This is a genomic window from Maricaulis sp. W15, assembly GCF_001924955.1.
GTDB lineage: Bacteria > Pseudomonadota > Alphaproteobacteria > Caulobacterales > Maricaulaceae > Maricaulis > Maricaulis maris.
The window spans coordinates 1-57,671 of sequence record NZ_LQXG01000021.1; the positions used below are offsets into that span (position 1 = coordinate 1).

Here is a 57,671-nt window from a genome sequence, read left to right on the forward strand (position 1 = left end):
CGAGGTGCCCCCGGCGCCACCCACAAAACTTACATAGCAAGGCACCGGCAAGGCACCTCGCACCCCTCAACTGCCCAAACCGCCAGGCGTAAGCGCCGTGGCGTGGGCAGGCTTGTCGTTCATTCAAACCACAGGAAAGGAGACCGTCAATCAGACCGCCTTCCCGCCGGCCGGACCGGGCTTTCCACTCTGGCGCATCCGCGCCGCCGGACGGGCGGGAAGGCGGTGGACGGCAGCCTCCATGCAAGCGCGACCTTGACACATATAAACATATCTTTATACGTGAAGTCGCGCCGATTTGATGTCTAGCTTGCGGGCGCGGAAAAAGTGCGGCTAAAGCGGATCAGACGAGGCCCGGCAAACGCCACGCATATTTTCGCCTCGGCAGCATCCCGCAATCGGCGTGCCGCGCTATCCGCCCAGACGGATTGTGGTTCGATGTCCCTGGTTGCGGCGCTTGATTACCCCCTTCACACAATGCCGGCGACGGCTCTGACACCACGCTTGCGCGTGGTCCTGTTGGGCTGCGGCACGGTCAATGCCGGTGTCCTGGCCGGGCTTGAAGCGATGGAGACCCAGGTCGAAATCGCAGCCATCATTACCCGCAAACCGCGCCGCCGGGGTGATGAGCGTTATGCCTGGCTGACCGATCTCACCGCGGCTTTCGATACCGGGCCGGACCTCGTGATCGACGGTCTGCCCGATTGCGGCGCCGCCGAAAAAGCCCTCGCCCTGGCGGTTGGACGCGGCATCCATGTCATCTCCGCGAACAAGGCCGTCATCGCCCGCCGCCCGGACCTTGAAGCCCGCGCCCGCCGCGCCGGCACCGGCTTTGCCTATTCAGCCGCGGTCGGCGGCGGCGTGCCGGTGCTGGAGACCGTCGCCCGCCTGAAAGCTGCCGGCGAAACGATCACCCGGGTTCGCGGCGTGCTGAACGGCACCTCCAATTTCGTGCTCGGCCTGCTGGAAAACGGCATCGGCTTTGACGACGCCATCACAGCCGCCCAGGCTGCCGGCTTCGCCGAGGAAGACCCCAGTGCCGATCTCGACGGCCTGGACGCCGCCGCAAAGCTGGCCCTGATCGCCCGCACCGCCTTCGACATCGCCCCGGACGCCTATGCCATCCCCGCCGACAGCCTGTTCGACCTCTCGGTCGGCCAGGTCCTCGGTGCCCGCGAACACGGGCTGCGTTATCGCCAGCTCGCCGAGCTGGTCGCCGGCGAGGACGGGATCAGCGCCAGCGTCCGCCTGATCGCCCTGCCGGAGGACCACCCGTTGGCGCGGGTCGAAAATGAGGAGAATGCCGTGGAAATCCGCTGCGCCAGCGGCACCATGATCGTGCTCAATGGCAAGGGCGCCGGCCAAACGCCGACCGCCGGCTCGGTCCTGTCCGACGTCCGCGCCTTGCTCGCGAAGGTCGGGACGCGATGAGCGTGACCCTGGAACACCCGCCCGGTCGTCGATGTCGCGACATCTCGACCATCGCCCTCACCGCGACCGGTTCGCCAGTTCCGGTCCATGGCCGCCTGACCGGGCCGGAAGGCGCGCCGACCATCCTCGTACTGGGTGGCATTTCCTCAGGCCGGAATGTCGCCGATACGGCAAACGACAATGGCTGGTGGCGTCAACAGGCCGGCCCCGGCAAGCCGATCGATACCAATCGCCATCGCATCCTGTCCTTTGATTTCATCGGCGCCGACATCCATCCCTTCCCGACCACACAGGACCAGGCGCGCGCCATTCTCGCCCTGGCCGACGCAGCCGATATCCGCGACCTGGCCATTGTCGGTTCCTCCTATGGCGGCATGATCGGCCTGGCGCTGGCCGAATTGGCCCCGGAACGGGTGCGCGAACTGGTGGTAATCTCGGCCGCCGACCGCTCGAGCGAGATGGCCAAGGCCTGGCGCTCGATCCAGCGCGACACGGTCGAGATGGCGCTGCGCCTGGGCGATGGCAAGGCCGGACTCGACCTGGCCCGCCGCCTCGCCATGACGACCTATCGCACACCGGACGAATTCGAGGCCCGCTTCGCCGATCCTGATCCGGACAGCCGCGATGCCGGCGGTGTCGCCACCTATCTGGCGGCGCGTGGCGAAGCCTGGGCCGACACGGTCGACCCGCAACGCTTCCTCGCCCTGTCACGATCGATGGACGAACACCGGGTCGAGGTCGGCGGTCTGAAATGCCGGGTGACCTACATCGCAGCGCTTGAGGACCGGCTTGTGCCCGCCGACCAGATTGCCGACGCCGCCAAGCGGACACCGCGGAGCCGGCTAATCACGCTCAGCTCTGTCTTTGGCCATGACGCCTTCCTCAAGGAAGACGCTATCATCGGCGCCACACTGGACGAGATTTTCGGGAGCTGACATGTCGAGCGATCAACGCACCAAGGCCATCCGGGCCGGTCTGAACACCGACCGGAGCTGGAACGCCGTCATCCCGCCGCTGTCGCTGTCGACCGCCTATCGGCGCGAGGACCCGGCGATCCAGCCGGCCTTCGACTATGCCCGTACCGCCAATCCGGGCCGTTCACTGCTGGCCGACGCCATCGCCGAGCTGGAAAACGCCGCCGGGGCCATCGTCACCGGATCAGGCATGGCAGCGATCGACCTCTTGCTGCACGACCTGCCACATGGCGCCCGGGTGATCTGTTCGCACGACGCCTATGGCGGCACACGGCGCCTGCTCGATGCCCGCGGTCGCGGCGGTCGTCTGGTGCCGGTCTATGTCGACACCACCGATCTCGACAAGGTCGCCGACGCCCTCAACGAGGACGCCGCCCTGATCATCGCCGAGACCCCGTCCAATCCCCGCCTGCGCATCACCGACATCAAGGGCCTGGTGCGCCTGGCCCGCAATGCAGGGACCGAGCTGGCCGTCGATAATACGGTGATGTCGCCAGTCCTGCAGCGGCCACTCGACTGGGGCGCGGACTATTCCGTGCAATCGGTGACCAAACTCCTCAACGGCCATTCCGACATGGTGGGTGGCGTGGTGTGCTGCGCCGATCCGGAACGGGTCGCCGAGCTGACCTGGTGGGCCAATTGCGTCGGCACGGGCGCCGCCGCGTTCGACAGCTATCTCGCCCTGCGAGGCCTGCGCACCCTGCCGCTGCGGGCCAAGGCCCAGTGCGAGAGCGCGCTTCAGGTCGCCAGATGGCTGGACGCCGATCCGCGCGTCGCCCGGGTCGATTACCCCGGACTGGAAAGCCATCCCGGCCACGCCCTCGCCCTGCGCCAGCAGGACGGGTTCGGCCAGCTGATCAGCCTCGAACTGGCCAAGGGCGCGCCCGCTCCGCGCGACGTCGTCTCGTCGCTGGAGATTTTCACGCTGGCCCAGTCGCTGGGCGGGGTGGAAAGCCTGTGCTGCATCCCGGCCCTGATGACCCATGCCTCAATGTCACCGGAAGCCCGAGCCGAAGCCGGTGTCGCTGACAGCCTGATCCGGCTCTCGATCGGGCTGGAAAGCCCGGCCGACCAGATCGCCGATCTCGACCGGGCGCTATCGGCCTGACCTGTCACACAGCGTCCGAGCGGACCCGGGCCACGGCCTCATGCCAGCCCTTGCGGTCTGCCCTCCGCCGGTCCTCGTCCGTCTCCGGAGCAAAGCGGCGGTCGGCCGCCCACAGCTTGCGACCATCCTCGAGTGAGGAAAACATGCCGCAGCCCAGGCCCGCCAGGAAGGCCGCGCCCCAAGCCGTCGCCTCGATACTGACCGGTCGCACCGCCTCGATCCCGGTCAGATCGGCGAGGCGTTGCAGAAACGCGTCATTGGCCGCCATGCCGCCATCGACCCGCAGGCTGAGTGCTTCAACACCATCGGCTGCCATCGCATCCAGCAGGTCGCAAGTCTGATGCACCGAACTGTCGAGCGCCGCCCGGGCAATTTCGGCCCGGCCCGAGCCCCGGGTCAGCCCGACCAGCGCGCCGCGGGCCTCGGCATCCCAATAGGGCGCGCCAAGACCGGTGAAAGCCGGCACCAGATAAACGCCGCTATCGGGATCGGCACTCAGGGCCAGCGCCTCGATCTCCGAAGACTTGGCGATCAGGCCGAGACCATCACGCAGCCATTGCACCGTCGCGCCCGCCGACAGCACCGAGCCTTCTAGGGCATAGGTCGTCGTGCCGCCGATCCGGTAGGCGATGGTGGCCAGGAGTTTCTTGCTGGAGCGCACCGGCTTGTCGCCGGTATTGATCAGCACGAAAGCGCCGGTGCCATAGGTTGATTTCATCTCGCCCGGCGCCAGGCAGACTTGGCCGATGGCGGCCGCCTGCTGGTCGCCGGCGACACCGGTGATCGGCAGCGCCTGTCCCAATACAGACTTGTCCGCCACACCGAAATCACCGGCACTGTCGCGCACCTCGGGCAACAGGGCAGGCGGCACATCAAACAGGGCGCACAGGTCTTCGTCCCAACGATTGGCCGTGATGTCGAACAGCGCCGTCCGGCTGGCATTGGTCGCGTCGGTGGCATGGACCGCGCCACCGGTGAGCTTCCAGATCAACCAGCTGTCGACCGTGCCGAAAGCCAGCTCGCCCGCCTCGGCGCGAGCCCGGGCGCCGTCGACACGATCAAGGATCCAGGCGATCTTGGTGGCCGAGAAATAGGGGTCGAGAACAAGGCCGGTCTTTTGCGTGACCATCGTCTCATGACCTTCCGCCCGCAGCGCCGCGCAGCGCTCGGCGGTGCGCCGGTCCTGCCAGACGATGGCATTGTGGATCGCCTCGCCGGTCGCCCGGTCCCAGACCAGGGTCGTCTCGCGCTGATTGGTGATGCCGATCGCCTCGGCGCGGTAGCCGGCCTTGTCGGCCGCCGCCAGGGCTTCACGGGCCGTCGCACGGACGGTGGCCCAGATCACGTCGGGGTCATGCTCGACCCAGCCCGGCTTGGGATAGATTTGCTGGAATTCCCGCTGGGCGGTGGCCACGACATCGCCATCCGGCTTGAAGATCACCGCCCGCGAACTGGTTGTACCCTGATCGATCGCCAGCAGTGCCTTGCGTTTGGAAAACATCGCCATCCTCCCCGATTGCGACTGTGACTATAGCCCTGACGGCGCCGGAGAAAACGCGCTAGGTTCATGACCAAAGTGGAGGATGCATGAGCGACGCAGAATTCAGGCTCGAACGGTTGGCCAGCCCCAGCGGTGCCGATCTGGCGATTTACACGCATGACGCCGCGGCCACGCCGCGCGGCATCGTCCACATCAATCACGGCCTCGCCGAACATGCCGGACGCTATGCCCGCATGGCGGCGCAGCTGGCAGGACGCGGCTATCACGTCATCGCCCAGGACCATCGCGGCCATGGCGCGACGACATCCAGCGACGGCGGGCCACGGCGCTTTGCCGACGAGAATGGCTGGGACAAGCTGATGCAGGACGTCGCCGCCGTCCACACCGAGGCCCGGCGCCGCTGGCCCGGCCTGCCGCTGGTGATTTTCGGTCATTCCATGGGATCGGTGATCGCCTTCAATCATGTCCTGCGAGCGCCCGACAGCGTCACCGCGGCGGCGATCTGGAACGGCAATATGGCGCTCGGCCCGTTGAAAGGCGTGATGCGCTTGGTGCTCTTCTTTGAAGCCCTGTTCGGCGGCGGCAAGCTGGCGACCAGCCACACGCTGGACACGCTCACCTTCAAGGCCTGGAACAAGCGCTTCCCGGAAGGCCGCAGCGATGCCGACTGGCTGTCGCGCGATACCGATGAGGTCGATGCCTACGTCAATGATCCGCTGAGCGGATGGCCCTCGACGGTCTCCCTGTGGCGCGATTTTCTCACAGGCGTCGCCCATGCCGAGGATGACAGCAAGCTGGCCGCCCTGCCCAAGGCCCTGCCGATGCACCTGATAGCCGGCTCGAAAGACCCGGCGACCGAGGGTGGCAAATCGATGCAGGCCCTGGCCAAACGCCTGAAGAAGGCCGGGCTGACCGATGTTCGCCTGGAAGTGCTCAAGGATTTCCGCCACGAAACGATGAACGAGATCGGCCGCGACGCCCAGATCGACGCCTTTGCCGACTGGCTCGACCGGGTCACCGGCTGAGCCATGCCAACCCGTGATGTCGTCATCATTGGCGCCGGCGCCGCCGGTCTGATGTGCGCCATCGAGGCGGGCAAGCGCGGGCGCTCGGTCACGCTGATCGAGCACGCCAAGGCGCCGGGCGAGAAGATCCGCATCTCCGGCGGCGGGCGCTGCAATTTCACCAATATGCACGCCACGCCGGAAAATTTCCTGTCGCAGAACCGGCATTTCGCCAAGTCAGCGCTGAAGCGCTACACCCAGTGGGATTTCATCGACTGGGTCAATCGCCATGGCATTGCCTGGCATGAAAAGACGCTGGGCCAGCTCTTCTGCGACCATTCCGCCAAGGACATCATCGCGGCCCTGCTGAAAGACCTGCGCCAGGTCGGCGGCGAACTGCGCCTGTCGACATCGGTGACCGGCGTCGAGCGCAAGGGCGAGGGCTTTGCCGTCGGACTGTCTGACGGATCGACACTGGATGCGGCCTCGCTTGTTATCGCCTCGGGTGGCAAATCGATCCCAAAAATGGGCGCCACGGGCTTTGGCTATGAGGTCGCCCGCCAGTTCGGCCTTGGCCTGGTCGAGACCCGGCCCGGCCTCGTGCCGCTGACTTTCGATCCCGACACGCTGACCCGTTTCAAGCCGCTTGCCGGGGTCGCCGTCGACGGCGCGGCCTGTCACGGCAAAACCCGTTTTGAAGAAGCGATGCTGTTCACCCATCGCGGCCTGTCCGGCCCGGCCATCCTGCAGATTTCCTCATACTGGCGGGAAGGCGAGGAAATCCGGCTGCATATCCGGCCCGATCTGGATGTCTTCGCCCTGCTGCGCGCCGCCCGTCAACACAATGGCCGCCAGGCAATACAGACCGCGCTGGCCGAACACATACCCAAACGCCTCGCCCAGATGCTGGTTGAGGAGGCCGGCCTGGCCGGCAATCTCGCCGACCAGTCGGACAAGAAACTGCGGGCTTTCACCGACCGTCTGGCCGCCTGGCCACTCACCCCGACGGGGTCGGAAGGTTATCGCACGGCCGAGGTCACGCTGGGCGGCGTCGACACCGCATCGCTGGACAGCCGGACCCTTCAGGCCCGCACCGCGCCCGGGCTGTTTTTCATCGGAGAAGTTGTTGACGTAACGGGTTGGCTTGGCGGATACAACTTTCAATGGGCATGGTCGTCCGGCTGGTGTGCCGGTCAGGTCGCCTGACAATCAAACGAGCGGAAGGGCGCGACAAATTTGTCGCGGATTTCTTCTCGCCACAAAACGGGATGGGAGGTATCTCTGGTGGGTAAACGGCGTTCGCCGGATCGGCGCCGCGTCGAGCGACACCCGACGAGAACATTTTGGCCATGAAGTTGAATACCTCCTACCTCTCTGCGGCAGGCATCTTTGTCGCGGTTGTCCTGCTTTTTACCCTTGGCACTGTCTTCCGCAGTGATGCGGTCACCGAAAGCGATGCGTCGGCCGGTGACCAGCCCCTGTTCGAAGTCGTCACCCGCACCGTCACGGCAGCACCGCGGCCAGCGGAATTGCGCCTGCGTGGGCGGACCGAAGCGATCCGCGCCGTCACCGTGCGGGCTGAAACCGGTGGCCGTGTCGTTGAAGCACCCATTCTGGAAGGCAGCCCGGTCTCGGCCGGCGATGTGGTGTGTCGGCTTGATGTCGATGCCCGCGGCGCCGCCGTCGATCAGGCGGAAGCCGAACTGCGCACCCGGCAGCTGGAATATGATGCCGCCGCCGAACTGCTGGCCCGTGGCCACCGCTCGGCCAACCAGGTCGCCGCGGCGGAAGCCGTTCGCGATGGCGCCCGGGCGCAGCTGCGGGCCGCCCGCGAGGAATTGGCCAATATCGAACTGCGCGTCCCCTTCGACGGATATTTCGATGGCCGCGACGCCGAGATCGGCGACTTCCTGCGCACCGGCGACGCTTGCGGCACGGTGCTGCAGCTCGATCCGATCCTGATCATCGCCGAAGTGGCCGAACGCGATGTCGGCTCGCTGCAACCGGGCATGCCCGGCACCGCGCGCCTGCTCAGCGGGCAACAGGTTGACGGCACTATCCGCTTCGTCGAACGACGCGCCAATCCAGCAACCCGCACCTTCCGCGTCGAACTGGAAGTGCCCAATCCGGACGGCGCGATCCGCTCGGGTGTGACCGCCGAAATTCGCCTCAACCTGGCACCGGAACCGGCGCACCGCGTGCCCGCCTCCATCCTGGCGCTCGACTCCAACGGTGACCTGGGTGTTCGCATCATCGAGGATGGTGACACGGTCCGCTTCCTGCCGATCGAGCTCTTGAGCGATGATGGTGAGCAAGTCTGGATCAGCGGTCTGCCGGAGACGGCGGACGTCATCGTGCTGGGCCAGGACTTCGTGTCCGATGGCACCCGGGTCGAGGTGCGGCCGGAGGGTGCAGGCCGTTGACCGGCATTGTCGACTTCGCGATCGGCCGGGCGCGCATGATCCTGGCGATCTTCGTGTGCGCACTGCTCGCCGGCCTGTTGGCCTTTATCACCCTGCCGCGCGAAGCCGATCCGGATATCCCCTTCCCCTTCGTCATCGTGGTCGTGCCGCTGGATGGCATCTCGCCGGAGGACGCCGAGCGCCTGATCGTGCGCCCGACCGAGACCGAGATGCGGGCCATTGAAGGGCTGGAAGAACTGAACGGAACGGCTGCGCTCGGCGCCGGCACACTCGTCGCCGAGTTCGATGTTCCCTTCGATGCCGACCAGTCGGTCCTCGATGTCCGCGAGGCGGTCGACATGGCGCGTCGGGAATATCCCGAGGATGTGCGCGAACCGGTCATCCAGGAATTCAACTCCGCCCTCGCACCGACCATCGCCGTGCAAATCTATGGCGAAGCGCCGGAACGGGCTCTCTATCGCACCGCCCGCATGCTTGAGGACGAGCTTGAGGCCCTGCCGCAAATCCTCCAGGTCGACATTCAGGGCCTGCGCGAGGAAGTGCTGGAAATCGTCATCGACCCGGCCCGGCTGGAAACCTATGGCGTCACCTATGCGCAGCTGTTCAACGCCGTTCAGTCCAATAATCGCCTGATCGCCGCCGGCTCGCTCGACAGCGGTGAAGCCCGTTTCCAGGTCAAGGTTCCCGGCCTGTTCGAGGAGGCCGACGACGCCCTCAATCTGCCGCTGACCCGCTCCGGCGACACGGTCGTCACCCTGCAGGATGTCGCCACGGTTCGCCGTACCTTCAAGGATGCCGACAGTTTCGCCCGCTATAACGGCGCGCCCGCCTATACGCTGCAGGTCGTGCGCCGTTCGGGCGAGAACATCATGGAGACGGCAGCGGCCGTGCGGGCGCTGACCAACGGGATTGCCGAGACCTGGCCGGAAACCATCCGGCATGATTTCTCGCTCGACCTGTCGACCTATGTCCGCGACAGCCTGCAGAGCCTGACCTCCTCGATCATGCTGGCGATCATCCTGGTGTTGATCATCGTGGTCGCCGCGCTCGGCCTGCGCTCGGCCCTGCTGGTCGGCATCGCGATCCCGTCGAGCTTCCTGTTCTCCTTCCTGCTCCTCGACCTGTACGGGCTGACCGTCAATTTCATGGTCATGTTTGCCATGGTCCTGGCCGTCGGCCTGCTGGTCGACGGGGCCATCGTCGTGGTCGAATATGCCGACCGCAAACTGGCCGAGGGCGAGACCCGCAAACAGGCCTATGCCAGCGCCGGCAAGCGCATGTTCTGGCCGATCGTGTCGTCGACCGGCACGACGCTGGCCGCCTTTGTGCCCTTCCTGTTCTGGAATTCCATTCCCGGCCAATACATGGCCTTCTTGCCGATGACCCTGATCTTCGTGTTGACGTCTGCCCTGGTCATGGCGCTGATCTTCCTGCCGACCCTGGGTTCGGTCTTTGGTCGCAAGGGCGGCGTGGTCGATCCCGACAGCGCGGTCGCCCATCTCAACGCCCAGGAAGACAGTGATCCCACCGACCTGCCCGGCCTGACCGGCGCCTATGCCCGCACCATCGCCCGGCTGGTCAAGCGACCGGCCATGGTCTCGGTCGCGGCCCTGGTGATCGTCGTCAGTGTCGTGATGAGTTTCGGCGCGACCGCATCCAACATGCGCACCGAGTTTTTCCTCGATGCGGAACCGGAGCAGCTCTACGTCTTCGTCCGCGCCCGCGGCAACATGTCGCCGACCGAACAGTATGAACTGGCCCTGGAAGCCGAGACCCGGCTGGCCGGGATTGAGGGCATCAAAGGCTATTACACCGTCGCCGGCACACCGCCCGGCGCCTCGCCTTTCGACGGGGTCGGGGCCGCGCCCGCCGACAGTGTTGCGCGCATCTTCGTGGAGTTCGAACCGTTTGGGCAGCGCCCCAATGGTCGCCTCATCGAGCGCCGCATCCGCGACGCCATGGCGGGCATTCCCGGCGTCATCATCGAAGTGCGCCCCTTCCAGCAGGGACCGCCGGTCGGCAAGGACATCCAGATTGAGCTGCGCTCGAATGATGCCCCGGCGCTGGAGGCCGCGACGCGTCTGGTCCGCGGATATCTCGACCAGATGGACGGGCTGGCCGACATTGACGACACACTGCCGCTGCCAGGCGTGGAATGGCGGCTTGATGTCGATCGCGAAGAGGCCGGTCGCTATGGTGCCGACGTGACCCAGCTGGGCGCCGCCGTGCAGCTGGTCACCACGGGCACGCTCGTCGGCCGCTATCGCCCCGATGACGCCGATGAAGAAGTCGATATCCGGGTCCGCTTCCCGGCCGCCGACCGCGATATCTCGCGTCTCGACGACCTGCGCGTGAACACCGCGACCGGTGCCGTTCCGATCTCGAATTTCGTCACCCGCGAAGCCCGTCAGCGCGTTGACTCAATCTCACGCCGCGACGGCAAGCGGGTTCTGATCGTGCGCGCCAACGCCGCCGAGGGTTATGCCGGCAATATCCTGCTGACCGAGCTGCGCGGCTGGATCAATGAGCGTGTCGCCGACGGCAGCATCCCCCGCTCGGTCGAGGTGAATTATCTCGGCGCCGACGAAGAAAATGCCGAAGCCGGCGCCTTTTTCGGCGGCGCGATGCTGGCCTCGCTCTTCATGATGGCGGTCATCCTGCTGTGGCAGTTCAATAATTTCTGGCATGTCGTGCTGACGCTGCAGGCGGTTGTCCTGTCGGTCGTCGGCGTGTTGCTCGGTGTGATGCTGACCTTCCCCTATATCTCCATCCTGTTCCTGGGAACGGGGGTGGTGACGCTGGCCGGCATTGTGGTGAACAACAATATCGTCCTGATCGACACTTTCCAGCGCCTGCGCGGTCTGGGCATGCCGGTTGATGAGGCGATTGTCCGCACCGCGGCCCAGCGCCTGCGTCCGGTCATGCTGACCACGATCACGACGATTTTCGGTCTGTTGCCAATGGTGTTCCAGATCAATGCCGATTTCGCGCACGGAACCCTGTCCATCGGCGGTCCGGCCAGTGAGTGGTGGGTTCAGTTGTCGGCGGCGGTGGTTTGGGGACTGGGTTTTTCAACCCTGCTCACCCTGCTCCTCACCCCGGTCCTGCTCGGCGCGCCGTCACGATTGGCCCGCTGGCTGGGCTTTGAACGCCGCGATGCCCGCGCTGACGAGAATGGCGACGCCCAACCGGCCGAATGATCAGTCCCGGCTGACACGGATCAGGCGACCATCGGCCTCGTCCGTCAACAGCCAGACCGCGCCATCCGGCCCGACCCGGACATCGCGGATCCGCGCACCGACCTCGCCGAACAGGATCTCCTCGCCGACCACGTCGCCATCGTCCAGATCGACCCGGCGGACATGGCCTGACGGCACACCGGCATCGCCAGGGATAAGGGCAGCGACCAGCAGATCGCCGTGCCATTCCGGAAACATCTCGCCCTGATAAAGCTCCATGCCGGACGGCGCGATCGAGGGCACCCAGACGTGCAGCGGCTCGGCCATGCCCGCATAAGCCTCGAACGGCGTGACCAATGCGCCGGTATAGTCGATGCCGTGACTGGTGATCGGCCAGCCATAATTGCTGGATGCCTCCAGGATATTGATCTCGTCACCGCCGCGTGGCCCGTGCTCATGGCTATAGATGACCCGGTTGACCGCATCATGGACCACCGCCTGCGGATTGCGGTGACCGATCGAGATCACGCCGGGCGCTGCCTGTTCGAAGGTGCGCTGCACCGGTTGGCCGTCCAGCAAGAGATGCACGAACGTGCCGAAATGCGTGTCCGGATTCTGGGCTTCCTCGCGATAATCGAAACCATCACCGATGCCGATGAGCAGGCTCGGCGGCGCGTCTGCCTCCGCCGGGATCATGGCGATGCGGCCACCATAATGCACATCGGTCCGGCGGTGCGGCATGGCTTCAAACACGACTTCGAAGTCGACCAACGTGCCGCCCTGCAGCCGACCACGCCCGAGATAGAGCGTATTGTCGTCGACGCTGCCACCGCTCCAGCTCAGATAAACCAGGTGATCGGTCTCGAAACCGGGCGACAGGGCGACGTCCAGAAGCCCGCCCTGGCCCGACCACAACACGTCCGGCACGCCCCCCACCGGGGTGGCCACCAGACCGGCCTCGTCAACAATGCGCAAGCGGCCGGGTTTCTCGGTGACCAGCATGCGGCCATCGGGCAGGAAGGCCAGGCTCCACGGATATTCAAGCCCCGAAACCCGGGTCTCCAGGGTCTGTGCCGATGCCGCCGACGTCATCAGCATGCCCGCAATGATCACCGATATGATTGACCGCATGTCCAACTCCCGAATTGTCGCCTTGTGCGCCACACTATAGGCTCTGCAACCGGCTGTAGAGTGCCCGGGAGACAGGCTGGCATGACCTTGTTGCGAATGATCGCGATCCATCTCCTGGCCGTGCTGGTCGGGACCGTGCTGGTCAGCATCGCCAACACCCATGTCGATCTGCAGGCCCTGGCCCGGATCGGCGCCGAGATTCCGTTTGCGGTTCGTCTCGACGCCAGCCTGCGCGACCTGCAGGGCTTTGCACCGACCCTGCTTGCGCTCCTGCTTGTCGGGTTTTCAATTGCCTTCCCGGCCGCCGGATGGATCGCCGCCCTGTTGGGCGGCGGCATCTGGCGACCGGTCGGATTCTCACTGGCCGGCGCGGTGGCCGTCATGGTGATGATCACCTGCATCACGCTGGTTTATCGTGAACTCCTCGGTTCAACGATCACACCCATCGCCGCCAGCCGCGAACTGGGCGGACTGCTCACTCTTTCCGCAGGCGGGTTGGTCGCCGGCCTCGTGTTTGCCTGGCTCAAGCCGGCATCGCGTTAACCGCACCAATCGGCATTCGATTCAATTGAATTTTGAATGCCGCCATCGGCAAAGACCGAACCTTAAATCCGGCCAGGCTAGCCTCGAATTCCCGACAGCGAGGTGACGATGAGCCGTATCCGCGAAACAGTCCGGTCTGACCTGCGCAACATCGTCAAGGGCGGTGCGACGTCACGCATTCTCGACCTGCATTCCATTGCCCGTCGATATGGCGAGTATGACGCCCATGCCGACAATCCCTTTTTCCTGCATGGCCGGCTCAATCGCTGCTTCATAGTCAAACACACGGTGCGGGCCCATGAACGCCCCTATGTGATGTCGAACCAGCCTGTGGTGACCAAGGTTCTCGTGCCGTTGGCCCATGATGACCTGGCGCTGGGCGGGCACGCCGTCTTCGTCGAAGAAATCGGTTTTGCCGGCAAGATGCGGACCCTGTTCGAGCGCAAGGACGAGCCCCACCTGCTCGATCTCGACCTGATCCGCCTGCGCGAACTCGCGGCCCTGCCGTCCTTCGACCCGTTTCTTCTGGCCGAACGCTTCCGCGACCATGTCCGCCCGATCGATGATTGTTACTTCAACATCACCGATGCCGAGGTCGAACGGATGGAGCAGTCCGTCGCCAAGCAAATCGTCTCCGTCGTCGCCTTGGCCTTTGGCGAAGAGGATGGCGGGCGCGACGATGAGCGCGCGATGCGGTTCACCCGCCAGCTCCTGTCCGGCGATCTCGACGGGCGCATGCAGGCCCTGCGCAAATCCCTCGACATGACCGAGATCGAGTTCAAATCGGGCATTTTCGGCTGGAAGGGCGTCCTCTACTATCGCTGGTGCATGAGCGAGGCGCTCAGTGCGCTCAAATCCTTCATCACACAGCTCAAGGCCGTCAGCATCGTCGGCGCGTCGGATCACGAGTATAACGAGTTGCAGCACATGCGCCGCTCGATCATCGAGGAAACCCGGCACCGCTGGAAGAATCTGACCTCGGTAATGGACGAATATGAACACGTCTTCGGCCGCTTCTGCCGCGGCGAAGATGTCAATGGGTTCCGGAACTTCCTGTTGAAGGCCCCGACCCTATTCTATGATGTCGGCAGCGACCTCTCCGCCGTCAGCCATGTGCCGGGCTATTGGAGCTATTGGGCCAAGCAGAACTCGAAAGGCTTCCTGCAGGCCCGGGAAGCCATGATGTTGTTCTCGGACTTCATCGCCAGCGTGACCCGCTTCTCACCGGGTAGCGCAACCCGGATCGACGATGCCCGACGGCGGATGCGTTCTCCCATCCCGCATCCTGTCGTGCAGGCGATCGGCGTCGCCTGACGCCCTGGGCCGCCATCCCCCGAAGCGCCGGCGCCGACGGTGTCGCGCCCATCCGGTCACCGATCCACACGCCGTGACCACTGTTCGTCCGTGCACGATCATTACGGTTTGGAGAGATATGACGGCTATTGTGCCAGTTTACCGGATTCGGGCCGGGCAAGGGCAGAAATGGACTCTAATCTGAAACGACTGGTGCAAGGTGGCACGACGAGCCGAATCTTCGATCTCTGGTCGACGAGCCGCCGGCACGCACACGATTTCGACTTTGACCGACGCCCGGTTTTCCAGCATCGACGGCTCAATCACGCCTTCCTGATCAAGCACACGGTTCGTCCGCACGAACGGGCGATATTGCCGGCGGAACTGGCGGTGGTCACCAAGCTGATCATCCCGGTATCCATTGACGATCTCGGCATGGGGGGCCACGCCCTGTTCATCGAGGAGCGTCGCGGCCTGCCCAAATTGCGCAAGTTTCTCGATCTCGCATCATCAAGCGGTGACAGCCTTGATGCCGATATCGACCGTCTGCGGGAACTCGCCGCCCTGCCCTCCTTCGACCCATTTCTGCTTGCGGACCGATTCCTCAAGCATGAACGGCCGGTCGATCCACGCTATTTCGATATCGCCCCGAAAGAGCGCAAGGCCATGCAGGCCTATGTCGCTCGCCAGATCGCCAGCGTCGTCGCTATGGCCTTCGGACAAAAAAACCTCGCCGAGGATGATGAGCGGGCACTGAAATTCGCCATCGAGCTGATCAATGGCGAGGAAACCGAGAAGATGAACGCCCTGCGCCAGACGCTGGGCATGACCCGGGACGAGTTCGTCAAGGGCATGTTCGGCTGGAAGGGCGTGCTTTACTATCGCTGGAAGCTCAACGACGTGACCGATCGCCTGCGCCGCTTTGTGATCGACATGGATGACCTGGTCATCCGGGGCGCATCCGCAAACGAGCGCCAGCAGATCAACGAGATCCGCCGATACATTCTCAAGGAAACCCGGCAACGCTGGGCTGCCCTGGTCTCCGTGCTCGACGATTTCAATCACGAGTTCGAGCGTTTTTGTGCCAATGGCGAGGCCACGACCATCCGCAATTTCCTGCTCAAGGCGGATGGCTATTTTTTCCATTTCGGCAGCGACCTGTCGGCGCTCACCCATGTGACTTCCTATTGGGATTACTGGTGGCAGCATCGCGATCCCGGCTCGCTGTCAGCACGTGACGCGATGGAGGTTTTCCCCTCCTTCCTGCGCAGCCTGACGCGTGATCGCGGCCATGGCGTGCCGAAAGTCCTGCTGGAGTGACCTTGCCGGCAGTGCACAAAAAAGCCGGACCCGAAGGCCCGGCTTTTCCGTCAACGCTCGCCGACCCTATTCAATCGTGACCGGCATCAGATTGTCGTCCGAATTGCGGTCAATGAGCTTGTTGTAGGGGTCGATGCCGGCATAGCGCGGCTCTTCGTCCACAATCAGCTCGATACGCATCGTGGTCTCATTGATGCGGTGCTTGTCCATGTAGAGCACGTGATCCGTGCCCTCATAGGCATCATCGAGATTTTCCGTGAAGACGCCGATATCGATCTGATAGTCGATGTCCTCCTCGGTCTGCTCGCCGGCGCCATCGGCCTCGTATTTGTGGGCCTCGATCTCCAGCACCAGATCCCAGCGACCATCCGTCCGCTCGCTCGCCGTGGCCGAGGTCACATTGAGATCAAACAGGACGATACGCTCGAAGAAGTCATGGATCATGGCCTCATGCTCGGGACCGGCCTCCTCGCGCAGGATGCGCAGGAAATCCAGCGTCGTCGCATAGGGCTCGGACGAGTAGGCCCGTTCGTCGATCAGGCGTTGCATGGCCCGGTTGACGGTGTCCTCACCGATATAGTCCTGCAACGCATACATGATCACCGCGCCCTTGCGGTAGTGGATGTATTGCTGGTTTTCGACCCGATAAAGCGGCTGCTCCTCGATCGCTTCGGAGCCCCGGCCCGACAGATAGCTGTCGAGCTCGAACTTCAGGAAACGACGCATGTGATCCTCGCCATATTCCTGGCGCATGATCATCAGGGCCGAATACTGGGCGAAAGTCTCGATCAGCATCGTGCCGCCCTGGACATTCGCCGACATGACCTGGTGCGCCCACCACTGGTGTGCCGCTTCGTGGGCGGTCACGTAGTAGACATAGTCGATGTCCTGCGGATCCGAGAGATCGGCGATGAAGCCGATGCCTTCCGAGAACGGGATGGTGTTCGGGAAAGCCTGGGCGAATGTCGCATAGGCCGGGAATTCCAGGATGCGGTACTGGCGATACTGGTAGGGCGAGAGATGTTCGGAGAAATATCCGATCGAGTCCTCACCGGCTTCCAGCATCCGCTCCACATTCCAGGCATGATCGGGATGGTAGAAGACCTGATAGAGAATGCCGTCGGTCTCGCGTTCGGCCATCTCGTAATCCGCAGACAGCCACGAATAGAAGTTCAGGATCGGGCGATCCATGACGTATTCGAAGCAGGCACGGTCGCGACCGCTGTCATCCGTTTCGTCCCACTGGCGCTCCAGATAACCCGGTGCGATCGCGGTCTGGCCGGCCGACGTACAGACTTCCGAGCGGAAGGTCACATAGTCGGAATTGGTGATCCCGTTCTCATACCAATGGCTTTCATCCTCGAGCGGGAAGGCGCGCTCGATCGGCTCCATCCCTTCGCGGCGGCGTTGCTGCCGGTCGGTGAGGCGCCAATTGCTGTTGAAGCCGATGATCGGCATCGACTCGCTATTGTTGAAGAAGGTGCCGTTGTGATTGACCGTCCCGACATTACCGGAATTGCGGAAGCCCGGATTGTTGCGCTCGACCGTGAAGTCGAAACGCCGGGTTTCACCGGACTCGAGCGGCGTGCCGAGATCGAAGGAATAGAGGTAAAAACCTTCATCTGACGTCGCCAGTGAACCACCTTCGATCTCCTGCGAGACGATGGTCGTGCCCTGTCCATAGGAAATCCACAGCGTGTCGATCGCCGTGTCTTCCTTGTTCTCCAGTACATAGTGACCGGTGGCCGTATAGCGCCGCTCACCCGGATAGATGTCGACATCATAGGCCGTCTCGACAATGGTCGGCTGCGGCACGTCCTGCAGGTGCAGGTATTGACGCTCATACTCCGCCGCCAAGCCCCGCTGGTCGGGCCCCGAGATATAGGTGTTGAGGATGTTGGTATTGTAGAAAATCCACCCTCCGGTGCCGACGGCGCCGACAAGGGCGATGAGGGCGACCAGGCCTGTGGCGGGCGAGTAGCCCGACACCAGACGGCCAATGCGCTGCCAGATCGAGCTGAGTGCGCCCCGGCTCCACAACTGATAGGCAAACACCATCAGCAGCAGCGACCAGAAGCCCCAATAGGCCGTGAACCAGAGCGAAATGCCGAGGAAATGGCCATACCCGTTCATATCGGAATAGGGCGCACCCGGCGAGGCTCCGAACTGGTAGAGATTATGGTCGAAACCGACCTGGCTCATCACCAGAGATGCCACGAAATAGACCAGCATGGCAGCCATGCCGAGCCAGCGATTGTTCAGGACGACCTGGAAGAAGATCGCCAAGGCTGACAACAGAACAAACGGGATGATCAGCTCCATCACGCCACGAATGGCGTACTGGCCGATCTCCAGAACGGGATAGCCCATGATCAGCTGGGACAGCATGCCCGCCAGGATGGCCACCACGGCCAGAGAGGTGATCACGACCGCCATCGAAACGTATTTCGCGGTGATGAAGACCCAGCTCTCCGTCGGCGTCGAGTCGGTGATCTCGTTGAAGCCGAAACGGCGCTCGCGCCACATCAGCTCGGCCGCGTAATAGATCACGATGACCAGCGGGATGATCGAATAGGCCCCGTTGATCGTGTTCATGATCACGCGGGTGACCGGGAAATTGTCGGTCCCGTAGATTCCGTTGGCGAAGAAAAACCCCGGGATCGTGTTGAACAGGCCCAGCGCCAGGATGATCCAGAAGGCGATGTTGAACACGACGCCCTTCACCTCGAAGCCGACCCGTGCCGCAAATTGCTGACGCGCGGCTGAACCGCCGAGATTCGGCGTCGCCCGCGGCAGTTTGATGTCCATGATTGCATGATTGGCGCCGGTAGCGGCGACAGCCGACTTGCGCTTGGCACCGCCCCCGGCATTGCCGCGACGGAAGCGGAAGGTCACCAGGTTCAAAACCAGCAGCGCCAGACCAATACCGATCCAGAGCAGGCGGTTGGCCAACAGGGTGCCCTCAAACGGGACCACCTGGCTGTTCTGCTCGAACGCCGTCCAATAGCGGGTCGCCTCACCGAAAGTGTTGAAGCCAAACGGATCGATCAGGGCGAGGGTTTCGCGCAAGGCCGGTTCCTGACCGGCAATGGCCGAACCGACGAAGTAGAGCACCAGAAGGCCAACAAAACCGGCCCAGACCAGCATGGTTGAGCGGGTGAAATTGGCGACCGTGAAGAGGATTGTGCCGACCACCCACATATTGACCAGACCGAAGGCCAGATAGACGTAGACGAACCAGCCCAACCGTGTCGGACCGATCAACTCCTGGTCCAGCCATGGCATCACCGAGCCGATCAGGAAGGCAAGCGGCACGCTGGCAAAGCACAGGGCGGTCGCCAGGAATCCGCCGATGAAACGGCCGAGGACAAAGTCGAATTCCTTGATGGGCCGTGAGAAGAAAAGCTCTTCAGTCTTGAAGCTCTTGTCCCGGATCACGCCGGACGACAGGAAAGCGACCGGAATCAGCCCGCCAAAGAGCGAAAAGACCAGGACGTTGATGGTCAGGGCGTTCGGCGAGTTGATATTGGTCGCGCCGCCGCCACCGATCTGGATGTTGTCAATGGTGACCCCGCCATAGACGAGGAGGAAGAAGATCGCGAAAACCGCGATGAATACGGGCGAAAAGATCTGATAGCGGATCTCGAACCCGGCGATCTTGGAGAGCATGATGTGCTCCTTTCAGCTGGGTTGAGACTTAAGCGGCCGCCGCAGCGGACTGGCCGCCGCGGATGGTCGAGAAATACACATCTTCCAGATCCGGCGTCGCCGTCGCGAAATCATCACCCGGCTGGCTGTCGGCCAGGACACGGATCATCACCTGGCCCATGGTCAGGCGTTCGGAGATGACATTGTGACGGGTGCGCAATTCGGCCAGATCGGACTTGGCCGCGGTCTTCGACCAGACCTTGCCGTCGAGCGCCTTCACCAGATCGGCCGGCACGCCCGCCGCAACAATCTTGCCCTGGTTCATGATCGCCATTTTCGGGCAGAGATCGGCGACGTCCTCGACGATATGGGTCGACAGGATGACGACGACATTCTCGCCGATTTCCGAGAGGAGATTGTGGAAGCGGTTGCGCTCTTCCGGGTCGAGGCCGGCGGTCGGCTCGTCGACAATGATCAGCTGCGGGTCACCCAGCAGCGCCTGGGCAATGCCGAAACGCTGGCGCATGCCGCCGGAATAGGAGGCGACGGATTTCTTGGCATGTTGGGAGAGATTGGTCTGTTCCAGCAGGGCCTCGACGACCTGTTTGCGTTCCTTGGCGTTGGTCAGTCCCTTGAGGACGGCGAGATGGTCAAGCATGGCCCGCGCCGACATGCGCGGATAGACGCCGAAATCCTGCGGCAGATAGCCCAGCGTGGCGCGCAGCGCCTTGGGGTCCTTGACGATATCGATCTCACCGAAAACGGCTGAGCCGCTGTCCGGCGCCTGCAGGGTTGCCAGGGTGCGCATCAGCGTCGACTTGCCGGCACCGTTGGGGCCGAGCAGACCGAACATGCCCTTGGGAATGTCCAGCGTGACCCCGTCCATGGCGCGTACGCCATTGCCGTAGGTCTTGGTGAGATTGTTGATCGTCAGCATGATTGTGCCTCGCCCGCTCGCGCCGGCGTCCCTCTTGTGTCCCTTTGGGCGAGAACCTAGGCCGCGCCCCATTATGGCGCAAATGAGGCTTTGTTCAGGATTGGCGAAAGGGGGACGCTGGACCCGGATTGTCCCCCCTCCCGTTTTCGAGCCGGAATCCTGCCGGAAACGGGTGACCCGCAAGCCGTGGACTTGTATGCGGTGACACATGGCTCCACCGCTTCTCACCCTCCAGAATATCCACCTGACCTTCGGCGTCACACCGCTGCTCGCCGGCGCTGATTTGCAGGTCGAGGAAGGCGAGCGCCTCTGCCTTGTCGGCCGCAACGGGTCAGGCAAATCCACCCTCCTGAAAGTCGCCGCCGGACTTGTCGAAGCCGATGAGGGCGATCGTTTCGTCCACCCGTCCGCGACCGTGCGCTATCTCGAACAGGACCCAGACCTGTCCGCACACGCCACGATCCGCGATTATGTCATGTCAGGCTTGGCTCCCGGCGATGCCGACTATCGGGCCGACTATCTGATGGAACGCCTCGGCCTGACCGGCGACGAGACGCCGGCACAGGTGTCCGGCGGCGAGGCCCGCCGCGCCGCGCTGGTGCGTGCCCTGGCGCCGGACCCTGACATCCTGCTGCTCGACGAACCGACCAACCATCTCGATCTGCCGGCCATTGAATGGCTGGAAGAGGAGTTGCGCCATTGCCGCTCGGCCCTCGTTCTGATCAGCCATGATCGCCGCTTCCTGGAAAACCTGACCCGCAAGACCGTCTGGCTTGATCGCGGCCAGACCCGCCAGCTCGACCGGGGCTTTGGCGAATTCGAGAGCTGGCGCGACACCGTGCTGGAGCAGGAACAGGACGAGCTGCACAAGCTCGACCGCAAGATCGTTCGCGAGGAAGACTGGCTGCGCTATGGCGTGACTGCCCGCCGGAAGCGCAATGTCCGCCGCCTCGGCGAGCTCAACGCCCTCAAGCAGCAACGCCGCGATCATCGCGGGCCGCAAGGCACCGTCAAGCTGGAGACCTCTGAGGCCGGCGAAAGCGGCAAGCTGGTCGCCGAGGCCAAATCCGTCTCGCTGAGCTATGGCGAACGCGCCATCGTCAAGGACTTCTCGACCAAGATCGCCCGCAATGCCCGCATCGGCCTCGTGGGACCCAATGGCGCCGGCAAGACGACACTGTTGAACATTCTGACCGGCCAGCTGGCCCCCGATGCGGGCTCAGTCCGCCTTGGTACCAAGCTGGAGATTGCCTCACTCGACCAGAAGCGTGTCGCCCTGAAGGATGACTGGACCCTGTCGGAAGCCCTCACACAAGGCAGCGGCAATCAGGTCGAGGTCGGCGGCAAGACCAAACATGTCGTCGCCTACATGAAGGATTTTCTCTTCCCGCCGGAACAGGCCAACACGCCGGTCCATGTCCTCTCCGGCGGGGAACGGGCGCGGATCATGCTGGCGCGGGCGCTGGCCCTGCCGTCCAACCTGCTGGTGCTCGACGAACCGACCAATGATCTCGACCTGGAGACCCTCGACCTGTTGCAGGGCCTGATCGCCGATTATGCCGGCACGGTCTTCCTCGTGTCGCATGATCGCGATTTCCTCGACCGCTGCTGCAGCGCCGTTTTCATCGCCGAGGGTGATGGTGTCTGGCAGGAATATGCCGGCGGCTATTGCGACATGGTCGCCCAGCGCGGCGCCGGTGTGAGCGCCCTCGACAAGACCGGTGGCAAACAATCCGGGTCCGCAAAGGGCGCTGCAAAGCCTGCCTCTGCTGCCGTGGCCAAGCCGGAACGCCGTCGCATGGCCAACAAGGACCGCTACGCCCTCAAACTCCTGCCCGCCGAAATCGACAAGCTGGGCGAAGAGATCGCCAAGCTGGAAGCGGATATGGCCGATCCCGAACTCTTCGCCGACAGCGCCCGCTTCGCCCAGGTCTCAAAACGCCTCGGCGAAGCCATGCAGGAACGGGCCGACAAGGAAGACCGCTGGCTCGAACTGGAAGCCCTGCGCGAGGAGATCGAGGGCGGGGCCTGACCTATCTCAGCGCCCGCGAATGCGCCGGCCCCAACAACACCGCGTTGAGCAAGAGCAGGTCCAGCCCTTCGAGATAGGCCCGCGTGGTCGGTGACTGGGTGATGGCGACGACCTGGCCGGACCCATGGCTGGTCGACAGCACGAAGGGTTTCAGGGCCAGCTGGTCGGCATATTCGTCCCACAGATAACCACCGGCGATCAGCTCATCGCGGGCCGCAAAACGCAGGGCCGTGGTGGCGTCGTCCAGCGACACCGGGGCGTAAATGTCCGAACCGGTTACCAGTGCCGCCGCGCCGCGATCATAGCCCGATGCCATCCAGGCATTGGGATTGGATGTGACCTGCACCAGGGCGCCCGGCGAAGACTCCGGCAGCGCACCGGCTTCAGCTTCGAGCACGCGCAGCTCGCCTTCATTGGCGAGGACCGTGCCGTCGACGACCGGGCCGGCGCCAGCCGCCCCGTCGCGCGGCGTATCGGCGGCCCGCTCGCGTTGCGCCGGGATCAGGCCGACATCGCTCGACGCCAGCCAACGCGTGGCATCGCCGAGACCGACGACGACACCGCCCTCGCTGACAAAGTCACGGATCGCCGACGCGCCGGAATTCCCCAACGCGCCCGACAGACCACCATAACCCTGCTCGGGCAGGATGAGGACGTCATAACTTTCCAGCTGCGCACGACCCACCGTGCCGGTGCGGATCACCGAAACGGGAATATTATAGCGCCGTTCCAGCACATAGCGGGTCGCTCCCGCCGAGGTCGGATCCGTGCCCTCATCCCACAGCATGGCGACACGCGGCGCCCGCAGCGTGCGGAAATTGTCACTTCCCGGATTGGGTCCTTCATCAACCCAGCTCGACGACATGCCTTCGAAACGGGCGCCGCTTTCGGCGGCCAGACGGTTGACCAGCGCGTCGAGATCAGCCGGCGCACCAAAACGCGGCACCACAACGGACCCGCTCGGGAAACGCCGATCGCCGATGCGGAAGGGTTGGCCGGAGGTACGCATGGCGATCCCGGCCTGCCCCAGGGCGGCGACCAGTCGGGCCTGACCGGCATCGCTCCACGGAATGACATAACCCCATTCAGCACTGTCGGTGGTGGTGACCCGTTCGATCGGCATTTCCGGCTCGACCGGCTCGGCGGCGGTCGACGGCGTGCGGCGGCAGGTCGTGGCGTCGACATTGTTCATCAGCGGCAGCGACCAGGCGGTCACGTCGTAAAGCTCATGCCCCAGACCGTCAGCCCGGCGGTGTTCCTGCTCGGCCATGAAATCGGCAGGCAGATCAGTGGTTGGCTCCATCAGCGTCCGGGCGAGGCGGCCGGCAGGCTGGTCAAAACGGACCAGGAATCCACCATCCTCAAAACGGGCGCCACAGACTGATGTGCCGGCGGCGATACGGCCGACTTCAATCCCTTGGGCGGCAAGGTTGCGGGCCATGCGCTCGGCGCCCCAGCGATTGCCGCTGAGCGAGAAGACCATGGCCTGCGGATCATCGGCCGAGGCCGCGGCGCTGGCCCGGAACTCCACGAAATCTGTGAGGAAGCGTTCGCGGTTCTCGGCCACCACCTGGGCGGTCGAGAGCGAGGCGACGAAATGGTGATTGACCCCGTCGGCATAGGTCAGCGTCGAACCATCGCGGCGACGCCAGGCCAGACCACGGGCCGAAGCCTGCTCATAGGTCATGGCGACGGCGCCCTGCAGGGTCGGCCACATGTCGCCATAGCCGGGATAGAACGCGTCATAGACTTCACGGGTGAAGAAGGCATAGCCCAAGCGGTCGAACCACGTCCCGTGATTGCGGCCGATCAGCGCTTGCGCATCGCGCTGGGACTGCACGATCTCCGGGTTGAAGGGCTCGGCGGAGGGCGCGAAGAAATAGGTGCTGTCGCCGCTCATCTCATGGGCATCGACGACCACGACGGGGCGCCAGTCGAGAATGGCATCGGTCCGGCCACGGGTCTCCGGCTGGGTGCGGGCAAACCAGTCGCGATTGAGGTCGAAGAGGTAGTGATTATAGCGCCCGCCCGGCCAGGGTTCGTCGTGCTCGGCGGTATAGCGGTCGCCGCTGAACTCCAGCCCGCGTGCCGCCCGGAAGGACTGGATGAAACGGTTGCGGCCATCCGGATTCTGGGTCGGGTCGATCACCACGATGGTGTTGTCGAAAATACTCTCGACCATCGGATCACCCTGCGCCGCCACCAGGTGATAAGCCGTGCGAAGGCCGGCATCGGTCGACGAAATCTCATTGCCATGCACGCCGTAGGACAGCCAGACCACCGCCGGTAGATCCGCAATCAATCTGTCCCGACTGGCCGCGTCCAGTCCGCGCGGGTCGGCCAGACTGGCCAGACCGGACCGGATTTCGTCGGCACGCGCCAAGACGTCAGGGGCCGCGATTACGGCATAGACCAGCGGCCGGCCTTCCCAGCTGCGGGCATATTCCACCACCTCGACCCGGTCCGGCGCGGCGGCTTCGAGCGCATAGAGGTAATCGACCGCGTCCTGTGGCGGGGTGATCTCTTCACCGAACTCATAGCCGAAAGCGGCCCGCGCATCGGGAATCGCCGGGTCGTATCGTGTCTCGAACGGTGTCGACTGCGCGAACGCGCCTCCGCTGACGGTCAAAAAGGCAAGGCTGGCAGCGAGAATGGCGCGGTACATGGAACCCCCCGGGATCATTGAATTTCCACTTAATCAGGTTTTCCCGTCCGGGGAAAAGCCTGCTGCCCACCCGCTCACGGTGTGACGATGGCAAAATCCGGTTGCGGCTGTTCCAGCATGGCGAAAAATCCGAGCAGGGCCAACCGGTCACCGGTGATGGCAAACTGGTCCGACCCGATCATCTCCATCAGCCCCACCTCCTGCTGCAGCAGGCGCAGCCAGAAGGCTCGTGTCAGCGTCACACTGGCATCGGCATCGGCAACCGCTTCGGCCTGTTGATGGTGCATCACGCCGTTGGACAGACGGATGACATGGGTCTCGCCAACATCGGCGAAGACAAAGTTGAACACCCGGTCACGCCGCGCCGCCCGGTTGCCGTCGAGCCGGGTCGCCATGGCGGCAAAGAACATGTCCAACGGGATGGATTGCAGGATGGCTGATCCCGCCGCCGTCGCATCCAGCGCTTCAACACCGTGACGCAACTCAAAGGCTCCGGTCAGATAAAAATCACGCCAGGGCGCGGATTCGGCGGCATAGCCCAATTGCTCATAGGCCCGTGCCAGCACCTCACGCGCCGCATCCTCGCGCGGCGCCGCGAAAACCGCATGCTGGGCCAGCTCCGCCGACCAGCGATACTCGCCGGCATCGAGTGCGTGGCTGGCCTGCATCACGACAGCATCAACGCCGCCCAGAGCCTCAACATAACGCTGCGCCGCTTCAACGCGCGGTATCGGGTCAAGATGTGCGGGCACGCCATCAAACCAACCGAAATAGCGCTGATAGACCGCCCGCGAATTGTGCTTGAGCGTGCCGTAATAGCCCTGCACCGCGAACACCCCGGCGAGGCTTTCGGGCAGGGTGATGGTCTCGGCGATCTCGTCCGGACCCAACCCTTGCGCCGCCAGTCGCAGTGTCTGGTCATGGATGTATTTATAGACATCGCGCTGAGCGGTCAGAAACGCCCGGCTCTCGGACTGGCCCCAGACCGGCCAGTGATGGCTGTTGAAAATGACCGATGTCCGCGGCCCGAACCGGTCCAGCGCCTCAGCAATGGCGGCCGACCAAGCCAGGGCATCGCGCACCTCGGCCCCGCGAAGCGTGTAGAGATTGTGCAGGGTGCGCGAGACCAGTTCGGCGCCGCACCAGGCCCGGAGGTCAGGGAAAAACACCGTCAGCTCGGCCGGCGCCTCGGTCTCCGGTGCATACTGGAATTCCATCCGGACACCGTCAATTTCCAAGGTCTGGCCGGTCTCATCAATCACATGGGTCGGCGTCGCAATCGTGTGGGTTCCCAGTGCCGGATGCTTGCCCAGACCCGATCCGACATGACCGCGCTGCGTACGCGGCAAGCGCGTGCCATACATGTAGCCGGCCCGCCGCCCCATCACGATCCCGGCCATGACATTCTCGCTGACCGCCGCCTCCAGGAAACCGGCCGGGGCAATGATCGGCGTCTCCGGCCCCGCGACCGCGCCGATACCGCCAAAATGATCGATATGGGAATGGGTCAGAATGACCGCGCTGACCGGGCGGTCGCCCAATTCCCGATTGACCAGATCGAGCGCCGCCCGGGCCGTCTCGACCGAGGTCAGCGGATCAATGATGATCCAGCCGGTCTCACCCGTGATCACCGACATGTTGGCGAGGTCATATCCGCGCACCTGATGGATGCCGGGCTCGACCTCGAACAATCCATGGATCTGGTTCAGTCGGGCCTGGCGCCAAAGGCCGGGATGGACACTGGCCGCCGGCTCCGGGGCGAGAAACCCATAATCTGCGGGGCGCCAGATGACCGCGCCATCCGGGTCGGTGATTGTCAAATTCTCGTCGCTGGCGACAAAACCGCGATTGGCCAGTGCCTCATCCTCGGAGGGCAGACCGTCAAGGGTTCGGGCAAGGCGGGCATTGGCCTGTGCCGTTGCGTCCGATGCCGGCAGGAAACCCGCCGCATCCGAGCCTGAGGTCACATCGACCGCTGCCTGACGCTCGCCACACGCCACCAATATCAACGCAAGCCCGGTCAGGGCACCCAAGAATAACCGCATCTTCCCCTCCCAGAGAACAGTGTTCACCCACGCTAGCCATCATTTCGGCAAATGGCGATTCCAATCCCGGGCGAGCGCAGGACAAGCGACCGAATTTGCTGGCATTTTCGTGTGAGATATCTAGTTTCGGATGTCGGGCATCGCGACGCGCGCCCGGCGTCGGCCCGCGAGAGGACCCATGAAGCTCGACACGGCCTGGAACCTTGCCCTGACGGATCTCGATATCCGCGAGGAGGCGGCATGCCTTGGCATGGCGAGCCAGGCCGAACGAAGCCGTGTGGCCGCAGGCACTGTCATTATTGCCCAGGACGAAGCCGATGATCGGGTCTTCCTGTTGCTGGGCGGGCGCGCCCGGGTCGTGTTGCTGTCGGAAAACGGGCAGGAAATCTGGCTCGATGCCTTCGAAGCCGGCGCTGTGTTTGGCGAGCTGGCCGCACTGACCGGGCAACCGCGAATCTCCGGCATCATCGCGGAAACCGAATGCGATCTGGCCATTTATAGCGGAGAGGCGTTTTTCGGCCTGATACGTCGTCACGGCGAGATCGGCCTCGCCCTGTCCCGCGTTCTGGCGCGCCGGGTCCAGCACACCACCCAACGCATGTTCGAGTTGTCGGCCCTGTCGGCGCCCGGCCGCATCTATGCCGAATTGCTGCGCATGTCGAAACCGGTCGGATCCGACGGCAGCGCCCGGGTCATCGCACCGGCTCCGTCGATGAAGGAGCTGGCCTTGCGTGTGAACTCCACACGCGAAACTGCCTCGCGAACCATCAATGACCTGCAGCGAAAAGGCCTGCTTGAGAAACTGCGTGACCGGATCGAACTCGTAGACCCCGACCAACTAGACCGGTTGCGTGGATCGAGCTGACCGGCTGCGACGCAGATTGGCGGCTGCATTCGCCGGCAAGGCCCGCAATGCGTAGAGCCGCTGGTCGGGCATCACTGCATCAATCCGGATCTGGCCGACATATTCACTTCGGAACGCATAGGACGACATGGCGAGTGCCGCCGCGAAGGCTTCGCTGACGAAAATGGATCCGGGAACCGTGACCGCCTCGATCCGCGCCGCGACCGCAACCTGTCCGCCAAACAGGGATGGCCTTTTTTGCAACGGGTCCTCGCCTTCATGCACGGGGCCGAAATGACCGGCGATCCGCAGGCCAAGCGACGGCGGCAGGGCGTGTTCATCCATGTCGATATCGGCGAAGGCCTGCCGCAGCGTATCGGCTGCGCGCGCCGCGTCTTCCACCCGATCAAAGGCCAGGAACATGCCATCCCCCCAGCTATCGGCATGGACCGGTGGGTCCGCCAGCGCATCGCAGCACGCAGCAAGGGGTTTGAGCACCGCCTGCACGAAATGCGGCACGCGATCATCGGGCACCGAAGTCGAGCCGGCCACATCAAGAAAAAGCATAGCCCGCATGGCCGGGCGAAAACCGGGCTCGGGATTTTCATCGGCAGCGGGCTTGGTGCGGATCGATGATCGCTGGCCCGGATAGGGCACACGGACCTGATCCAGCCCGCAGGCGCTCCAGACATCCCGGTCATGCAAGGTGCCAAAACCCGCCGGGGTTTCGGCATCATCCACTTCAGACACCAGTATCTGCAAGGGTTCGGTGGCGAGGACACTTGCTCGCATGCGCGCCATGCCCATGGCAACAAGACTGGCGAAGTTCAGCGTCTGAACCGAAACAATACGGCGGTCCGACGTCAGTTCGACCACTTTTTCAGCCTGTTCGAGACAGGCCTCGAAGCGGTGCACCCAGGCCTCGCCGAAGGGCCGGACCGAGGCGTCCAAGAACGCCGGAACCGGGGCCGGCAGCACCACATTCAGCTCGCAACCCCGCGCCAGGGCGGCTTCAGCGATAACGATATCCGAGCCGGCAGCCAGCGCCCCGTGGACAGGCCCCACATGATGGCGCGCCAACATCAGCTCGACCGTATCGCGCAGCCGGCCTTCCTGGCCCTTGTCCAGTTGCCGCTCGCCCGCGCCCAAGCCGAAAATATGGCCTGCATAGTGCGCCGGACGTGGTGGCTCAAGCGGCGCAAGCCAATCTGAATCGAGTCCCAGGACGGCGACCAGCAACCTTAACTGCCGCAAGGTCGTGGCATGTGCCAGATGATTGTCGGGGTCCAACCGGAAGGCCTCGCGAAGCGTCGAACGGGCGGTCGGGAGGTCGCCAAGAAGGAGATAGGCTTCGGCCTGCGATGCTTGTCGATAATATGCCTGTTCGCGGGACGCCGTGGCGGTATCGAAACTACCGTAGAGCACCTTGCGGGCGTAGATTTCAGCGGGCCCCGGATCTCCGGCCAGCATGTACATGCTGGCGGCGTTGATCGCTGGGTAGTGGCCGCCGGTCCGCGCGTGCACATCAGCGTAATTGCGGGCACTCTCACGGGCGAACCGGGCGAAAGCTTGACCCGACGACTCGAGTGCCAGCGCTTTGAGGAGACGTGCGCCGACGGCGAGACAGTCCTCATCATGGCGAATTTCAGCGAGCCGGTATTCATGATAGGCGGCGGACGCTCGCTCGAGCGCCCCCGAGCGGATCAGACACAACACGGCGCGATGCTTGAGCCAAAAATCATCAGGACGGTCACGAAGACCGTCCTGACAAAGATCATAGGCCCGGGCGAGATCACCCTGGTTGAAACGGTCAATGATCCGCTCACGCACGCGCCCGCTCCGGGCTAACGGCATCACCCGGCGGACTAAGCCACCGATCAGGGCGGCGTGAGGCGGATCGACGGATCGATAATGACCCGTGTTTTCTGCTCACCGGCATCTTGTGACGCCGTGATGAAGAGCGCGTATTCATAGTCGGCAGGCGCCTCAACCGGTTTGGTCTGAATCTGGAAACTGTAGGGCTTGCAGTTTTCACCATTCAGGGTCAGCCAGTCCAGCCCACAGAACTGTCCCGAGGGGTCGATCCCCTTGAACTTGATGCGCGCCTCTTCAAACCCCCAACCCGGAATATGGACATTGAAGATGATCCGGGTGTTGCCATGCACATTCTGGTCAAAGGGGCATGGATTGGTAGCAGAACAAGGCGTCCACATGCCCGCCAGGGCCGCTGCCACCGCCGTGCGCAATGTCGCGCTGTCAGCATTGGCGAAGTCATTCACGGTTTCCGCAAAGATCACAAAGATCTGGGCGATCTCCGCATCGTCAAACATTTCCCGCCCGGCATCGCTACCGTTCATGACGGTGAAACCGTCGCTGGCCCGAGCGATCAGGCTGATCTGCGTCTGCGTAGGTGTCAGGCCACACGCGCCCAACAATTCTTCCTGGACGATGGACCCGTCGAACGCGTCCTTGTCGATCACAGCCATTTGGATGTCCCCCTCTGGCATTTCGCGAATCCCGACCCGCCTGCAGGGTCGGCAGAGTTTACTGCGCGCTCGTGAGCGCGCCTTCGAGCGATTCCCGAGCATATTCTAGCTCGGCAGCGGAATCGGTCCGAATCCGGTCACGAATGGGATCGAGGCGGCGCACAATGTCTTCACGGATACGTCGCGCTTCCACGCTTTCCCCCTGTGCATCAAGCACATCTGCCAACGTGTTGGCTCCAGCGGAATAATAGTAGGGTGCGCGCTCCAACGCGCCGGACCAGTCATCGACCTGACCCAGCGTGGTCAACATGTGCTCCACCGAGGTCTGCGCCGCAACATAATCCTCGCGAGCCGCAAATATGCGCGCTTCGATCAGGCTGGCATGCAGACGCGTGATGGCAAAACGGGCGCCTTCTGCCGCGCCCCAGGCCTCATGCGCCATAAAGCCGGTCGCTGCCACATAGGCATTGCGCGCCGCTTCAATCCGGCCGTTATACAATTCGGCCTGGGCCTGCCAGAGACGTTCGCGCACGCCGATCAGCCGCCACTCCAGATTGTCCGGCTCATGGGCGATCAGCGCCGCCGCCTCGAAGGAGGCCGGTTCAAGAATTTGGAGAGCCCGTTCGAGATCGGCCTCAGGGGTGCGCCAACCCGGAGCGATCAGCAGGCGGGCCAACGCATATTCTGCAGCAATGACAGCCCGGCGAACACGCCAGTCATCGGTCGGATCAACCCGACCGCTGTCATACAGCGCCAATTGATCTTCGATCACGGCAATAGCCGCATCGCGTCCGTCCGTAATCTCCGAGATTGATGCGACCCAGGCCAGCGTTTCGGCGACCTCCATCCAGGCGGGATCATTGTCCGGCCGACCGTCGGCGATGATGCGAAATTGCTCGAGCGCAGCGCTGGCCGCGACCAGCGCCCCATCCCAATTCCGCTGGGCCGTCTGCAGCGTACCGATATTGGAATGCGCATACGCGACTTCAGCCTGCCATTCGGAATTGGCCGGATCGATCTCAAGAAGGCGATAGGCCAGGTCGCGATATTCGACAAACCGGCGCTCGGCCATGTCCAGATCACCCCGGCGCCAAGCAAAATAGCCAACCCAGTAACTACTCTGGGCGTGCTCATATATGCGCTCGGCCATGGTCGGTTCGACCGCCAGGATGCGACTGGTCGACTCATAGGCGATCCGGAAATGCTGATAGGCATTGTCGAGATCACCCTGGGCGCTGTCGATCTCGCCAAGGAGATGGAATGCGCGCGCCCGGCGGCCAAGCTCGTCTGTGGTCATTTCACGATCGGTCTGGCCATCATAATATTCGATCACCTTCGCCCCGACAGCGTCCAGCGCGTCGAGCCGACCCACCGGTTCCAGATTGTCTCGCAGATCATTCAGCATAAACTCAATGAGGTCCTCGGCCTCAGCCTTGCGCCGGACTGCCTCGGACCGGGCCGAGGCGGCCAGCAGCGTCAGTGTCGCCATGATAGCCGAAAGCAACAGGGACGCGCCTGTGATGGCGGTCACACGTCGATGGCGACGCTGGAGATCCCGCTGGATCAGCTGATCGAGGCTGATTCCGAGCAGTCCGGCGACCAGTTTGAGCAAGGCCATGCGACGTCCGTCAGCCTTGCGACGCATGTCAGCCGCGACCGGTTCAGCCACCGTTGCACCATCGACGCCGGGTTCCAACAAGGCGGGCGGGAAGCAAGTCTCGCCCGGTTCCGCCTCCGGATCGGAGTCGGGATTGCCGGCCAGAACAGCCGCAAGCACCACACCACCCGGGTTGAGCTGTCGATAGGCGCGAATCTCCTCGTTGACCCAACGCGAAACAACCGCATCGGGTGAACAGACCACAATCAGGGCATCGGAATTGGCAAGCGCATCCCGCACCGAGGCCGTCAGGTCTCCGGTCGCAGCCAGATCTTCGCGATCCCGGAAAATCGGGGTCAGGCGCCGCGGAACCGTGCCTTGCTTCGTTTCTCGACCGACCAGGCGCGACGGAATATTATAGGTTTCCAACTGTCGGTGCAGCCAGCGGGCGAATTGCTGATCGCGAAGGCTGTAACTGATGAATGCCCTGTAGCGTGTGCCCACACTCATGCCCGGCCCCCAAATCGCAGACCGACATAATTGGCGGTTCGCACGCCCTGTGCAACCAGTAGCCGTCACCACAAACGCCAACAAACAAAGCTTTCAACACGTTTCCGGTGTCTCCGGGCCTGCTGCGCCTGACCGGGATGGTGCTGCATTTCGTCATGGGCACCACGGTCGCTGCTCTCGAACGGCGTCGGGTCCGGCGACAGCTGTCACCCTGTCTGACTGAAGACTCCCGTGGTGGAATTTCGACACCAACCAGCCCGCATCCCGCGCAACTTTCGGTCGGCATCGGCCCAATTGCGGCGGGACGCAAGGCGAAGTTGGGGCTTCGCATGGGCAAGGACTTGCGCCCCGCCGATCCTGACGCAGCGAACTGCGGCCAGGAGTTTGGGGCCGCTCGTTGAGCGGTCTTGCGAATCTAGCAGTATGTTGCCCTGCAACATGTGATGCCGGTCACGGTCCGAGATTAAATTCCCGCCATCAGGCAGCGTGTCATCCGACCGCGAGATCCATCAGCTCAATTGTGACACCGCCAAAACCGGCCCGCGTGTGCAGGCGAACCGGCAAGTAGGCCCCGTCCCCCGCGACCGGCGCCAACCACAGCACCAGCGGATGCCGCAACGCGCGCTCGCTCGGGTAATCCTCCGGGTCATAGCCGGCAATGGGTTCATACCAAGCGTGGCAGACAAGCGCTTCGCCGCGCCAACCCCGGGTCCGGACATTATCCCGGCCAACAGTCTCGAGCCTGAGATCATAACGCGCCTTGCCGTCAAAGACCGGCAATCGGCCCTGGCAACCTTCCCCGTCCTCAAGCCGGCGCGACAATTCAAAGAAGGCGGTCATCGGATCGATCACACCGGTCCGGTCGGATTCGCTGGCCGGCGGCACGCCCCATGATCCGAAAGGCGGTTCGACATCAGATCGGGCAACCGGACCGGCAAAATCGACGGCAACCGACCGCACCTTGTCGCCCGTACGCTCAACATGTGTATAGCGAGACGGCTCCCGGGCACCGGCGGCCCCTTCACCGGACACCTCGGCGCGAATGTCAAAATCGGCGAACAAGGCCGCCAGACCGGCGGCTTCGATATGGCTGCCGGCTGAGTATGCCTGCTCGCCGAAGCTTGCATTGAGCGTGATTTCACCGACCTTGAAAAACAACACGGACGAGGCGTAGCGAGCCTCAATCCGGGTTTCGCCCGCCACGGCCGGAGCGCGCCAGCCGGCCTCGTCCGGAACGGCGGTCCCGCTTGCCATACCGGTCGCCAAGGCCAGCGCGAGACCGGCTGTCAGCAAAATTCTTTGCACCTGCATTCTGCAATCCATTCAGGTCCGGACACTCATTTCCGGACGGTCCGCAGCATCTCGCCTGTCTGCGGCAGGATGATGGCAGGTCAGGCCGGAATCAATGCCGCATCCGCCTGTGAAGCGGTGACGAGATCAGGGATGGCCAGCGCGCCTTCCTCGGCCGGACCGGCCAATTGACGGAAGCCCGAGAAAAGCTCCCGGCCCATCCCGGCCTGCACAACCGACGGCGCGGTCGCGAGCGGGCGGTCATCGAAGCCCTCAGCCGTGACCACCAGATCCCCGGTCACAGCGTCGAGCCGGATCAGATCGCCATCGCGCACTTTCGCGACCGGACCGCCGAGCGCCGCTTCCGGGCTGAGATGGATGGCCGCCGGCACCTTGCCCGACGCGCCCGACATCCGACCATCGGTAACCAGCGCCACCTTGAAACCGCGATCCTGCAACGACCCCAAGGCCGGGGTCAGCTTGTGCAGTTCCGGCATGCCATTGGCGCGCGGCCCCTGGAAACGCAGCACGGCGATGAAATCACGATCGAGCTCGCCGACCTTGAACCGGTCAAGGAAGCTGTCCTGGCTTTCAAATACGATGGCCGGAGCCTCGACGATGCGATGCTCGTCCTTCACGGCCGAAACCTTGATCACGGCGCGACCGAGGGCACCATCCAGCAGTTTCAGTCCGCCATCGGCCGAGAAAGGCTTGGCCACCGGGCGAACAATCTCGAGATCAGCAGATTGCGCCGGAGAAGCTTGCCACATGATGCCGTCGCCGTCCGGCAGGGCGTCGGTGGCATAGGCGCGCAATCCCTGTCCCATGACGGTCTTGACGTCTTCATGCAGCAGGCCGGCATCCAGCAGTTCGCGGATGACATAACCCAACCCGCCAGCGGCGTGGAAATGGTTCACATCGGCAGGACCGTTGGGATAGACGCGGCACAAAAGCGGCGTGATGTCGGCCAGGGCATCGAAATCGCTCCAGTCGACCAATATGCCGGCAGCGCGGGCAATCGCGATCAGGTGAATGGTGTGATTGGTCGAGCCGCCGGTGGCATGCAGGCCGACAATCGCATTGACGATGGCACGCTCGTCGACGATCTCGCCCATCGGCGCATACTCGGCCTTGTCGGCAGTGATCGCAGCGGCCCGCTGGGCAGCAAGCCGCGTGAATGCCTCGCGCATCGGATCGGCCGGATTGACGAAGGCGGCCCCCGGAATGTGCAGGCCCATGATCTCCATCAGCATCTGGTTGGAATTGGCGGTGCCGTAGAAAGTGCAAGTGCCCGGCGAGTGATAACTCTTGCTTTCCGCCTCCAGCAGCGCCTCACGACCAACCTTGCCCTCGGCATAGAGCTGACGAACCTTGGCCTTCTCCGGATTGGGCAGGCCGGAGCGCATCGGGCCAGCCGGCACGAAGATCACCGGCAGATGGCCAAAGCGCAGCGCCCCGATCAGCAGGCCCGGCACGATCTTGTCGCAGACGCCCAGGCACAGCGCCGCGTCAAACATGTTGTGCGACAGGGCAACCGCCGTCGACATCGCGATGACGTCGCGTGAGAAGAGCGACAGCTCCATGCCCGGCTGGCCCTGGGTGACACCGTCACACATCGCCGGCACGCCGCCGGCGACCTGGCCGACGGCACCGACCTGGTTGAGCGCCTTCTTGATCAGGCCGGGATAGGGCTCGAACGGCTGATGCGCCGACAGCATGTCGTTATAGGCCGTGACGATACCGACATTGACCCAGCCGCCATCCTTGAGCGCCCGCTTGTCTTCCCCGCCGCAAGCGGCAAAGCCGTGGGCAAGGTTGCCGCAGGACAGCGTCGAACGGTTGCGGCCGGTTTCCCGGGCGCCGGCGATCTGCGCCAGATAGGCGGCGCGGGTCGGCGCGCTGCGTTCGCGGATACGGTCGGTGACGGCGCGAAGGGTCGCGTGGATCGACTGGGTCATGATCGTCTTCCGTTGCTTTGGGCGCGATCAACGCGTCCAGTGAATTTCAGGCCGGTCGTCGGGGGACCGCAACAGGGCGCGCACCGGCATGTCGGCGACCGGTCCGTCGGCCAGGGCGGCGTCCAGGGCGGCCTTCTTGCCATCCCCGGCCAGCAGGAGAAGGCTGAGCCCCGCCCCGGCGAGGGCCGATCGGGTCAGCGTGATGCGATCCGTCAACGCCCCGGTCACGGCAGTTTGCTTGGCGCGAATGGCGGCGACCGGCCCGCCGCCTTCGGCAAGCGCCACGTCCAGCCCGTCAGCGCGCGGGAACCAGGATGCGGTGTGCCCGTCCTCGCCCATGCCAAGGATCACCACATCCGGCGGAAACCCGATGGCGGCCAAACGCTCGGTCACCGCCGGCAAGCCGTCGATCGGCGTATCGCCGCTCGCCTTGAGCCCGACCAGCTGCGCCGCCGCAGCCTTGCCGGTCATCAGCGTCACGCGCAGGAAGCTTTCATTCGATCCGGCCTCGCCCGGCTCAACCCAGCGCTCATCGACCAATACGACCGAAACCTTTGCCCAATCGAGGTCGACCATCGCCAAGCGCTTGTAGAGGGCTTCCGGCGTTGATCCGCCCGACACCGCAAACACGGCCCGACCGCGCCTCGCGATGGCCGCAGTGAGGGCATCGCGGATCGGCCCGCTCAACGCTTCGGCCATGGCCGACTTGTCGGCATGCTCGATCACGGCCGGCAGGGTGCTAGGTGCCAAGGGCATCGAACCACTCCCTTTCCTCGCGGGCGAGCAGAAGGGCGGACTGGGTCGGCCCGTCGGTTCCGGCCTGATAGCCGTAGAGTTTGGCCTGGCTGTCGTCCCAGGACTGGATGATGCCATCAACCCAGCGCCAGGCGGCCTCGACCTCGTCGCGGCGCATGAAGAGGCTGAGATTGCCGCGCACGACCGCCATCAACAGGCGCTCATAGGCGTCGGGATAGTCGTGGTCGAAATGCTCGGCATAGGCCAGGTTCAGCGGGACATAGCGCAAGCGCAGGCCACCCGGTCCCGGATCCTTGGTCATCAACATCAGCTTGACGCCCTCATCCGGTTGCAGCCGGATGACCAGCCGGTTGGGATGCATCGCACCTTCGGTCGCGCCCACCACATCGTGCGGGATCGGCTTGAACTGGACGATGATTTCCGAGCGCCGCGACGCCATCCGCTTGCCGGTGCGCAGATAGAAGGGCACGCCGGCCCAGCGCCAATTGTCGACATGGGCCCGCACGCCGACAAAGGTCTCGGTCTGCGTCGCATGTCCGACTTCCTCGGCATAACCGGGCACCGTCTCACCCTCAACAGCGCCAGCCTGGTACTGGCCGCGCACCACATCCTGCGTCACATTGGACGCGTTGACCGGGCGTAGTGCCTTGAGAACCTTGAGCTTCTCGGTTCGAACCGCGTCCGGATCAAGCGATGCCGGCGGCTCCATTGCGACCAGGCAGGCCAATTGCAGCAAATGGTTCTGGACCATGTCACGCAGCGCGCCGGAGCGGTCATAATAGCTCGCACGCTTGCCCGCCCCCAACGACTCCGCGACCGTGATCTGGACATGGTCGATGCCATTGGCATTCCAGATCGGCTCGAAAAGATAATTGGCAAAGCGCAGGATCAGGAGGTTCTGGACGGTTTCCTTGCCGAGATAATGGTCGATCCGGAAGATATTGTTCTCGCGGAACACCTCGCCGACCTTGTCATTGATCGCGCGGGCCGTGTGGTAATTTGAGCCGATCGGCTTTTCCAGCACGATGCGCGCATTGGGCGTGTTGAGCTTGTGTGCGGCCAGGCCGGCGCAAATCGCGCCGTAGATCGAGGGCGGCAGGGCGAGATAATAGAGGCGGATCTTGTTCTCGTCCGGATCAAGCGCGGCGGCCAGATCACTCCAACCCGTTGTTTCGCTGCTGGCGTCCACCGATACATAGGTCAGCTTCGCGGCGAAGGTCGCCCATTTGTCACGCCGCTCCGCCGAAGCCTTGCCGCTGATCACATGGGTCGCCGCCATGTCCTGGAAGGCGCTGGATTCCATGCTGTCGCGCGAGGCGCAGATAATACGGCTGTCTTCGGTGATCTGGCCGTCGCACCAACGGTGGAAGAGCGCCGGGATAAGCTTGCGCAAGGCAAGATCCCCGGTCGCACCGAAGACAACGATATCAAAGGGTTCAACGGGTACGAGTTCGGCCATGTCCGGCTTCCTGCTTGACGATCCGCGGCGGTTGAGCGTCTTTGTCGATAATCATGTTACCCCTAACATAGGGACATCACACGGTCGACCGTGAACTCCATCTTGCCAGGACGACCGCTACGGTCCAGCTGCGCGCCGCCAACGGACACCTCATTGGCCGCATACCCGCGCAACCCACAGCCTGATCCTACAAAAGGGGAGGACAGTTGCCGGCACGGGCCCTATAAAAAATGCTCGTGTTCCAAGGTGACCCGGTTTGAGAACCGCCCTTCTGCCAGCCCTTGTCCTGCTTAGCTGCGCTGCGGCCCATGCCGAACCGCTGGCGCGGGTGCAGGGCGTGCGCGACTCCGACTTGCTGGCAGCGCTGGAAGCCGCCATCGGCGAGCGTGACGCCTCCGCCGACCTGCCGGCGACAAGCGCCCTGCGCGACGCCCGAACCGCGGCCGACCGGGCGCGTCGTTTGCTACGGTCGCGCGGCTACTACGCCGCCCGGGTCGATACATTTGTCGACGATGCCGGTGGCGCCCGCCTGCGCGTGCTGCCGGGACCGCAATTCACGATCGGCCGGATCGATGTAAACGCCGGTGACGATGCCGCTGCGCGCGGCCTGGCGCTTGCCTCCATACCGCTGACGGCGGGCGCGCCGCTGCTCGCCCAACCGGTCATTGACGCCGAGGCCCGTGCCTTGCGGGCATTACAGAATGACGGTTGGCCGGACGCCGAACTGCTCGAACGCGAAGTCGTCATCGACCATGCCGGCCAGGACGGGCTGATCACCTTCCGCTTCCAGCCCGGCCCCTTCTCACGCTATGGCGAGGTCAGCCGCGACACGGGCGTGTGGGACCCGCAATTCATTGCGCGCATCTCCCCCTTGATACGCGGTGACGTCGCCAGTCGGGAGGACATGCTCGCCTATCAACGCCGGCTCGACAGCCTGGCCAGCGTCCAGTCAGCCCGGGTCACATTGGGGCCGGAAGTTGACGGCAGCGAAGAACGCAGCGTCGAGGTCAGCCTGACAGAGGCCGAACGGCATACGGTCGAGACCGGGTTGAGTTATTCGACCAGCGAAGGGGCAGGCGGCGACATCCGCTGGACCCGCCGCAACGTGTTTGGCAACGACGAAACCCTGACCCTGTCGGCCACGCTCGCCACGCTGAACCAATCGGCGACCGCGCGACTGGAACGCCCGCACTGGCGGCGCCAGGCCCAGACCCTGTTCCTGCATTCCGGCCTGACGCGGGAAACCACCGACGCCTACGACCAGGACGAAATCGAAGTCGGCGTTGAAATCATCCGCCGTTCCGGCCAGCGCCGCACCTATGGCGCCGGCGTCTCGCTCGACAGCTCACAGGTGACCGACGTGACCGGCGAGCGCGACATACAAACCGCCGCGCTCAGCCTCTCCGGCGGGTATGACAGCCGCAATGACCCGCTGGATCCGACCGAAGGCTTGCGCGCCACATTGCAAGTCACCCCAGCGTTGACCTTTGGCGATGAGGACGGCCGCTATGTCAGTGTCGAGGCGCGCGCCTCCGGTTATCATCGGCTGAGCGAAACCGTCGTCGCAGCCACCCGGCTGCGTATCGGATCCGTCCTCGGCACGTCAGCGACAAGCCTGGCCGCTGACCAACGCTTCTTTGCCGGCGGCGGTGGCTCGGCCCGGGGTTTCGAATACCAGTCGCTCAGCCCGATCGGCAGCGACGACCAACCGTTTGGCGGCCTGTCAGTGGTGGAAGTCTCCACAGAGCTGCGCTGGCGCGTCACACCGCAATGGGGCGCGGTCGCCTTTATCGACAACGCCATCGCCACCGACAGCCACGCCCCGGAACTTGGCGGCATGCGCACGGCGATCGGTTTCGGCGCCCGCTATTATTTCGACTTCGCGCCGGTCCGCATCGACATCGCCACGCCGCTCGATCGCCGCAGCGGCGAACCGACGGTGCAAATATATCTCAGTCTCGGCCAAGCCTTCTAGCGATGACCGCCCTGCCCCTCCTTCGCCGCGTCGCGACGTTGGCCGGTCTTGCCCTTGCGGGGCTGGTCCTGTTGGCAGTCGGCGTGCGTCTCGCGGCCAGCCAGGCACCCGGCCGCTGGATCGTGGCGGACCAGCTCGAAGGACGTGAAATACCGGGCCTGGGTCGGGTCTCGATCTCGGATGTGCGGGGTGACCCGCTATCCCGGCTGCGGATCGACCAGCTGACCCTGAGCGATGACGACGGCATCTGGCTGACCGCCGAAGACATCCGGCTGGATTGGCAGGCCCGCAGCCTGCTGTCGCGCCCGATCAACATCGAAGCCGCGACGATCGACCAGGTGACAATCACCCGCCAGCCAGTGCTGGCCGATCGCCCGAACGCAGCCGGCGAAGCGCAGGACATCCGACTGCCAGAGCTTCCGGCCATCAATCTTGATCATTTCAGCATTTCCCGACTTGATCTCGCCGCGGGAATTGCCGGCCCGCAGGCATTGCTGGCGCTGGAGGCCAGCGCCCGGCTTCGCGCCGATACCAGCCGCCTGACCATGAATGTCGAACGGCTCGATGCCGCGGGGGACCGGCTCACCGCCGATTTCGTCCTCGACCAAGCCGGGGTCAACGGCACCCTCACCGCAACTGGCGAGCCGGACGGAACGCTCGCCGCCTTGTTGCGCATGCCCGGGCGGGCGGTCCGCCTGGACGGGCAGGTCGATGGCGACCCGACACACGGCGAAGGCCGCATACTGCTCACCGGCGATGCAGAGCGTTGGGCCGACGCCGAAATCAGCTGGGACGCCAATGTCTGGCAAGCCATGGCGGATGTGGAACTGGCCCGCTGGGGGCTGGTACCGGAACCGTTGGCCGCCGAGATCGCGGAAGTGCATGCCACAGCAGACGGATCGCGCGACGGCGGGTTCGGCATCGGATCGATCGTACTGGAAACCGCCGAAAGCCGCCTCGTCCTGCGCGATATGACCAGCGCCACGGTCATGGCCGAATTCGAAATCAGCCCGGCGCTCGTCGACCGCCTGTCCGGTCAGCGCGTCGGCGTGGACAGCCTCACCGGCCGGGCCCGTGTCGAGCGGGCCAGCGCCGTGTCGATGCATATCGAGCCCGTCATTACAGGACTCATTGTGCCTGGCGCTCGCATCGACGATGTTACCGGAGGTCTCGACCTGTCATTCCAACAAGGCCGTCCCCGGCTCGAAGTGGATCTCAACCTTGATGCCTTGCGCACCGGCACGCCCGAGATCGACGCGCTGGCCGGTGACCGCGTCCGTATATCCGGTGTGCTGGCCGATGACAGCGATACAACAGGCTGGCTTGTCGAACCGGGCTTTGCGGTCCGTTCCGACGCAATCACGATGATCGCCGACGGACATTTGCCGTCCGGCGCACAATGGCCGGTCGGTACCGCATCGATCACTGTGGCAGACCTCGGCCTGCTTCATCCGGAGCTGGCCGGTCCGGCGTCTGCCGATATTGGATTCGGCCCGGACCGCGCCATTGAACTCACGGCCGATGCCCGCGATGCCAGCTGGCCGGCCGACGCGCAAGGCTTGCTCAACGGCTTGATGACCACAGCGCGGCTGGAGCCGACCGAAACCGGTTGGGACATCGCCGCCCTCAATGCCCGCAGCCCCGCAATGGACCTGACCCTGACCGGTTATTTCGAGAGCACCAGCGACTGGCAGGCCGGCGGCAATCTCGCCCTGTCCGGCGCCCTTCCGGTCGCGGCGCTGGAAATCGATGGCGAGCTGGCCACGGCCTTCCGGCTGGTCCGGGATCGCGAAGCCTTGCGACTGCGGTCGGTGACGACCACACAGCGGCTGCAGGGCGGCCCGGTGATCCTGGACGGGCCACGCCTCGGTATTCGCGGCCAATTGTCCGGCTCGGGCGAGAACGCGGGAACGGCGTTGGAATGGGTTTTCACGGCGGAGCACAATGGCCGCGACATGGCCTTCGACGGTGCGCTTCGCCGCCAGAATGGTGACATGACACTGACGGTGGCCAACGGCCGGGTCAACGACATCACACTGACCGGTTCGGCTCGTTTGCTCGAAGACCAGCTGACCATCGCAATGGACGCGGAGCGCGATCAGCTCATGTCGCTCAGCGCCGGGTTTGTCGCCGGTCTGGACGACCTCGCCGGTGGCACGCTGGACGCCGAACTGGCGCTGGAACCCCAACGCCTCGGCGCAGCCGACCTCAACATGGCCAGCCTCTCCCTGTCCGGTCCGCTGTCGGGCCTCGCCGTCACAAGCCGCGTTGAAGGCCGGATGCGCAGCAATTTCGATCTCAGTGCGACCGGCGAAATCGTCCTGGCCGAAGATGGAGCCTCGATCAGCCTGTCGCCCTCGGGCAAATGGGCTGCCCACAACTGGGCCACCGAAGCGCCGATCCGCGTCGCCACAGGCCTGGATGGCGTGGCGGCCTCGGCTGCGTTCACCCTCGGCGGAGGCCGCCTCGATCTCGACTTGAGAACCGCGGGCGCCAGCCCGATCGCCAACCTTACCATCGACAATCTGCCGGTCGGCGTGCTGGCCGATATCGCAGCAATGCCGGCGACACAGGGAACCGTGTCCGGCGCCGCGGAGCTGCGGGAGAGCGACGGGATCTGGCGCGGCACGGCCCGGCTCGACGCGGCTGGCCTTCTGGCTGGCGATTTGCCCGACATGCCGGAGATCACGCTTCATGCCACCGCATCCATCGACGACGAAGCCCGCGTCCACGTCTCGCTCACCGGCGGTGGACTGGAGGCGACCAGTGATATCCATCGGGCCGGTCCGACAACAGATATCACCCGCCCGCTCGGCAATGCCGACACAGCCCTGTCCGGGCTGATTGAAGCGCGAGGCGAGCTGATGGCCCTGGCCGCCTTGCTGCTGCCCTCGGACATCCTGCTGGAAGCCGGCCGTATCGATGGCCGCATTGCGCTGTCCGGCACGGTGGGCGCGCCGCATCTGGATGGCACGCTGTCCCTGCGCGAGGGACGGGTGAACGCGGCCACGGCCGGCAGTCTCGTGACCGACGGTGAAATCGACCTGACATTGACTGAAACCGGTATCGAACTGACCCGCCTTTCCGCCCGCGACAATCGCGAGGGTCTGCTTTCCGGCAGCGGTCGCGTGGACCTGGACGGGGACGGCGCACGGACCGGGTCCGCCCACATCGAGTTCCAGCGCTTCGTCGCCGTGCACCGCCCGGCGCTGACCCTGCAGGCCAGTGGTGATGTCGATCTCACACTCGATGCCGACGGCCTTCTGGTCGGTGGAGACGCCCGGATCGACCAGCTGCGCACCCAGCCGACGCTGAACGGTGCCGCCTCCATTCCGCAATTGCAGGTGATCGAGATCAATCTGCCCAAGGACCGCCGGGCCCTCAATGAGGCCCGCCTGCCGATCCGGCTCGACTACCGCGTCCGGGCCAATAACGGCCTCTACGTGTCGTCACGCGCCTTCACCTCGGAATGGGGCGTCGACCTGCATGTGACGGGGCCTGAGTCAAAACCCTCGCTGTACGGAACGGCGAGTCTGGTGGGCGGCACGGCCTTCGTGTTCAATCGCCGTTTCAGCCTGGCCAACGGCACCGTGACCTTTGATGGCGCGCCCGACGATGCCCGGGTTGATCTCACCGCTGTTCATGCGCGCACCGGCTTTCGCGCCTCGGCCCGGGTCGCCGGGTCCGTACAGGCGCCAACCATTACACTGAGCAGCGACCCGGCCCTGCCGGAAGATGAAATCATTGCCCGCTTGTTGTTCGACCAATCGGTCAACGAGCTTGGGGCGTTCGAAGCCGCGCAGCTGGCTGCGCAATTGTCGGGACAGAGCCTGCTCGACGTGGTGGGCCAGCTGCGCGACCTGGCCGGGATCGACCGGCTCGACATCTCGACCGGAGCCAATGGCGAGCTCTCGGTCGTCGGCGGCCGACGCTTTGGCGACAATGTTTACGTCGAGATCGGCAGCACTGGTGCCGCCGCAATCAATGAAGCGCTTATCGAATGGGCACTGACGCCCGACCTGAGCGTATTGTCGCGTGTCTCTGCCGATACAGATGCCAGCGTCGCAATCCGCTGGCGGCGCGATTATTGAGGCTGGCCAAGCGCTTGCCTCCAAGCGGGACGCGGAGTACGGCTGGTTGAGAGTGCGCGCATGCACGTGATCGAATGAGGACGTGGCCGGCATGAAGACCTTCCTGTTGTCGCTCATCAAACCGAATGGTGCCTGGGCCGGCATCCTGCTGTTCGCGACCCTGGTCGGCGTGGTCGTCGCCGGCACGACCGGGCATCTCGACCTGGTCCGCGACTATCTCGACACGCCTCTGCTCACATTCTCCGTCGGCAGCCTGTCGGTCAGCGCCTATGACGCGCTGCGCGGTGTGCTGGTGCTGGCGCTGGTATTCTGGACAACAGCCATCGTCTCGGCGGTGGTCGAGGGGCGGCTCACCGCGCTCACCCGGATCCGCCCGACCACCCGCATCCTGATCACCAAGGTCTTCCAGATCGTGCTCTATGTCATCGCCTTCCTGGTGACGATGGACCTGATGGGTCTCGACCTGACGACGCTGACCGTCTTCTCCGGCGCCCTGGGTATCGGCCTCGGTTTCGGCCTGCAGAAAATCGCCTCCAACTTCATTTCCGGCCTCATCCTGCTGCTGGAACGCTCGGTCGAACAGGATGACCTGATCGAACTGCCTGACGGCGTCACCGGTTTCGTTCGCAAGTCGAGCGCCCGCTACACGCTGATTGAAACAGTCGATGGTAAGGAAATCCTCGTCCCCAATGAAGACCTGATCACCAATCGTGTCACCAACTGGACGCTGACCAATACCCGCGGCCGGATCGAAGTCGGGATCGGCGTGTCCTACGGATCCGATCTGGAGGCTGCTCAGGCCCTCATCCTGGAAGCCGCGCGCGAACATCCGTCGACGATCGAGGATCCGGCTCCGCAATGCTTCCTGCGCAATTTCGGCGACAGCTCGGTCGACTTCACCCTGTTGTTCTGGATCGACGATGTCGTGAAAGGGCGCTGGGCGCCGCAGAGCGAGGTCATGTTTGCGATCTGGCGCAAATTCCGCGACGCCGGCATCGAGATCCCCTTCCCGCAACGCGATGTACACATCAAGTCATCCCCATCACCCACGGAGGGCTGAAATGGACGATACCGCCGGCATCCTCTACGCCGCGTCCATCAGCGGCGATGGCCGGGCCAGCCCGCTGAGCGGAGCCGCCGTCGCCCACGAGATCGCAGACGATGCCCTCGCCTGGGTCCATCTGGACGGCCGCCACGAAGCCAGCCGCGCCTGGATAGAGAATGAGCTCGACTATCTCGACCCGCTGATCATCGACGCCCTGCTTGCCGACGAAACCCGACCGCGCCTGCTCGAGTTCGAGAACGGCGCCATGATGATCCTGCGCGGTGTCAATCTGAACGCCGACGCCCAGCCCGAGGACATGGTCTCGGTGCGCGTGTGGGTCGATCCGTCGCGCATCATCTCGGTCGAGCGCCGCCCGCTCAAGGCCGTGCGCGACATCCAGGACAAGCTGGCGGCCGGCAATGGCCCCAAGGATGCCGGCGAGTTCGTCGGCCAGCTCTCGGCCCGTCTGTTCGAACGCATGGAACCGGTCATGACCGAATTGCATGAACGGCTCGACGAGGTCGAGGAGCGGGTGATGGAAACCCCGTCGATCGCCGAGCGCCAGGAAATCACCGCCCTGCGCAAGCAGGCGATCATCTTCCGCCGCTATTTCGCGCCGCAGCGCGACGTCATCGCCTATCTGCGCACGTCCGAGCTGGACTGGCTGAGCACCGGCCATCGTCGTCGCCTGCAGGAAAATCTCGACCGCATCACCCGCTATCTGGAAGACTTGGACGCCATTCGCGAACGGGCCCAGATCGTGAAGGACGAGCTGGCCAATGCGCTGGCCGACCGGATGAACAAGAATCTCTACGTGCTGTCCCTGGTCGCCGCGATCTTCCTGCCGCTGGGCTTCCTGACCGGGCTGCTGGGAATCAATGTCGGCGGCATACCCGGCGCCGACCTGCAAAGCGCCTTCTGGATATTCCTGGTCATACTGGCCGGCATCAGCGCGGTGCAGATCTGGATTTTCCGACTGATGAAATGGCTTTAGCCCGCCCGGACCGGCTGGCCCGGGTCAGCTGGGCTCCCCGGATTTGACTGCAAGGGCACGGGCGGCCTCGATGGCCCGCAGCGCGCGCAGGTCCGACCACAAACCCTTCCACAGGCTATAGCAGCAAACCAGCAGAACCACGGTGAAGGGAAGCCCCACGGTGATGGCCCCCGCCTGCAATCCCTGCAACGCCTGGGCGCCGCCGCCATAGAGCAGCACAGCGGCCACCAGACCCTCGATCGAAGCCCAGAAGATGCGCTGCGGCACGGGAGCATGCAGCTTTCCGCCCGCGGTAATCGAGTCGATGACCAGCGAGCCTGAGTCCGACGACGTCACGAAGAAGACGAAAACCAGAACAATCGCGATGCCGGAGGTGATCGCTGCGAACGGCAGATGTTCGAGCATCTGGAACAGGACCAGCGAAACGTCGCCAACCCCGTCCGACAGCTCTCCGATCCCGTTCTCATGCTGGAAAATCGCCGTCTCACCAAAAGTCGAGAACCAGGCGATGGTGATCAGCATCGGCACGAAGATCACGGCCACGAGGAATTCGCGCACCGTGCGCCCCTTGGACACGCGGGCGATGAACATGCCGACAAAAGGCGACCAGGAAATCCACCAGGCCCAGTAGAAGACCGTCCAGCCGTGGAACCACTCGGTATCATCGCGCCCGACCCAGTTCGACAGGGGCAGGAAGTCCTGGATGTAGTTGACCGTGTTTTCCCAGAAACCGTTGGCGATGATCAGGGTCGGCCCGACGATGAAAACAAAGAGCAAGAAGATGCCGGCCATGGCCATGTTGATGTTGGAGAGGACTTTCACCCCGCCATCCAGCCCGCGCACCACCGAGATGATGGCGACCGAAGTAATGCAGGCAATGACCACAATCTGGGTGATGATGCCCGGATCGATGCCGAACAGGAAATCCAGACCACTGGCGACTTGCTGGGCTCCGAGGCCGAGCGAGGTCGCCAGGCCGAACAAGGTCGCAACAACGGCCAGCAGGTCGATAAGATGCCCCGGCCAACCCCAGATGCGCTCACCCAGAAGCGGGTAGAAGGCGGACCGGACCGTCAGCGGCAAACCCTTGGAAAAGGTGAAGTAGGCCAATGCAAGACCGAGTACCGCGTAGATCGACCAAGCGTTCAGGCCCCAATGGAACATCGTTGCACTCAGGGCCAGCCGCGCCGATTCTTCGGTGCCGGGCTCGACGCCAAGCGGCGTGCCGAACCATTCGGTGTGATAGGCCAGCGGCTCGGCCGCGCCCCAGAACATCAGCCCGATACCGATTCCGGCAGAGAACAGCATGGCGAGCCAGGACTTCGTCGAGAAATCCGGCTTGGCATCGCTGCCGCCGATCCGCAGCCGCCCCAGCGGCGAGAGCATCACCACGAGACAGAAGACAAAGACCAGATTGACGCCCAGCACAAAGAACCAGTCGAACGTGTTCAGGACCCAGTCGCGGGCGGCAAACAATCCGGTCGCGACCGTCTCCGGCGCGATCAGCGCGGTCGAGACGAACGCCACCATCGCCACAGCGGAAATGAAGAAGACCGGGTTGTGAACATCCAGTCCGAGCAAGGAGATATTGTCCTGTCCGGTCTCATAGTCGGTCTTGTAAAAGCGTTTGGTCATGATGTCCCTTGTCCGGCTTCGGCCAGGAGTTCCTCACCAAGCGCCTGCTTGAGCGGGGCGAGATGGGGTTCGAATTTCTTCCACTGGGCCACACCGCTATCGAAGATCGGCTGGCGGACCTGCTCCGAACTGGCAGTGCGAACCGCGCGCTCGGTGGCATGGAAGTCGAGGCAGGCCTGCTCGAAGGGCAGGCCGCAAAAATCGAGAAGGCGCCGCACCTGACTATCCAGGTCGGCCACCACGTCCTCATAGTTCACGCGCAGGATCTGACCGGGCAAAACCCGGTCCCAATGATCCATCAACGCGACATAGTTTCGATAATAGTGCCCGATCTCCTCGAGGCCATAGGTGAATTCCTGGCCTTCGGCGAAGAGTTGCTTGAAACCTGAGAAGCAGCACGCCATCGGATGGCGCCGGGCATCAATGATGCGCGCATTGGGCAGGATCAGCTTGATCAGGCCGATATGGCGGAAATTGTTCGGCATCTTGTCGGTAAAGCGCGGCGCGCCGGCACGGTAGATGCGGGTATTGTCGATATAGTCCTGGCCCAGCTCGGTCAGCTGGTCGGCAGTGAGTTCGTGCAGGATGCGCGGATAGCGGGTCTTGTTGGACAGGCGCTGGCGTCCCCTGAGCCGGTGCGACAGCGCCAGGATATTGGGCAGTTCAAGCGTCCCATCGACCTGGCTGTGCGAGGCCAGTATCTGTTCCAGCAGGGTCGAGCCGGCGCGCGGCAGTCCGACGATGAAAATCGGGTCAGCGTCCGGACAACCTTTCCCGGCCTGGGCTGCAAACAGGTCTTCCGTGCAGATTTCGGCCTGGGCCCGCAGCTCCTCTTCCATCTGCTCCGTCGTATAGCGGGCCTGGATGCGCTTGAGCGTATTGCCCTTCTCGTAGAAGCCGAAAGATTGCGCGATCTCGTCGCGATCCTCGAACGCCTTGGCCAGGGCAAAGCTGATATGAACCCGGTCCTGGAAAGCCAGGTCGGGGCCCGCTTCCAGCGCCTGCATGGCAGCGATCTCATCGTCGGTGAAGCGATAGGTCTTCAGATTGGCCAGCCCGTACCAGGCATCGCCATGATCCGGCTTGCTGGCAAACGCCTGCCGGTAGCTGGCAATCGCCTCGTCCTGGCGCCCCAGCGTCTTGAGGGCATGGCCGCGCGACGTCAGGGTCGCCGGGTCGTTCGGCAGCGTATCGAGGATCTCGTCAAACAGGCGCAGCGCCGCGTCATAACTGCCGGTCTGCATGCACTCGATCGCATAGTGCGACTTGAAGACCGGGTTGTCCGGGGCGCTGTCGTACAGGTGTTTCGCCTGTTCAAGGGCGGCGGTGAATTTCTGACGCTTGCGCAAAACCTGGATGTGGTCGAGGCGCAGCTGGGTATTGCCCGGCTCGAATCCGATCGCGCTTTCGAGCAGGAAATCCGCATCTTCCAACACCCCGAAGCGGTTACCCAATTCGGCCAAGAGTCGCATCGCCTCGACATGATGGGGTGTTTTCTGGAGAAAGGCGCGACAGAGTTTCTCGGCCTTGAGCAGCTTGCCTTCATGCAGGAGATGGGTGACCGAGACCAATTCACGCGGCAGGGCGGTGATCCGCTCCGCCTGCGCGGTCGCATTGCCTGCTTCCGCCGGACGGCCAGCCGTTTGCAACAAGTCCGCCTGGGCCTGCCAGCTGGCGACGAGGGCCGGATTGAAGCGGCAGGCGCGTTGATAGGCGGTCAGGGCACGGTCATTGTCGCCGATCGCCCGCAACAGATGCCCCTCTTCCTGGAAAGCCCGGCCGAAATCCGGTGCGGTACGCTTGATCCGGTCCAGCGCCTCGCGCGCTTCGTCATAACGCTTGAGATAACGGGCGCAGACGGCCTGCATGTAGAGAGCATCCGCATGGTCCGGAGACGCATCCAGCACCGGCCGGATCGTCTCCAAAGCCGCCTCGAAACGGCTGTCATACATCTGCTTTTGCGCCGTGCTCAGCGCCTGGACATGGATGTCCGTCTCTTCCGCCACGCAGGGGCCTCCACCGATCAATCAGAACACAGAAAGCGTCCCGCACCGGGGACGCTTTCCATGGTGGCCTCAGGCCAACAGCTTGTCAGGGGCTAGTACTGCACCCCGACCCGAACCCCGATCGTGCGCGGGCGGATCACGGTGACGCGTTCGCGATCGAAGACGAAGTTGTTGGCAATCTCGCCGCGCTCATCGGTGAGATTGTTGGCAAACAGCTCAACCGACCAGCTTTCCCCGGTCAGGCCCGTCGTGAAGTTCAGCGACGTATAGCCTTCAACATCCGCCTTGTTAATTTCGATCACATCCGAATAGCTGTCATCGGTCATCGTCACTTGCGGCATCACGTGCGCCATCATGCCGTTTTCCAGATACCACTCATAGCGGACCCGGAAATTCGCTTGATAGCTCGGCGCGAAAGCAAGCTCCGAGCCGACCACGATGTCGTCGGTCGGGGTCAGGACTTCGGTGATTTCCGTGTCGAGCAGGGAGAAGGCACCGACGACGGTCAGGCCTTCAATATCGGCCGGCGCCCAGGTGACATCACCTTCCAGGCCACGAATTTCCGCGTTGGCGGCGTTATCCGAAAAGAAGAGATTGGTGATGGACGGGTCGAAGATCGTCGTCTGGAGGTTTTCGATCTCGACCATGAAGGCGTTGCCGTTGAAGCGGACCTGATTGTCGAAGAGGTCGGTTTTCCAGCCGAACTCGTAATTGATCACATCATCCGTTTCCAACGCGTAGGGTACGGTATAGCCACCAGGACCCGCAGCGCCGCCGGGGCGGTTCAGCAGGCCGGGGCGGAAGCCTTCCGAGACGGTCGCGTAAAAGAGCGCTCCGTCCGTCGGGCGCCATTCCAGCGTCCCCTTGAAGATGAAACCGTCTGTCGCGGCGACATCCGGATTGCCGAACGGGTTGTCCGGCGCATACAGGGCCGAAATATTCGTCCCGAAGACCTGAGCGTCGTCGGTCTGGCCAAAATTGTAGAAGGACCCGTTCGCGCTGCCCACGAGATCGACTTCGATGTCGTAATAACGGGCACCCAGCGTGATGGAGAATTGCTCGGTCAGATCAAAGGTCGTCTCACCGAAAATGCCATACTGCTCATCCGTGCGCAGCACGTCATTGCGGAAGATCACACCGGCCGGGAAAGGACCCGGATCAGAGAAATAGCCTGGTGAAGCGTCACCGACCGCACCCGTAACAGCAAGGTTTGTCAGCGGATAGTTCGGGGCAAAACCTGTGGTCACACCGTCAAACGAAACCGCATTGACGGAACCGGGATAGGTGAAGTCATTGCGTTCGGCCACTTCCATATCGGAATAGAAGCCGCCGAAGGTCGCGCGGATGCGGCGGTCTGCGGGCGTGTTGAAGCGCAATTCCTGCGTGAAGACCTTGGTCCGCGTGTCCGACTGCACGAACAGGTTCGGCGGCTGGCAGGTGCCCGACGGCGCCGCCGCTCCCGGATAGGAGACCGAGCCGTCACAGATATAGTAGGGCAGGTACTGGCCGACGAAGAGATAGTCAGAATAATCAACGCGTTGATCGGTATTCCGGTCGGTATAGGCGCCGGTATAGACCATTTCCAGGGCGCCGAGGCGACCTTCCAGCGTCCAGCTGGTGTTGTGGAAATAATCATCCAGCTCGTCTTCCTCGAAGCGCTGGATTTCCAGATCGTCGAGTTCCGGGTCCATGAAGAAGACGCCTTCGGAGTCCAGCTGCTGCTGCATATGCATGACGGTCAGGGACCAGTCCGCATTGAAGTCATACAGGGCGCTCAGACGGAAACCGGAATAGGTGGTGTCGTTGAAGTCCTTTTCCAGCAGGGAGGAGTTATTGGCGTCCAGGAAGGTGACCCCGGACAGATCAGCCGTGGACTGGAAACCGGCGCGCGTCGTGCTCACCGGAACACCATTGTCGCGCATCGTGCCCGCAGGGCGGAAACGGGCCGATTCCGACGCATTGCGGGTGCCCGGAACATTGTCGATATAGCCGCCCTGCTGGTCGACATAGACCACGCCGCGGAGCGCGAAATTGTCGGCCACCGGAACGTTGACGACGGCCTCGACCTTGTTCGACATCTCGCCGCCTTCGGTGAAGGAGACTGCAAAATTCGACGAGGCGGAGAAGCCGGACGGGTCCGGACGGTTTGTGATCAGGCGCACGGTACCGGCCTGCGATGACGCGCCATACAGCGTGCCCTGCGGCCCCGGCAAAACCTCGACCCGCGCCAGGTCGGCTGCGTAGACATCAAGGTTACGGCCCGGCTGCGACACCGGCTGCTCATCGAGATAAAGGGCGACATTCGGCGCCAGGCCGGCCACACCGGCGGTGGTCAGGTTCGGTGTCGTCGAGGCAAGGCCGCGAATATAGATCGTGGCCTGGCCCGGACCGGAACCACCGGCGGTCACGCCCGGCAATTGCTGCAGATAATCGGTGAAGATATCGACGCCGAGCTCGTCCAGCGTCTCCTCATTCATCGCGTTCACGGCAAGAGGAATATCCTGCGTGCTTTGCTCGCGCTTCGTCGCAGTCACGGTGATGACGTCGACCTGGGCGGCGGCGAGGCCGGCTCCGGCGAGCGACAATGTGGCGGCGGTCAGAATGGTTGTTGAAAGTGCCCGTTGCTTCAGCATGACGTGATGACAGTCCCTTGTGGCGTTACGGTTCAAGTGGCTGTGTAGAGTTTCCGGTACGCGCTGACCAGTATGCTTTGAGTTGAAACTTTCAACACCAAGGGTGCCTGGCAGGGAAGCAGCCGAAACCACCGACCTTACACGCTGTAAAATAAGGCTAAAATCCAACCGTTACATGGATGTGACAGGTTTCGGCGAAGTTTGATCCTGTTCCTGCAGCGATTTTTGCCGACCTTATTCTTTGAAATCGAAAAATTCCGACGTCCGCTTTCCGCCGATTCCATTTGGAAAGCCCGAAGGCTGCGGGTACATGAGTCGGGCACCCTGAAACGGCGAGCCGAATGAGCGATCACGACGAAATTCTTGTGGCCCTGCGACGGATTACCCGGGCCATCGACCTCCAGTCCAAACGCCTGGTCAAAGCAACCGGCCTTACGGCGCCGCAGCTGGTCGTCATCGACACGCTGCGCAAGCAAGGCAATCTTTCGCCCAGCGCGATTGCCCGCGCTGTGTCACTCAGCCAGGCCACAATCACCTCCATTCTCGACCGCCTGACCCAGGCCGGACTGGTCGAACGGGTCAAGAGCGACACCGACAAGCGCGTGGTGATGGCGCGCCTGACCGAGACCGGCAGGACCGCCGGTGAAAACGCGCCCGAACTCCTGCAGGCCGGCTTCCTGCGCGCCTTTCGCGAGCTTCAGTCCTGGGAACAGAACATGCTGATTGCCTCGCTACAGCGGATCGCCGAGCTGATGGACGCCGAAAATCTCGACGCTTCGCCCTTCCTCGACACCGGTGAAATCAACGAATGACAGGACCGGCGAACCGCGCGCTGACCGGACTGAAAGTCGTCGAACTGGCCCGCATCCTGGCCGGTCCGTGGGCCGGACAGTCGCTCGCCGATCTCGGCGCTGATGTGATCAAGGTTGAAAGCCCGGCGGGCGATGATACCCGCAGCTGGGGTCCACCCTGGATAGAGCATGAGAGCGGTCGGGCCGCGGCCTATTACCATTCCTGTAATCGCGGCAAGCGCTCGGTCACCGCGGATTTTCGAAATCCCGATGATCTCGACTTCGTGCACGCCCTGATCGCTGATGCCGATGTGGTGATCGAGAATTTCAAGGTCGGCGGACTCGCCAAATTCGGACTCGATTATGCCAGCCTCGCCGCCGACCATCCGCGCCTGGTCTATTGCTCGATCACCGGCTTCGGCCAGACCGGCCCCTACGCCCATCGGGCTGGCTACGACCTAGCAATCCAGGGCATGAGCGGCGTGATGGACATCACCGGCGCGGCCGACGGTCCACCGCAACGCCTCGGCGTCGCCTTTGCCGACATCTTCACCGGACTCTACGCCACCATCGCGATCCAGGCCGCGTTGGCACAGCGCGAACGGACCGGCCAGGGCCAGCACATCGACATGGCCTTGCTGGATTCAATGGTCGGCGTACTGGGCAATCAGGCGATGAATTATTTCGCGACCGGAACGCCGCCGCGCCGCATCGGCAATGCCCACCCCTCCATCGTGCCCTATCAGGAATTTGCCTGCGCCGATGGCCACATCATCATCGCCTGCGGCAATGACAGCCAGTTCGAGCGCCTAGCTCATGCGCTTGCTCTCGACGAGACCGTGATCGCCGCAAACAGGACCAACGCCCAGAGGGTTGGCAATCGCGCCGAACTGACAGCAAGCCTTTCGACCTGCCTGGGCAAGCTGACGCGAAGCGAAGCGCTTGCGATGCTGGAAGCCAATGGCGTGCCCGGCAGCCCGATCAACACGATCCAGAACGCCTTTGCGGACCCGCAGGTTCACGTGCGGGGACTGGCGATCAGCTCGGACGGGATCCCCGGATTGCGGTCACCGATCCGCATGTCAGGCAGCGACACCGGCGGCACCACGCGCGCCCCCGGCCTGGGAGAACACACAGACGCCGTGAAAGCGGAGCTCCAGGCAAAGGGGTGGAGCGGACCCGGGAAGGGATAGGTCCGCTCCGATCGGCTGGTTGGGGCCGATACGTCCTAACCGTTGAAGCGCTCGCCCTTGGCCGCCTTGTCGGCGAGGTAAGGCGAGACATCATGGCCGAAGGCCTTCAGCCCCTCGACCACCACATCCAGACCGATCGTGTCAGCCCAGAACATCGGACCGCCCGTATAAGCCGGCCAGCCATAGCCATTGATCCACACGGTATCGATGTCGGAGGCGCGCTGCGCCATGCCCTCATCCAGAATTTTCGCGCCCTCATTGATCATCGGGAAGAGCAACCGATTGCGGATGTCTTCGGACGAGAATGACTGCGATGCCTGCCCGGACTTGGCGACGAAGGACGCGATAATCTCCTCGACTTCGGCCGAGGGCGTGCGCTGGCGGTTTTCACCGTAATCGTAAAAACCCTTGCCATTCTTCTGGCCCCGGCGATCGCGCTCGCAGAGGACGTCGCGAATGGTCTCACCCTTGGACGTCTCCCTGTCCCAACCGAGATCGAGCCCGGCCAGATCGGCCATCTGGAACGGCCCCATCGGCAAGCCAAAATCCGTCAACGCATCATCGACCGCCCACGGCGTGATGCCTTGCATCAGCAGGGTATTGGCGGCCTGCTGGCGCGGCGAGAGCATGCGGTTGCCGATGAAGCCATGGCACACACCGGCAACCACGGCGACCTTGCCGATCTTCTTCGACAAGGCCATCGCCGTCTTGAGGACGGCAGGCGCGGTCTCTTCCGCCCGGACGATCTCCATCAGACGCATCACATTGGCTGGCGAAAAGAAGTGCAGGCCGAGCACGTATTCCGGACGCTTGGTCACCGCCGCCATCTCATCGACATTGAGATAGGAGGTGTTCGAGGCCAGAATCGCGCCCTGTTTGACGATGGCGTCGAGCTTGGCGAAGACCTCTTTCTTCACATCCATATTCTCGAACACGGCCTCGATGACCAGATCGCAATCGGCCAGGTCAGTCATCTCCAGCGTCGGCGTCAGGCGCCCCATGCACTGCTCGACCTGTTCGGCGGTGAATTTGCCGCGCGCCGCGGAGCGTTCGTAATTCTTGCGGATGATCGAGACGCCACGATCCAGCGGGGCCTGCTCGCGCTCGAGGATCGTGACCGGGATGCCGGCGGTCAGGAAATTCATCGCGATCCCGCCACCCATTGTGCCGGCGCCCAGAATGCCAACCTTTGAGATCGGGAGGATCGGCGTGTCGGCGGGGATGTCGTCAATCTTGCTGGCGGCACGCTCGGCAAAGAAGACGTGGCGCAGGGCGCGTGACTGGGTCCCTGTGACCAGCTTGCCGAACAGCTCGCGCTCCTTCTTCACACCCTCGACGAAGGGCAGCTCGATGGCGGCGCGGACCGCCTCGATGCAGGCTTCCGGCGCTTCGAACCCTTTCAGGCGACGCAGCTCGGTTTTGCGGAATTCATCAAAAAAGGCGTCGCCCAGGCTGGGATCGATCATGTCGATCCTGGCGCTTGAAACGGGATGGCTGGCTGCCCCGACGATATTGCGGGCAAACTCCACGCCGCTCTCGGCGAGGCCGTCATCGGCGACCAGCTTGTCGACCAGGCCAATGCGCTCGGCGGCAGCGGCCGGGATCGGATCCCCCTTGACCACCATCGGCAGGGCCGCCTCGACACCGACCACGCGCGGCAGGCGCTGGGTGCCGCCGGCACCCGGCAGGATGCCGAGTTTGACTTCCGGCAGGCCGAGTTTCGCCGACGCGACGGCGATACGGTAGTGACAACCCAGCGCAACCTCCAGCCCGCCGCCAAGCGCCGTGCCGTGGATCGCGGCAACGACCGGCTTTGTGCTGGCCTCAATGGTGTCGATCACCTCGGGCAATGAGGGGCCAACGGGCGGCTTGCCGAATTCGGTAATGTCCGCACCGGCAAAGAAAGTGCGCCCCTCGCAAGTGATGACAATCGCCTTGATGGCGTCGTCAGCCGCCGCCTCCGCCATCGCATCAGCAAGACCCTTCCGCACAGCTTGGCCGAGCGCGTTGACCGGCGGATTGTTCGAGGTAACGACGAGAACCTCACCATCCTTGCGCGTACTGATAACCGTCATCACCATCTCCTGATTTTTTGCCCGTGACCGGGCTGTTGTCCGCATCGCTCAACCGGTCCTACCGGGCACTAATCATCTTCGCAATGCCGCATACCCTGAATTCGATATAGTGGACAACCACCAGACGCGCCAGATCGTTATGACGTGGCCTTGTGATAAATATCGTTCGACATTATCGTCACCTCAACAAATATTGCAGCAAACCGATAACAGGATTTTGTTGGGGATGGAAAATCAAGCAGAAGCGACCGAAACGGTCGCGAGCTTGGGCATGCCGGCCGACTGGCCCGCCTGCACGCTAGAGCAGGCGACGGCCCTGCTGTGTGCACCCGGGGCAAAGTTCGAGATGGAGACCGTGACCATCCGCGGCGTCGAAACGCGCGCCTGGAAGAACGCACTCGGCAGCCTGCCGGAATTGGCTGCACACGCCCGCAATCACGGCGGCCGCACCTTCACCATCCACGAGAATGAACGCGTGAGCTATGAAGCCTGGTTCCGCGCCACCCGCGCCCTTGCTGCCGAACTCGCGGCGATGGGCATCGGCCAGGGCGACCGTGTCGGACTGGCCATGCGAAACCTGCCGGAATGGCCGGTCGCCTTTTTCGCCGTCACCAGCCTGGGCGCGATCATCGTACCGCTGAATGCCTGGTGGACCGGTGCGGAACTGGCCTACGGGTTGAAGGATTCCGGCGCCAGAGCGCTGATCTGTGATGCCGAGCGCTGGGATCGGATCGGCCCGGAAACGAACGGTCTGCCGGATCTCAAACATGTCCTGGTCAGTCGCGGCGATGCCGCGCCGGATGCGCCAGCCCGTCGGCTGGAGGACCTGATCGGCACGCCGGACCGTTATTCCGGCCTGCCCGAGGGCGATCTGCCGGATGTCGATATTGCGCCCGACGATCCGGCCACGATTTTCTACACCAGCGGCACGACCGGCAATCCGAAAGGGGCGCTGGGCACACATCGCAATATCCTCACCAACATTCTGTCGTCAGCCTTTTCCGGCGCCCGCACCTGCCTGCGGCGTGGCGAGGCGCCGCCGGCGCCATCGCCCAAAGTCATGCTGACAGTGATCCCACTGTTCCACGTCACCGCCTGC

36 protein-coding genes (1 of these 36 running past the window's edge) are annotated in these 57,671 nt (G+C 63.7%); 19 read left to right on the forward strand and 17 right to left on the reverse strand.

Annotated features, from left to right (window positions below):
• Positions 1 to 438 precede the first annotated feature (438 nt).
• The 3 genes from AWH62_RS15150 to AWH62_RS15160 are packed head-to-tail and all read left to right on the forward strand — an operon-like array spanning position 439 to position 3,513.
• Positions 439 to 1,431: a homoserine dehydrogenase gene (locus tag AWH62_RS15150; protein WP_075191338.1), complete on the forward strand. Its 993-nt coding sequence runs from the start codon at positions 439 to 441 to the stop codon at positions 1,429 to 1,431.
• Positions 1,428 to 2,366, forward strand: coding sequence for a homoserine O-succinyltransferase (locus tag AWH62_RS15155; protein WP_075191339.1), 939 nt, complete (start codon positions 1,428 to 1,430; stop codon positions 2,364 to 2,366). The genes AWH62_RS15150 and AWH62_RS15155 overlap by 4 nt, the downstream gene beginning before the upstream one ends.
• A gap of 1 nt (position 2,367) precedes the next feature.
• Positions 2,368 to 3,513 carry a PLP-dependent aspartate aminotransferase family protein gene (locus tag AWH62_RS15160; RefSeq protein WP_075191340.1) on the forward strand — a complete coding sequence of 382 codons (1,146 nt, stop codon included), beginning with the start codon at positions 2,368 to 2,370 and terminating at the stop codon, positions 3,511 to 3,513.
• A gap of 4 nt (positions 3,514 to 3,517) precedes the next feature.
• On the opposite strand, the gene glpK is transcribed toward AWH62_RS15160, so the two are convergent.
• Positions 3,518 to 5,014 carry a glycerol kinase GlpK gene (glpK, locus tag AWH62_RS15165; RefSeq protein WP_075191473.1) on the reverse strand — a complete coding sequence of 499 codons (1,497 nt, stop codon included), beginning with the start codon at positions 5,012 to 5,014 and terminating at the stop codon, positions 3,518 to 3,520.
• 86 nt (positions 5,015 to 5,100) lie between these two features.
• Here glpK and AWH62_RS15170 point away from each other — a divergent pair, with 86 nt between their 5' ends.
• The 4 genes from AWH62_RS15170 to AWH62_RS15185 all read left to right on the forward strand — a co-directional run bounded on the left by AWH62_RS15170 (position 5,101) and on the right by AWH62_RS15185 (position 11,641).
• Positions 5,101 to 6,039: an alpha/beta fold hydrolase gene (locus AWH62_RS15170; RefSeq protein ID WP_075191341.1), complete on the forward strand. Its 939-nt coding sequence runs from the start codon at positions 5,101 to 5,103 to the stop codon at positions 6,037 to 6,039.
• Between the two features lie 3 nt (positions 6,040 to 6,042).
• Complete coding sequence (locus tag AWH62_RS15175) at positions 6,043 to 7,224, forward strand: NAD(P)/FAD-dependent oxidoreductase (RefSeq protein WP_075191342.1); 1,182 nt, start codon at positions 6,043 to 6,045, stop codon at positions 7,222 to 7,224.
• Positions 7,225 to 7,367: 143 nt separating this feature from the next.
• On the forward strand, positions 7,368 to 8,441 hold the full coding sequence (locus AWH62_RS15180) for an efflux RND transporter periplasmic adaptor subunit (protein WP_075191343.1): 1,074 nt from the start codon (positions 7,368 to 7,370) through the stop codon (positions 8,439 to 8,441).
• The gene (locus AWH62_RS15185; protein ID WP_075191344.1) at positions 8,438 to 11,641 is read left to right on the forward strand and encodes an efflux RND transporter permease subunit; all 3,204 of its coding nucleotides are present in this window, start codon (positions 8,438 to 8,440) and stop codon (positions 11,639 to 11,641) included. Before AWH62_RS15180 ends, AWH62_RS15185 begins: the two co-directional genes overlap by 4 nt.
• On the opposite strand, the gene AWH62_RS15190 is transcribed toward AWH62_RS15185, so the two are convergent.
• Positions 11,642 to 12,751: a PQQ-dependent sugar dehydrogenase gene (locus AWH62_RS15190; protein ID WP_075191345.1), complete on the reverse strand. Its 1,110-nt coding sequence runs from the start codon at positions 12,749 to 12,751 to the stop codon at positions 11,642 to 11,644.
• Between the two features lie 81 nt (positions 12,752 to 12,832).
• Between AWH62_RS15190 and AWH62_RS15195 the strand changes: the two genes are divergently transcribed.
• From AWH62_RS15195 to AWH62_RS15205, 3 genes are all read left to right on the forward strand, one after another.
• Entirely contained in the window at positions 12,833 to 13,294 is a 462-nt protein-coding gene (locus AWH62_RS15195; RefSeq protein ID WP_075191346.1) for a hypothetical protein, read from the forward strand.
• Between the two features lie 108 nt (positions 13,295 to 13,402).
• A complete protein-coding gene (locus AWH62_RS15200) occupies positions 13,403 to 14,608 on the forward strand; it encodes a hypothetical protein (RefSeq protein WP_075191347.1) in 1,206 nt (401 codons plus the stop codon).
• 168 nt (positions 14,609 to 14,776) lie between these two features.
• A complete protein-coding gene (locus AWH62_RS15205) occupies positions 14,777 to 15,907 on the forward strand; it encodes a hypothetical protein (RefSeq protein ID WP_143743094.1) in 1,131 nt (376 codons plus the stop codon).
• Between the two features lie 66 nt (positions 15,908 to 15,973).
• Here AWH62_RS15205 and AWH62_RS15210 read toward each other — a convergent pair whose 3' ends face one another.
• Positions 15,974 to 19,576 (reverse strand): M1 family aminopeptidase, encoded by a 3,603-nt coding sequence (locus AWH62_RS15210; protein WP_075191349.1) that lies wholly within the window; start codon positions 19,574 to 19,576, stop codon positions 15,974 to 15,976.
• 28 nt (positions 19,577 to 19,604) lie between these two features.
• The gene (locus AWH62_RS15215) at positions 19,605 to 20,492 is read right to left on the reverse strand and encodes an ABC transporter ATP-binding protein (protein ID WP_075191350.1); all 888 of its coding nucleotides are present in this window, start codon (positions 20,490 to 20,492) and stop codon (positions 19,605 to 19,607) included.
• 208 nt (positions 20,493 to 20,700) lie between these two features.
• Between AWH62_RS15215 and AWH62_RS15220 the strand changes: the two genes are divergently transcribed.
• A complete protein-coding gene (locus AWH62_RS15220) occupies positions 20,701 to 22,524 on the forward strand; it encodes an ABC-F family ATP-binding cassette domain-containing protein (RefSeq protein ID WP_075191351.1) in 1,824 nt (607 codons plus the stop codon).
• 1 nt (position 22,525) lies between these two features.
• Here the strand turns inward: AWH62_RS15220 and AWH62_RS15225 are convergent, their stop codons facing one another.
• Together AWH62_RS15225 and AWH62_RS15230 are read right to left on the reverse strand one after the other, a co-directional pair.
• On the reverse strand, positions 22,526 to 25,189 hold the full coding sequence (locus tag AWH62_RS15225; RefSeq protein ID WP_075191352.1) for a M14 metallopeptidase family protein: 2,664 nt from the start codon (positions 25,187 to 25,189) through the stop codon (positions 22,526 to 22,528).
• A gap of 74 nt (positions 25,190 to 25,263) precedes the next feature.
• Positions 25,264 to 27,234 carry an alkyl/aryl-sulfatase gene (locus AWH62_RS15230; protein WP_075191353.1) on the reverse strand — a complete coding sequence of 657 codons (1,971 nt, stop codon included), beginning with the start codon at positions 27,232 to 27,234 and terminating at the stop codon, positions 25,264 to 25,266.
• Between the two features lie 178 nt (positions 27,235 to 27,412).
• On the opposite strand from AWH62_RS15230, the gene AWH62_RS15235 reads away from it, so the two are divergent.
• Complete coding sequence (locus tag AWH62_RS15235) at positions 27,413 to 28,099, forward strand: Crp/Fnr family transcriptional regulator (protein ID WP_075191354.1); 687 nt, start codon at positions 27,413 to 27,415, stop codon at positions 28,097 to 28,099.
• Here AWH62_RS15235 and AWH62_RS15240 read toward each other — a convergent pair.
• The 7 genes from AWH62_RS15240 to zwf all read right to left on the reverse strand — a co-directional run bounded on the left by AWH62_RS15240 (position 28,073) and on the right by zwf (position 38,134).
• The gene (locus AWH62_RS15240) at positions 28,073 to 29,908 is read right to left on the reverse strand and encodes an adenylate/guanylate cyclase domain-containing protein (protein WP_075191355.1); all 1,836 of its coding nucleotides are present in this window, start codon (positions 29,906 to 29,908) and stop codon (positions 28,073 to 28,075) included. The two genes, AWH62_RS15235 and AWH62_RS15240, sit on opposite strands and share 27 nt — an antisense overlap.
• A gap of 47 nt (positions 29,909 to 29,955) precedes the next feature.
• Entirely contained in the window at positions 29,956 to 30,564 is a 609-nt protein-coding gene (locus AWH62_RS15245; RefSeq protein WP_075191356.1) for a hypothetical protein, read from the reverse strand.
• A 58-nt stretch (positions 30,565 to 30,622) separates the two neighbouring features.
• Positions 30,623 to 32,671, reverse strand: coding sequence for a toll/interleukin-1 receptor domain-containing protein (locus tag AWH62_RS15250; protein ID WP_075191357.1), 2,049 nt, complete (start codon positions 32,669 to 32,671; stop codon positions 30,623 to 30,625).
• 489 nt (positions 32,672 to 33,160) lie between these two features.
• On the reverse strand, positions 33,161 to 33,982 hold the full coding sequence (locus AWH62_RS15255; protein WP_075191358.1) for a DUF3108 domain-containing protein: 822 nt from the start codon (positions 33,980 to 33,982) through the stop codon (positions 33,161 to 33,163).
• Between the two features lie 80 nt (positions 33,983 to 34,062).
• The gene (gene edd, locus AWH62_RS15260) at positions 34,063 to 35,919 is read right to left on the reverse strand and encodes a phosphogluconate dehydratase (RefSeq protein ID WP_075191359.1); all 1,857 of its coding nucleotides are present in this window, start codon (positions 35,917 to 35,919) and stop codon (positions 34,063 to 34,065) included.
• 27 nt (positions 35,920 to 35,946) lie between these two features.
• Entirely contained in the window at positions 35,947 to 36,675 is a 729-nt protein-coding gene (pgl, locus tag AWH62_RS15265) for a 6-phosphogluconolactonase (protein ID WP_075191360.1), read from the reverse strand.
• On the reverse strand, positions 36,659 to 38,134 hold the full coding sequence (zwf, locus tag AWH62_RS15270; protein WP_075191361.1) for a glucose-6-phosphate dehydrogenase: 1,476 nt from the start codon (positions 38,132 to 38,134) through the stop codon (positions 36,659 to 36,661). Before zwf ends, pgl begins: the two co-directional genes overlap by 17 nt.
• A 256-nt stretch (positions 38,135 to 38,390) precedes the next feature.
• Between zwf and AWH62_RS15275 the strand changes: the two genes are divergently transcribed.
• The 4 genes from AWH62_RS15275 (at position 38,391) to AWH62_RS15290 (ending at position 46,239) form a co-directional block, all read left to right on the forward strand.
• Complete coding sequence (locus tag AWH62_RS15275) at positions 38,391 to 40,109, forward strand: autotransporter assembly complex family protein (RefSeq protein WP_075191362.1); 1,719 nt, start codon at positions 38,391 to 38,393, stop codon at positions 40,107 to 40,109.
• A gap of 2 nt (positions 40,110 to 40,111) precedes the next feature.
• Complete coding sequence (locus AWH62_RS15280) at positions 40,112 to 44,200, forward strand: translocation/assembly module TamB domain-containing protein (RefSeq protein ID WP_075191363.1); 4,089 nt, start codon at positions 40,112 to 40,114, stop codon at positions 44,198 to 44,200.
• 91 nt (positions 44,201 to 44,291) lie between these two features.
• Positions 44,292 to 45,260, forward strand: a complete 969-nt coding sequence (locus AWH62_RS15285) for a mechanosensitive ion channel family protein (protein WP_075191364.1) — start codon at positions 44,292 to 44,294, stop codon at positions 45,258 to 45,260.
• A gap of 1 nt (position 45,261) precedes the next feature.
• The gene (locus tag AWH62_RS15290) at positions 45,262 to 46,239 is read left to right on the forward strand and encodes a zinc transporter ZntB (protein WP_075191365.1); all 978 of its coding nucleotides are present in this window, start codon (positions 45,262 to 45,264) and stop codon (positions 46,237 to 46,239) included.
• 24 nt (positions 46,240 to 46,263) lie between these two features.
• On the opposite strand, the gene AWH62_RS15295 is transcribed toward AWH62_RS15290, so the two are convergent.
• The 3 genes from AWH62_RS15295 to AWH62_RS15305 all read right to left on the reverse strand — a co-directional run bounded on the left by AWH62_RS15295 (position 46,264) and on the right by AWH62_RS15305 (position 52,513).
• Complete coding sequence (locus tag AWH62_RS15295; RefSeq protein ID WP_075191366.1) at positions 46,264 to 47,874, reverse strand: BCCT family transporter; 1,611 nt, start codon at positions 47,872 to 47,874, stop codon at positions 46,264 to 46,266.
• Positions 47,871 to 49,826 carry a tetratricopeptide repeat-containing sulfotransferase family protein gene (locus AWH62_RS15300; RefSeq protein ID WP_198928917.1) on the reverse strand — a complete coding sequence of 652 codons (1,956 nt, stop codon included), beginning with the start codon at positions 49,824 to 49,826 and terminating at the stop codon, positions 47,871 to 47,873. Before AWH62_RS15300 ends, AWH62_RS15295 begins: the two co-directional genes overlap by 4 nt.
• Before the next feature lie 146 nt (positions 49,827 to 49,972).
• A complete protein-coding gene (locus AWH62_RS15305) occupies positions 49,973 to 52,513 on the reverse strand; it encodes a TonB-dependent receptor (RefSeq protein WP_075191368.1) in 2,541 nt (846 codons plus the stop codon).
• A gap of 341 nt (positions 52,514 to 52,854) precedes the next feature.
• Here AWH62_RS15305 and AWH62_RS15310 point away from each other — a divergent pair, with 341 nt between their 5' ends.
• Both AWH62_RS15310 and AWH62_RS15315 read left to right on the forward strand, forming a co-directional pair.
• On the forward strand, positions 52,855 to 53,325 hold the full coding sequence (locus tag AWH62_RS15310) for a MarR family winged helix-turn-helix transcriptional regulator (protein ID WP_075191369.1): 471 nt from the start codon (positions 52,855 to 52,857) through the stop codon (positions 53,323 to 53,325).
• Positions 53,322 to 54,497: a CaiB/BaiF CoA-transferase family protein gene (locus tag AWH62_RS15315; protein ID WP_075191370.1), complete on the forward strand. Its 1,176-nt coding sequence runs from the start codon at positions 53,322 to 53,324 to the stop codon at positions 54,495 to 54,497. The genes AWH62_RS15310 and AWH62_RS15315 overlap by 4 nt, the downstream gene beginning before the upstream one ends.
• Positions 54,498 to 54,532: 35 nt before the next feature.
• On the opposite strand, the gene AWH62_RS15320 is transcribed toward AWH62_RS15315, so the two are convergent.
• Entirely contained in the window at positions 54,533 to 56,572 is a 2,040-nt protein-coding gene (locus AWH62_RS15320; RefSeq protein ID WP_121211880.1) for a 3-hydroxyacyl-CoA dehydrogenase NAD-binding domain-containing protein, read from the reverse strand.
• A gap of 226 nt (positions 56,573 to 56,798) precedes the next feature.
• Between AWH62_RS15320 and AWH62_RS15325 the strand changes: the two genes are divergently transcribed.
• Positions 56,799 to 57,671, forward strand: the 5' end (the start) of a protein-coding gene (locus AWH62_RS15325) for a class I adenylate-forming enzyme family protein (protein WP_075191371.1). Its footprint extends 891 nt past the window's final position; 873 of the gene's 1,764 nt are visible here — the first part of the coding sequence; it begins with the start codon at positions 56,799 to 56,801; the stop codon falls past the right edge of the window.

Coding starts and splice junctions, on each gene's coding strand:
- AWH62_RS15150 (WP_075191338.1), top strand. CDS start 439: ATGTCCCTGGTTGCGGCGCTTGATTACCCCCTTCACACAATGCCGGCG.
- AWH62_RS15155 (WP_075191339.1), top strand. CDS start 1,428: ATGAGCGTGACCCTGGAACACCCGCCCGGTCGTCGATGTCGCGACATC.
- AWH62_RS15160 (WP_075191340.1), top strand. CDS start 2,368: ATGTCGAGCGATCAACGCACCAAGGCCATCCGGGCCGGTCTGAACACC.
- glpK (WP_075191473.1), bottom strand. CDS start 5,014: ATGTTTTCCAAACGCAAGGCACTGCTGGCGATCGATCAGGGTACAACC.
- AWH62_RS15170 (WP_075191341.1), top strand. CDS start 5,101: ATGAGCGACGCAGAATTCAGGCTCGAACGGTTGGCCAGCCCCAGCGGT.
- AWH62_RS15175 (WP_075191342.1), top strand. CDS start 6,043: ATGCCAACCCGTGATGTCGTCATCATTGGCGCCGGCGCCGCCGGTCTG.
- AWH62_RS15180 (WP_075191343.1), top strand. CDS start 7,368: ATGAAGTTGAATACCTCCTACCTCTCTGCGGCAGGCATCTTTGTCGCG.
- AWH62_RS15190 (WP_075191345.1), bottom strand. CDS start 12,751: ATGCGGTCAATCATATCGGTGATCATTGCGGGCATGCTGATGACGTCG.
- AWH62_RS15195 (WP_075191346.1), top strand. CDS start 12,833: ATGACCTTGTTGCGAATGATCGCGATCCATCTCCTGGCCGTGCTGGTC.
- AWH62_RS15200 (WP_075191347.1), top strand. CDS start 13,403: ATGAGCCGTATCCGCGAAACAGTCCGGTCTGACCTGCGCAACATCGTC.
- AWH62_RS15205 (WP_143743094.1), top strand. CDS start 14,777: ATGGACTCTAATCTGAAACGACTGGTGCAAGGTGGCACGACGAGCCGA.
- AWH62_RS15210 (WP_075191349.1), bottom strand. CDS start 19,576: ATGCTCTCCAAGATCGCCGGGTTCGAGATCCGCTATCAGATCTTTTCG.
- AWH62_RS15215 (WP_075191350.1), bottom strand. CDS start 20,492: ATGCTGACGATCAACAATCTCACCAAGACCTACGGCAATGGCGTACGC.
- AWH62_RS15220 (WP_075191351.1), top strand. CDS start 20,701: ATGGCTCCACCGCTTCTCACCCTCCAGAATATCCACCTGACCTTCGGC.
- AWH62_RS15225 (WP_075191352.1), bottom strand. CDS start 25,189: ATGTACCGCGCCATTCTCGCTGCCAGCCTTGCCTTTTTGACCGTCAGC.
- AWH62_RS15230 (WP_075191353.1), bottom strand. CDS start 27,234: ATGCGGTTATTCTTGGGTGCCCTGACCGGGCTTGCGTTGATATTGGTG.
- AWH62_RS15235 (WP_075191354.1), top strand. CDS start 27,413: ATGAAGCTCGACACGGCCTGGAACCTTGCCCTGACGGATCTCGATATC.
- AWH62_RS15245 (WP_075191356.1), bottom strand. CDS start 30,564: ATGGCTGTGATCGACAAGGACGCGTTCGACGGGTCCATCGTCCAGGAA.
- AWH62_RS15250 (WP_075191357.1), bottom strand. CDS start 32,671: ATGAGTGTGGGCACACGCTACAGGGCATTCATCAGTTACAGCCTTCGC.
- AWH62_RS15255 (WP_075191358.1), bottom strand. CDS start 33,982: ATGCAGGTGCAAAGAATTTTGCTGACAGCCGGTCTCGCGCTGGCCTTG.
- edd (WP_075191359.1), bottom strand. CDS start 35,919: ATGACCCAGTCGATCCACGCGACCCTTCGCGCCGTCACCGACCGTATC.
- pgl (WP_075191360.1), bottom strand. CDS start 36,675: ATGCCCTTGGCACCTAGCACCCTGCCGGCCGTGATCGAGCATGCCGAC.
- zwf (WP_075191361.1), bottom strand. CDS start 38,134: ATGGCCGAACTCGTACCCGTTGAACCCTTTGATATCGTTGTCTTCGGT.
- AWH62_RS15280 (WP_075191363.1), top strand. CDS start 40,112: ATGACCGCCCTGCCCCTCCTTCGCCGCGTCGCGACGTTGGCCGGTCTT.
- AWH62_RS15285 (WP_075191364.1), top strand. CDS start 44,292: ATGAAGACCTTCCTGTTGTCGCTCATCAAACCGAATGGTGCCTGGGCC.
- AWH62_RS15290 (WP_075191365.1), top strand. CDS start 45,262: ATGGACGATACCGCCGGCATCCTCTACGCCGCGTCCATCAGCGGCGAT.
- AWH62_RS15295 (WP_075191366.1), bottom strand. CDS start 47,874: ATGACCAAACGCTTTTACAAGACCGACTATGAGACCGGACAGGACAAT.
- AWH62_RS15300 (WP_198928917.1), bottom strand. CDS start 49,826: ATGTATGACAGCCGTTTCGAGGCGGCTTTGGAGACGATCCGGCCGGTG.
- AWH62_RS15305 (WP_075191368.1), bottom strand. CDS start 52,513: ATGCTGAAGCAACGGGCACTTTCAACAACCATTCTGACCGCCGCCACA.
- AWH62_RS15310 (WP_075191369.1), top strand. CDS start 52,855: ATGAGCGATCACGACGAAATTCTTGTGGCCCTGCGACGGATTACCCGG.
- AWH62_RS15315 (WP_075191370.1), top strand. CDS start 53,322: ATGACAGGACCGGCGAACCGCGCGCTGACCGGACTGAAAGTCGTCGAA.
- AWH62_RS15320 (WP_121211880.1), bottom strand. CDS start 56,572: ATGACGGTTATCAGTACGCGCAAGGATGGTGAGGTTCTCGTCGTTACC.